The 56,968-nt window shown below is 63.8% G+C and carries 51 protein-coding genes (1 of these 51 only partly in view); 24 read left to right on the top strand and 27 right to left on the bottom strand.

Annotation, left to right across the window (positions count from 1 at the left end):
- Nucleotides 1–1,718, bottom strand: the 5' portion of a protein-coding gene (locus CRO48_RS03155; RefSeq protein WP_097136289.1) for a phage tail tape measure protein. It extends 4,768 nt beyond the left edge of the window; only the first 1,718 of its 6,486 coding nucleotides appear in the window; its start codon is at nt 1,716–1,718; the stop codon falls past the left edge of the window.
- A 288-nt stretch (nt 1,719–2,006) separates the two neighbouring features.
- Here CRO48_RS03155 and CRO48_RS03150 point away from each other — a divergent pair, with 288 nt between their 5' ends.
- From CRO48_RS03150 to CRO48_RS03135, 4 genes are all read left to right on the top strand, one after another.
- Entirely contained in the window at nt 2,007–2,711 is a 705-nt protein-coding gene (locus CRO48_RS03150) for an SDR family oxidoreductase (RefSeq protein WP_097136288.1), read from the top strand.
- 20 nt (nt 2,712–2,731) lie between these two features.
- Nucleotides 2,732–3,346: a DUF922 domain-containing Zn-dependent protease gene (locus tag CRO48_RS03145; RefSeq protein WP_097136287.1), complete on the top strand. Its 615-nt coding sequence runs from the start codon at nt 2,732–2,734 to the stop codon at nt 3,344–3,346.
- A gap of 110 nt (nt 3,347–3,456) precedes the next feature.
- Complete coding sequence (locus tag CRO48_RS03140; RefSeq protein ID WP_097136286.1) at nt 3,457–3,675, top strand: hypothetical protein; 219 nt, start codon at nt 3,457–3,459, stop codon at nt 3,673–3,675.
- 480 nt (nt 3,676–4,155) lie between these two features.
- Nucleotides 4,156–6,912 carry a DNA translocase FtsK gene (locus CRO48_RS03135; protein WP_097136730.1) on the top strand — a complete coding sequence of 919 codons (2,757 nt, stop codon included), beginning with the start codon at nt 4,156–4,158 and terminating at the stop codon, nt 6,910–6,912.
- Between the two features lie 142 nt (nt 6,913–7,054).
- Here the strand turns inward: CRO48_RS03135 and CRO48_RS03130 are convergent, their stop codons facing one another.
- A complete protein-coding gene (locus CRO48_RS03130; RefSeq protein ID WP_097136285.1) occupies nt 7,055–8,290 on the bottom strand; it encodes an AGE family epimerase/isomerase in 1,236 nt (411 codons plus the stop codon).
- Nucleotides 8,291–8,784: 494 nt separating this feature from the next.
- Between CRO48_RS03130 and CRO48_RS03125 the strand changes: the two genes are divergently transcribed.
- A complete protein-coding gene (locus tag CRO48_RS03125; RefSeq protein WP_097136728.1) occupies nt 8,785–9,459 on the top strand; it encodes a hypothetical protein in 675 nt (224 codons plus the stop codon).
- On the opposite strand, the gene CRO48_RS03120 is transcribed toward CRO48_RS03125, so the two are convergent.
- A complete protein-coding gene (locus CRO48_RS03120; RefSeq protein WP_097136284.1) occupies nt 9,453–10,370 on the bottom strand; it encodes a LysR family transcriptional regulator in 918 nt (305 codons plus the stop codon). The two genes, CRO48_RS03125 and CRO48_RS03120, sit on opposite strands and share 7 nt — an antisense overlap.
- A 107-nt stretch (nt 10,371–10,477) precedes the next feature.
- Between CRO48_RS03120 and blaOXA the strand changes: the two genes are divergently transcribed.
- Entirely contained in the window at nt 10,478–11,284 is an 807-nt protein-coding gene (blaOXA, locus tag CRO48_RS03115; RefSeq protein WP_097136282.1) for a class D beta-lactamase, read from the top strand.
- A 168-nt stretch (nt 11,285–11,452) separates the two neighbouring features.
- On the opposite strand, the gene CRO48_RS03110 is transcribed toward blaOXA, so the two are convergent.
- Entirely contained in the window at nt 11,453–13,075 is a 1,623-nt protein-coding gene (locus CRO48_RS03110; RefSeq protein WP_097136281.1) for an ABC-F family ATP-binding cassette domain-containing protein, read from the bottom strand.
- 156 nt (nt 13,076–13,231) lie between these two features.
- A complete protein-coding gene (locus CRO48_RS03105; RefSeq protein ID WP_097136280.1) occupies nt 13,232–13,627 on the bottom strand; it encodes a RidA family protein in 396 nt (131 codons plus the stop codon).
- Between the two features lie 208 nt (nt 13,628–13,835).
- On the opposite strand from CRO48_RS03105, the gene CRO48_RS03100 reads away from it, so the two are divergent.
- Nucleotides 13,836–14,405, top strand: coding sequence for a TetR/AcrR family transcriptional regulator (locus CRO48_RS03100; RefSeq protein ID WP_407071885.1), 570 nt, complete (start codon nt 13,836–13,838; stop codon nt 14,403–14,405).
- Between the two features lie 104 nt (nt 14,406–14,509).
- Here CRO48_RS03100 and CRO48_RS03095 read toward each other — a convergent pair whose 3' ends face one another.
- The 3 genes from CRO48_RS03095 to CRO48_RS03085 form a co-directional block, all read right to left on the bottom strand.
- Nucleotides 14,510–15,988, bottom strand: coding sequence for an aldehyde dehydrogenase family protein (locus tag CRO48_RS03095; protein WP_097136278.1), 1,479 nt, complete (start codon nt 15,986–15,988; stop codon nt 14,510–14,512).
- Between the two features lie 64 nt (nt 15,989–16,052).
- Nucleotides 16,053–17,348 (bottom strand): glycosyltransferase, encoded by a 1,296-nt coding sequence (locus CRO48_RS03090; RefSeq protein ID WP_097136276.1) that lies wholly within the window; start codon nt 17,346–17,348, stop codon nt 16,053–16,055.
- Between the two features lie 4 nt (nt 17,349–17,352).
- Nucleotides 17,353–18,351, bottom strand: a complete 999-nt coding sequence (locus CRO48_RS03085) for a GntR family transcriptional regulator (protein ID WP_097136275.1) — start codon at nt 18,349–18,351, stop codon at nt 17,353–17,355.
- Nucleotides 18,352–18,506: 155 nt separating this feature from the next.
- Here CRO48_RS03085 and CRO48_RS03080 point away from each other — a divergent pair, with 155 nt between their 5' ends.
- From CRO48_RS03080 to CRO48_RS32045, 11 genes are all read left to right on the top strand, one after another.
- Nucleotides 18,507–19,565: a polyamine ABC transporter substrate-binding protein gene (locus tag CRO48_RS03080; RefSeq protein WP_245423403.1), complete on the top strand. Its 1,059-nt coding sequence runs from the start codon at nt 18,507–18,509 to the stop codon at nt 19,563–19,565.
- 296 nt (nt 19,566–19,861) lie between these two features.
- The gene (locus CRO48_RS03075) at nt 19,862–20,659 is read left to right on the top strand and encodes an ABC transporter permease (protein ID WP_097136724.1); all 798 of its coding nucleotides are present in this window, start codon (nt 19,862–19,864) and stop codon (nt 20,657–20,659) included.
- Nucleotides 20,656–21,504 carry an ABC transporter permease gene (locus tag CRO48_RS03070; protein ID WP_097136274.1) on the top strand — a complete coding sequence of 283 codons (849 nt, stop codon included), beginning with the start codon at nt 20,656–20,658 and terminating at the stop codon, nt 21,502–21,504. The genes CRO48_RS03075 and CRO48_RS03070 overlap by 4 nt, the downstream gene beginning before the upstream one ends.
- Nucleotides 21,501–22,568, top strand: a complete 1,068-nt coding sequence (locus tag CRO48_RS03065) for an ABC transporter ATP-binding protein (protein ID WP_097136273.1) — start codon at nt 21,501–21,503, stop codon at nt 22,566–22,568. Before CRO48_RS03070 ends, CRO48_RS03065 begins: the two co-directional genes overlap by 4 nt.
- A gap of 53 nt (nt 22,569–22,621) precedes the next feature.
- Nucleotides 22,622–23,914, top strand: coding sequence for a nucleotide disphospho-sugar-binding domain-containing protein (locus CRO48_RS03060; protein WP_097136272.1), 1,293 nt, complete (start codon nt 22,622–22,624; stop codon nt 23,912–23,914).
- Nucleotides 23,907–24,269, top strand: coding sequence for a cupin domain-containing protein (locus tag CRO48_RS03055; RefSeq protein WP_097136270.1), 363 nt, complete (start codon nt 23,907–23,909; stop codon nt 24,267–24,269). Before CRO48_RS03060 ends, CRO48_RS03055 begins: the two co-directional genes overlap by 8 nt.
- A gap of 9 nt (nt 24,270–24,278) precedes the next feature.
- The gene (locus CRO48_RS03050; protein ID WP_097136269.1) at nt 24,279–24,626 is read left to right on the top strand and encodes a cupin domain-containing protein; all 348 of its coding nucleotides are present in this window, start codon (nt 24,279–24,281) and stop codon (nt 24,624–24,626) included.
- 32 nt (nt 24,627–24,658) lie between these two features.
- Entirely contained in the window at nt 24,659–25,006 is a 348-nt protein-coding gene (locus CRO48_RS03045; protein ID WP_097136268.1) for a cupin domain-containing protein, read from the top strand.
- A gap of 245 nt (nt 25,007–25,251) precedes the next feature.
- Nucleotides 25,252–26,757, top strand: coding sequence for an aldehyde dehydrogenase family protein (locus CRO48_RS03040; RefSeq protein WP_097136267.1), 1,506 nt, complete (start codon nt 25,252–25,254; stop codon nt 26,755–26,757).
- 184 nt (nt 26,758–26,941) lie between these two features.
- On the top strand, nt 26,942–28,129 hold the full coding sequence (locus CRO48_RS03035; protein ID WP_097136266.1) for a saccharopine dehydrogenase family protein: 1,188 nt from the start codon (nt 26,942–26,944) through the stop codon (nt 28,127–28,129).
- A gap of 250 nt (nt 28,130–28,379) precedes the next feature.
- On the top strand, nt 28,380–28,553 hold the full coding sequence (locus CRO48_RS32045; RefSeq protein WP_176526639.1) for a hypothetical protein: 174 nt from the start codon (nt 28,380–28,382) through the stop codon (nt 28,551–28,553).
- A 78-nt stretch (nt 28,554–28,631) separates the two neighbouring features.
- On the opposite strand, the gene CRO48_RS03025 is transcribed toward CRO48_RS32045, so the two are convergent.
- Complete coding sequence (locus CRO48_RS03025) at nt 28,632–29,468, bottom strand: amidohydrolase family protein (RefSeq protein ID WP_097136263.1); 837 nt, start codon at nt 29,466–29,468, stop codon at nt 28,632–28,634.
- A 169-nt stretch (nt 29,469–29,637) separates the two neighbouring features.
- On the opposite strand from CRO48_RS03025, the gene CRO48_RS03020 reads away from it, so the two are divergent.
- The 3 genes from CRO48_RS03020 to CRO48_RS03010 all read left to right on the top strand — a co-directional run bounded on the left by CRO48_RS03020 (nt 29,638) and on the right by CRO48_RS03010 (nt 32,752).
- On the top strand, nt 29,638–30,915 hold the full coding sequence (locus tag CRO48_RS03020; protein ID WP_097136262.1) for an L-fuconate dehydratase: 1,278 nt from the start codon (nt 29,638–29,640) through the stop codon (nt 30,913–30,915).
- Between the two features lie 60 nt (nt 30,916–30,975).
- Nucleotides 30,976–32,112, top strand: coding sequence for an alpha-hydroxy acid oxidase (locus CRO48_RS03015; protein ID WP_097136261.1), 1,137 nt, complete (start codon nt 30,976–30,978; stop codon nt 32,110–32,112).
- Between the two features lie 148 nt (nt 32,113–32,260).
- Nucleotides 32,261–32,752, top strand: a complete 492-nt coding sequence (locus CRO48_RS03010) for a nuclear transport factor 2 family protein (RefSeq protein WP_097136260.1) — start codon at nt 32,261–32,263, stop codon at nt 32,750–32,752.
- A 97-nt stretch (nt 32,753–32,849) separates the two neighbouring features.
- Here the strand turns inward: CRO48_RS03010 and CRO48_RS03005 are convergent, their stop codons facing one another.
- The 3 genes from CRO48_RS03005 to CRO48_RS02995 are packed head-to-tail and all read right to left on the bottom strand — an operon-like array spanning nt 32,850 to nt 36,686.
- Nucleotides 32,850–33,884: a histone deacetylase family protein gene (locus tag CRO48_RS03005; protein ID WP_097136259.1), complete on the bottom strand. Its 1,035-nt coding sequence runs from the start codon at nt 33,882–33,884 to the stop codon at nt 32,850–32,852.
- Between the two features lie 25 nt (nt 33,885–33,909).
- Entirely contained in the window at nt 33,910–35,298 is a 1,389-nt protein-coding gene (locus CRO48_RS03000) for a glutamine synthetase family protein (protein WP_097136258.1), read from the bottom strand.
- On the bottom strand, nt 35,295–36,686 hold the full coding sequence (locus CRO48_RS02995) for a transaminase (protein WP_097136256.1): 1,392 nt from the start codon (nt 36,684–36,686) through the stop codon (nt 35,295–35,297). Before CRO48_RS02995 ends, CRO48_RS03000 begins: the two co-directional genes overlap by 4 nt.
- Before the next feature lie 237 nt (nt 36,687–36,923).
- Here CRO48_RS02995 and CRO48_RS02990 point away from each other — a divergent pair, with 237 nt between their 5' ends.
- Both CRO48_RS02990 and CRO48_RS02985 read left to right on the top strand, forming a co-directional pair.
- The gene (locus CRO48_RS02990; protein WP_097136255.1) at nt 36,924–37,319 is read left to right on the top strand and encodes a VOC family protein; all 396 of its coding nucleotides are present in this window, start codon (nt 36,924–36,926) and stop codon (nt 37,317–37,319) included.
- Nucleotides 37,320–37,440: 121 nt separating this feature from the next.
- Complete coding sequence (locus tag CRO48_RS02985) at nt 37,441–38,355, top strand: SMP-30/gluconolactonase/LRE family protein (protein ID WP_097136722.1); 915 nt, start codon at nt 37,441–37,443, stop codon at nt 38,353–38,355.
- A 6-nt stretch (nt 38,356–38,361) separates the two neighbouring features.
- Here CRO48_RS02985 and CRO48_RS02980 read toward each other — a convergent pair whose 3' ends face one another.
- The 12 genes from CRO48_RS02980 to pcaD form a co-directional block, all read right to left on the bottom strand.
- Complete coding sequence (locus CRO48_RS02980; protein ID WP_097136254.1) at nt 38,362–39,276, bottom strand: DMT family transporter; 915 nt, start codon at nt 39,274–39,276, stop codon at nt 38,362–38,364.
- 298 nt (nt 39,277–39,574) lie between these two features.
- A complete protein-coding gene (locus CRO48_RS02975; RefSeq protein WP_097136253.1) occupies nt 39,575–41,008 on the bottom strand; it encodes an aldehyde dehydrogenase family protein in 1,434 nt (477 codons plus the stop codon).
- 166 nt (nt 41,009–41,174) lie between these two features.
- On the bottom strand, nt 41,175–42,674 hold the full coding sequence (locus CRO48_RS02970) for a S10 family peptidase (protein WP_407071884.1): 1,500 nt from the start codon (nt 42,672–42,674) through the stop codon (nt 41,175–41,177).
- Nucleotides 42,675–42,885: 211 nt separating this feature from the next.
- Nucleotides 42,886–43,305, bottom strand: coding sequence for a Cu(I)-responsive transcriptional regulator (gene cueR / locus CRO48_RS02965; RefSeq protein WP_097136251.1), 420 nt, complete (start codon nt 43,303–43,305; stop codon nt 42,886–42,888).
- On the bottom strand, nt 43,302–45,803 hold the full coding sequence (locus CRO48_RS02960) for a heavy metal translocating P-type ATPase (RefSeq protein WP_097136719.1): 2,502 nt from the start codon (nt 45,801–45,803) through the stop codon (nt 43,302–43,304). The genes cueR and CRO48_RS02960 overlap by 4 nt, the downstream gene beginning before the upstream one ends.
- A 127-nt stretch (nt 45,804–45,930) precedes the next feature.
- The gene (locus CRO48_RS02955) at nt 45,931–46,863 is read right to left on the bottom strand and encodes a LysR family transcriptional regulator (protein WP_097136250.1); all 933 of its coding nucleotides are present in this window, start codon (nt 46,861–46,863) and stop codon (nt 45,931–45,933) included.
- A 6-nt stretch (nt 46,864–46,869) separates the two neighbouring features.
- A complete protein-coding gene (locus CRO48_RS02950) occupies nt 46,870–48,768 on the bottom strand; it encodes a bifunctional sugar phosphate isomerase/epimerase/4-hydroxyphenylpyruvate dioxygenase family protein (protein WP_097136249.1) in 1,899 nt (632 codons plus the stop codon).
- Between the two features lie 53 nt (nt 48,769–48,821).
- Nucleotides 48,822–49,880 (bottom strand): 3-carboxy-cis,cis-muconate cycloisomerase, encoded by a 1,059-nt coding sequence (locus tag CRO48_RS02945; protein ID WP_097136248.1) that lies wholly within the window; start codon nt 49,878–49,880, stop codon nt 48,822–48,824.
- A gap of 7 nt (nt 49,881–49,887) precedes the next feature.
- Nucleotides 49,888–50,508 (bottom strand): protocatechuate 3,4-dioxygenase subunit alpha, encoded by a 621-nt coding sequence (gene pcaG / locus CRO48_RS02940; protein WP_097136247.1) that lies wholly within the window; start codon nt 50,506–50,508, stop codon nt 49,888–49,890.
- A gap of 1 nt (nt 50,509) precedes the next feature.
- Nucleotides 50,510–51,250 (bottom strand): protocatechuate 3,4-dioxygenase subunit beta, encoded by a 741-nt coding sequence (gene pcaH, locus CRO48_RS02935; RefSeq protein ID WP_097136246.1) that lies wholly within the window; start codon nt 51,248–51,250, stop codon nt 50,510–50,512.
- Nucleotides 51,247–51,666, bottom strand: coding sequence for a 4-carboxymuconolactone decarboxylase (gene pcaC / locus CRO48_RS02930; RefSeq protein WP_097136244.1), 420 nt, complete (start codon nt 51,664–51,666; stop codon nt 51,247–51,249). The genes pcaH and pcaC overlap by 4 nt, the downstream gene beginning before the upstream one ends.
- A 3-nt stretch (nt 51,667–51,669) precedes the next feature.
- Nucleotides 51,670–52,467, bottom strand: coding sequence for a 3-oxoadipate enol-lactonase (pcaD, locus tag CRO48_RS02925; RefSeq protein ID WP_097136243.1), 798 nt, complete (start codon nt 52,465–52,467; stop codon nt 51,670–51,672).
- Between the two features lie 87 nt (nt 52,468–52,554).
- On the opposite strand from pcaD, the gene pcaQ reads away from it, so the two are divergent.
- Nucleotides 52,555–53,496 (top strand): pca operon transcription factor PcaQ, encoded by a 942-nt coding sequence (gene pcaQ / locus CRO48_RS02920; RefSeq protein ID WP_097136242.1) that lies wholly within the window; start codon nt 52,555–52,557, stop codon nt 53,494–53,496.
- 51 nt (nt 53,497–53,547) lie between these two features.
- On the opposite strand, the gene CRO48_RS02915 is transcribed toward pcaQ, so the two are convergent.
- From CRO48_RS02915 to CRO48_RS02905, 3 genes are all read right to left on the bottom strand, one after another.
- The gene (locus CRO48_RS02915; protein WP_097136241.1) at nt 53,548–54,429 is read right to left on the bottom strand and encodes an SMP-30/gluconolactonase/LRE family protein; all 882 of its coding nucleotides are present in this window, start codon (nt 54,427–54,429) and stop codon (nt 53,548–53,550) included.
- A 67-nt stretch (nt 54,430–54,496) separates the two neighbouring features.
- Nucleotides 54,497–55,624 (bottom strand): ABC transporter substrate-binding protein, encoded by a 1,128-nt coding sequence (locus CRO48_RS02910; protein WP_097136240.1) that lies wholly within the window; start codon nt 55,622–55,624, stop codon nt 54,497–54,499.
- A gap of 241 nt (nt 55,625–55,865) precedes the next feature.
- Nucleotides 55,866–56,732 carry a sugar phosphate isomerase/epimerase family protein gene (locus tag CRO48_RS02905; RefSeq protein ID WP_097136239.1) on the bottom strand — a complete coding sequence of 289 codons (867 nt, stop codon included), beginning with the start codon at nt 56,730–56,732 and terminating at the stop codon, nt 55,866–55,868.
- Nucleotides 56,733–56,968: the final 236 nt, after the last annotated feature.

The raw sequence follows: 56,968 nt of genomic DNA, 5'->3' as shown, positions 1-56,968 counted from the left end.
GCGGAGGAATTGACGATGACCACCGGCGCCTCGCGCGACAGATTGCGGGCAATCCGTCGCTCCCGTCTGGCCCGCTTGTCGTCGCCGGCATCCGGCGTCACGAGCTCCTGGAGCACGGCGTCGAAGGCGCGCGCGGCATCGGGAACAGGGTCCTGCGCGCCCGGCCTTGCGTCCCGCAATTCGAACTTCTCGATGCGCAGGCGAAGTCGCGGGATTGCTTCTCGGGCACGCGGCAGGCGCGCTCGCCCGCTTTTCTTCTTGGGATCCATTGCCTTCGTGGCAAAATGCTCCCGCTCTGGCGCGGCCGAACCGAACGTGGCGGCGATACGGATGTCCAAGGACCCCGTCTCGACGTGCATCGCTGCTGGAACGTCGAGATCCAACGCGCCGATGCGCAGCGGGCCGCCGGTGCCGGCGTCCGTCCCCTTGGCCTCGATCCTCACATTGATCTCCGGCGCCTTGGCGGGATCGGGCGGCGCATCGAACCACTCAAAGGTTTCCGCCAGGCTGGCTCGTTCGACCGTCACCTTCACTGCACGCGTCACCGGTTTGCCTGCATGGGTCAGAAGTCCGGGAAACACGGCGTCGGCGAGGAAGGTGGCGCTTTTGCCGACCGGCCGGATGGCGACGGCACACAATTCCTCGGGATCTGTATTGCCGCTCATGTCCGGCAGCACGGCATCGTACAGCGCCTCAAAATCGCCGCTGGCGTCCTTCGCAGGCCTGACGTTGTGCAATTCGGGAACGAACGATACGTCGGAAGCGTCGTTGATGGTTCGCAAGGCCTTGAGATAAGGTCGTACGATCCGCTCGTTCCAGATCGTGGTGAATGGTTGCGGCGGCAACGGGCCTGCGCGCAGATAGAATGAGGCTGGCTGCGGTGTGGCGATGGCTGCCGGGGAAAACACATCGGGGATCAGTTCGATTTCGATACCCTTGGCGACGTCGATCGCGGTATCGAGGGCCGGATCCCGCTCGTCGAGAACGATGGTCGCATTGCCCGCCGTGCCGGCACTCGCCGGTGCGATCCGCAACCGCGTGCTGAAAGTGACGAACTCATGAGACTTTGAAGTCCGGCTGTTTCGGCGGATACCCACGGGACGGATCATCACCGAGCGCGGGTTCGGAAAATTCTGCCTCGGCGCAATCGGAGTGATGTCCTGCGCGATGATGCGGCGGGCCTCGCGAAACAGTCGGGCAGGCAGCGGGAACGCGTCACCGTTCAACGCGGGTGGTGCGTCCGTACCGAATATCCGGCCGTCTAGCGGGCCGGGGGCCTCCGCGAGTGCGGCGATCGAGTAAAACTTGGCTATTGCGTAGCCCGAACCGGGTGCATCGCCGCCGACGTGCGCTGCTCGATAGGCCAGTTGCACATAGAGCGAGCCGTCGCCCGCAAACATCGTGGAGGCCGGAATGTTGATGTGGCAGTCGGTGACAAGACGTGCCTTGTTCGCGGTAAGGCGCATCAGTGGAAAGGGAAGCGTCATCGACAGTGCCAGGTGGTCGTCGGTGTTCCTGTAGTAGTTGAATCTTCCGGCCATCACCTGCAGGCTGAGCCGCAGCTTTCTCTCTTCCCCGTCGAAGAGTTCAACATGATCGAACGCGACACTGTCGATGACAGGTCGTCGTTTCATGCCGTTGCCGTTCTGGCTGATTTCCAGCACGAGCGTTTTTTTGCCCGCCGCGATCTGGTAAAGTCTCAAAGCGAGCCGTTCCAAGGCGACCTCCCTGATCACGCGGAGTTGAAACAGTCTGCATGGACGCGTTACGCGCGTTATCGGCATGGGATCGGGGATGCGAGTGGGCAAATTCCACGGCCTGCGACGGCGTGTGTCGCCGTCTGGATGCAATTATAGATATATAAAATGCTTCAATGCAAGCATTTGTTGTTTTGGTGCAAGCCTCGCCGAATATCCACTTCTCGCCGTGCCGACAGGCTCGACCGCGAGGGAGAGAGTGATAGGATCGCGCCGCAGACGCATCGCAGGCAGAGGGAAGGAACGGATATGGCAACCGAGAAGGTGGCTCTGATCACAGCAGGTGGCAGCGGCATGGGCGCCGCAGTGGCGGGGCGGCTCGCGGCGGACGGGTATCGTGTGGCCATCCTGTCGTCTTCCGGCAAGGGAGAAACCCTCGCAAAGGAACTGGGTGGGGTCGGGGTGACAGGTTCGAACCAGTCAAACGATGACCTGAAACGGCTCGTGGACCTGGCCATGCACAACTGGGGCCGCATCGACGTCCTCGTCAACAGTGCCGGTCACGGCCCACGCGCGCCGATCATCGAGATCACGGACGAGGACTGGCACAAGGGGCTGGACGTCTACCTGATGAACGTCGTTCGTTCGACGCGCCTCGTCACGCCGATCATGCAGGCGCAGAAAGCCGGCGCGATCGTCAACATCTCCACCGCATGGGCTTTCGAGCCGACGGCGATGTTTCCAACTTCTGCGGTCTTTCGGGCCGGGCTTGCCGCCTATACCAAGCTCTTTGCCGACACCTACGCCGCTGACAACGTTCGCATGAACAACGTCTTGCCCGGCTGGATCGACAGCCTGCCGGCGACCGAGGAGCGGCGCGCCGGCGTTCCGATGCAGCGCTACGGCACGAGTGCCGAGATCGCCGCTACGGTCGCCTTCCTCGTTTCCGAAGGGGCAGGCTACATCACCGGCCAGAACATCCGCGTCGATGGCGGGCTGATGCGTTCTGTCTGAGCACAATCGGCAGAGAACTCATGTCCCTGGAGAATTTCGTGAACCCACGCGCCCTGAGCGGCTTTCTGGCCGGTTTCGTCCTGCTCTCGCCGATGCTTGCGCATGCGGATTGGAAGCCCGTCGAACAGGTGAAGACCTATGCGGTCAGCGGCGCGACCGGGATGGAACTTTATCGCTCCATCGGCGAGCACGGGCCGAAGGTCGGCGTCGGCCGCGCCATCGCCTTTACCGATTTCAAGCTGACGTGGTCGCGAAAATACGAGCCGCGGGAGGGAGGCTGCGTGCTGTCGTCTGCGCGGCCGAAGTTGATCATCACCTACATGCTGCCGAAACCAACGCCCCGACCCAAGGGGGCGCTCGGAGAACGCTGGGATACCTTCCTCGCCGGCGTGCGGGCGCATGAGAAGATCCATGGCGACATTATCGAGGACATGGTCAGGCAGATCGAGGCCTATTCGGTGGGGCTGACGGTGGCTGACGACCCCGATTGCCGCAAGATCCGCAAGGTCCTGACGCAGAGGCTCGGCGAACTCTCGCAGGCGCAAAGGCAGCGCAGCCGCGATTTCGACCGTGCCGAACTGAGCAACGGCGGCAACATCCACCAGCTCATCCTCGATCTTGTGGGCGATGGCTGACACATCCGCGCACTCCGAAAATCCGTTCCGCATTATTGGATCCATGCTCTATCATCCCCACGGGAACTGAACGTCCAGTGCGTGCAGATCGGGGTCGGGGGGACGCCGTGATGGCGGGCAGTGCAGTGGAATCCAGCGATATCCAGGACTACCTCGCCTACCGCGGCGGCCCGTTCTTCGAGCTGCAGGAGCAGATGGGGCAATTGCGCAAGGATGCGCTGAACGCCCGCAGGCGCGCGCTTTTCTACATCGCCCTTGCATGGCATGTACCCCTGCTGCTCGCCGTTCCGGGAAGCCTGCACCTGTGCCCGTTCGGCACGAGCATCTGACCGACGTTCCTCCACTTGTTCTTCCGCAAGAACGACCATACCGATTGCCAGCACGAAGCGCCCCCCAAAGGCCGACGTTCCCCTTCAACGATGTTCTTTCGCTGGTTAAAAAACTGCTTCTTCTCTGATCTTCGGCCGAATGGACGCAGCATTGACGGTGGGGATGCGAATTCCATGCTCGGCAGATTCCCTTGCTGACCCGGGAATTCTTCTAAGATATTGATAAATAGAAATTTTCACTCTCTGTTCCGCGCTGCGCAAGGCGCAGTGGATGCCCAAATCGGCTGCCGCGGAAAGGGGCTGTTAACCTTTATTTTCTATTCCCAAGGCAGGGGTTTTCACGGCTTCCCGCCAGTTCCAGCGTTGCAGGTTTCCATGCGTCTTTCCCGAACGATTTCGCCTATCGCCCATGACCAAGTCGCAAGCGGCGACACCGAAGGTCCGCAGCAGCGGCCGACACCGCACGTCACGCTTCCGGGAATGACGGTCACAGGCGAGGTCAAAGCAGACGCGGCCCTGCCGGCCTGGCAAAGCGCGTTCATTCTCGGACCGAACGTTCGTTTCACGCGCACGCCCGAAAGCGCCTATTCACGCAAACAGGCCGAACCTGCTCCGCAGAAGCAGGAAGAGGCAAACGAGACTGTCGAGGTCCAGGTGCAATCTGAAACACCCGTCGTGGAAGAAGCGCCCGCAGTGTCCGGCCCTGCAGCACCTGCCGTCGAGGCGCGCGCGGACATCGACGGGGACGCGATGCGCAGGATCGAAGGCGCAGGCGTGGGGGAAGCGTCGGCTGCAACCGGGCGTACGGCCGCTGCAAGGTCCGTTCCGCCTGAAGAAGGCAGTGACGGCAATGCCGGCGCGCTGGCGCTTTATCTGCGCCTGAAGCGGGAAATGGCTCAGGCCAGCCAGGAGCAGGTGCGCATCGCCGCTCCTCTAGAAGCACGGCTGGCGGTTGCCGGCCCTGCCGATCCGGCTCCGTCCGCTGTCGCGGCGGCTGGCACTCCTCACGCATTCGGGCTGCATCTATCCGACCACGTCCTTTTCGAAACGATGAGCCTCGACGTCGACCTGTCGCCGCTTGCCGCGGCCGAACGGAAAGTCCTTCCGACCTTCCGCGCTGCCGCCGACACCACGCCGTCGCTGTACCGCGAGGTCAGCATTCGCGGACGCAACGGGCGTGCTGACGCAGTACCGGAGGCAACCATCCCAGTTGCAGAAATGGCGGGGCGCCAGGCGCCGTCGGTGCCGGTCGCTCGCGCCACGGTAAATTCCCGGCCGCTCGCGCGACCTGAAGCCGTCGCTGCAGCACAAAGCCCGGTAAAGGCGGCCGTTGCGAGCCCGGCAGCAGCCGTGGCCCAGCAGAAGCCTGCCGCCATTGCAGGGGCGGACGAGGCTGCGACGCTTCCGGGATACACACCGCTTTCTGCGCTGCCGTTGCTTGCCGCATTCCGGCTGGGCACGGTCTGGCCGACGTCGGTCAGCACGATCTCGATCGGCGATCAGACCCCGGTGGTGGATGTCCAGCCGGCCGAAGCCATGCCAGCCGACGAAGTGCCGGCGGCATTGCCGGCCGAGCCGGCTGTTCCAGCCACTGTCGAAGCCGCGCCGAAGCCGATTTCCACCACTTCGCGGTCGTTGGCCCGTTCCGGGCTGTTTGCCGCTGTCGACAGCAATCCCGACTACGAGTTCCCGCCCGTGGACCTGTTGCAGCAGCCGACCGGCGAGCAGGCGCACACGATGACGCAGGAAGCGCTCGAACAGAGCGCCGGCCTTCTGGAAAGCATCCTCGAGGATTTCGGCGTCAAGGGCGAGATCATCGACGTGCGGCCCGGCCCGGTCGTCACGCTTTATGAATTCGAGCCGGCACCGGGCGTGAAGTCCTCGCGTGTCATCGGGCTCGCCGACGACATCGCCCGATCGATGTCGGCGCTTTCGGCTCGCGTTGCCGTCGTTCCCGGCCGGAACGTGATCGGCATCGAACTGCCGAATGCGGTGCGCGAAACCGTCTATTTCCGCGAACTCATCGAGTGCGAGAGCTACTGGGAGACGAAGTTCAAGCTCGCCGTCTGCCTGGGCAAGACCATCGGCGGCGAGCCTGTCATCGCCGAACTCGCCAAGATGCCGCACCTGCTGGTTGCCGGCACCACCGGTTCTGGCAAGTCGGTCGCGATCAACACCATGATCCTGTCGCTGCTCTACCGGCTGAAGCCGGAGGAATGCCGCCTGATCATGGTCGATCCGAAGATGCTGGAACTTTCCGTCTATGACGGCATCCCGCACCTGCTGACCCCCGTCGTGACCGACCCGAAGAAGGCGGTGATGGCGCTGAAATGGGCGGTGCGCGAGATGGAGGACCGCTATCGCAAGATGTCCCGTCTCGGCGTGCGCAACATCGATGGCTTCAACGCCAGGGCGGCCGCTGCCCGCGCCAAGGGCGAGACCGTGATGTGCGACGTGCAGAAGGGCTTCGACCGCTCGACCGGAGAGCCGCTCTACGAACAGGAGGAGATGGATCTCACCCCGATGCCCTACATCGTCGTCATCGTCGACGAGATGGCCGACCTGATGATGGTGGCGGGCAAGGAGATCGAAGGGGCGATCCAGCGTCTGGCGCAGATGGCGCGCGCCGCCGGCATCCACCTGATCATGGCGACGCAGCGTCCCTCGGTCGACGTCATCACGGGCACCATCAAGGCGAACTTCCCGACCCGCATCTCCTTCCAGGTCACGTCGAAGATTGACAGCCGCACCATCCTCGGCGAGCAGGGAGCCGAGCACCTGCTCGGGCAGGGCGACATGCTGCACATGATCGGCGGCGGCCGCATCGCCCGCGTGCATGGTCCGTTTGTCTCGGATTCCGAGGTCGAGGCCGTCGTGGCGCACCTGAAGACGCAGGGGCGGCCGGAATATCTCGGCACCGTTACGGAAGACGCCGAGGAGGAGGATGCGGCCGAGCCGGAAGATACCGCCGTGTTCGACAAGACGGCGATGGCCGAGGATGATGGCAACGATCTCTATGAAAAGGCGATCAAGGTCGTCCAGCGCGACCGCAAATGCTCGACCTCCTATATCCAGCGGCGGCTTTCGATCGGCTACAACCGCGCCGCCTCGCTGGTGGAGCGCATGGAGCGCGACGGTCTGGTCGGGCCTGCAAATCACGTCGGCAAGCGCGAGATCCTGAGTGGCGGCAGCCGTGACAGCACCACGCCGATGGAAATGGCCGACGACGAGGACTGACGCCCCGGCGTGAGCGGCCCCGGCTGCGAATTTCCGCCGGGGAAGGCCTGCCATTGGCGATGAACTGTGTGTCGGGCGCGGCGCGGGATGTTCACCTCGCGCCGCTTTTCGTCGATGACGAGCGCTGTCGGGCAGGGCCGCTTTACACGCGGTTCGCCTCGAGGATGCCCTTGGTCAGGCTGCCGGTCGCTGGATAGAGCGGGACGAGGCAGGCCTGCAGGGCGTGGTAGATGTCGTCCTTGCCGGCAAACAGCGTGTAGCTCGGCGCGAGGTCTTCAGTGAGTTCTTGGTGCCAACCGCCGCGATCGCCGTCTATGAAGTGTCCGGAGATGCCGTCCCAGATCTTGCGATACCATGTTTCGTGGAAGTCGCTCGGCAGGTGTTCGCACAGGAAGGCGGCGGCGGCGGCGCCTTCAGCCATCGGCCACCAGAGCTTCTCGCGCCTTGCCGGCTCGTCGTTCCAGTCGAGCGTGTAGAAGAAGCCGCCCTTGTCCTTGTCCCATCCAAGTGCGATCGACTGGGCGAACAGCGCCTTTGCGGCCTCCGGCATCCAGTCGTGCTTCCTGCCGCCGAGCGCCCACAGTTGCAGCACCAGACGTGCCCATTCCAGCCAATGGCCTGGCGTGGTGCCGGAAGGGCGGAACATCTCGTTGCCCTTGTAATCCTTGTCCAGCGTCCAGCTTTCGTCGAAATGCTCGGGCACGCGAAAGCCGTTCTCGCCGGCCCGCCGGCGGATGAGGAGATCGGCGATGCGTTCGGCCTTCCTGAGGTAGCCTGTATCGCCGGTGGCCTCGAAGGCGGCCATCAGCGCTTCCGTCAGGTGCATGTTGGAATTCTGGCCGCGATAGCCCGGCACGGGCGACCAGTCGGCGCCGAATTCCTCGGCGATGGCTCCGTGCTGTTCCTCCCAGAACCGGGAATTCAGGATCTCGGTGATATCCGCGATCATCCGGTCGGCGTCGGGATGTCCCGCCACCTTGGCACTGGAGGCGGCAAGCAGCACGAAGGCGTGCCCATAACCCTGCTTGGTGGCGTCAAGCAGGCCGGAATTGTCGAGCGACCAGTGATAACCGCCGCGCTCGGCATCCCGGTGCTTCTCCCAGAGATACTTCATGCCGTGGTCGACGATGTCGTTCGAACCGGGCCGGCCGAGCAGGCTGCCGATCGAGAAGCAGTGAACCATGCGGGCCGTCGAATGGATGCCCCTGATCGGATTTCCGGGATTGATCGGACGTCCGTCGCCATCGAGTTCGTAGAAGCCGCCATTGGGGTTGAAGGCGCGGTTCTGGAAGAAATCGAAAAGGCGGTTCGCCTGATCCCACAGCCATGCGCGATGATAGGGGCGCTCGCGCCAGGATAGCTGTCCATTCAAACCCATGTTCGTTCTCCTCGTGCTTAAAGCGACTGCCGACGACAGACCTGTTGCGGGCTGCTCCGGGCGGTCTCTTGCCACCGCGGCGTGAGCGGCGAGCGCACGGCCCTGCAATGGCAAAAGAATGGCAAAGGTTCCGGCTGACCTCGACAGAATGGGTGCGGAGTTATCGCGCAGTTCTTCCGGCGGGGCAAGTTTGGATGAAGAATATCCCGACGCCCCTTATATGATTTACAGCTTATATTCCTTCGCGTAGAGTTCCGCTGGTACTTCGACCGCCGCCTGTGCGGAGACTGCGAAGTCGTCCAGAGTTCTGCAGCCAGACCATTCATTGCGTGCACAATCTTCGCCCGATCGCAAAGGCCGACCCCGTGCGCAAACGGTTGCGGCAAGTCGACTTCGACCGCAGGCGGCAGTCTCGTTCGCGGTCTTTGCTTTCGCCGGCGGTAAACGGAGGGAGTTTGAGAATGACGATCAGAAGCCATGTTCTTTCAGTCGCCATGTTCGCAGGCGCATTTGCCCTTTCCGGTGTCGCCGCAGCGCAGGACGCCATATCCGCACCGGCGCAAAAAACCGTCGGCGCGACCCGTTCACAGCAGATGGTTCCCTCGCTGGCCGTGATCAATTCCGCAGGCGCGACGCTTGCGGACGGCAAGCTGACGATGAGCGACGTCGGTGCCAGCACGATCGTGTTCGCCGATCGCCCCGTTCGCGCCGCCGGCCATGTCGCGACCACGGAGTTCATCAAGCAGTGGGACGAGGGCAAGGACAGTTTCGCCAAGGACCCGCCCAATGCAACGATCTCCGTATTGAGCCCGGACGGCAAAGGCGTCGAGGATGCCGTCGTGGTGCTTAGGTCGCCGAAGCTGGAGGGAAAGGCGCTGACTTTCGAAGTGTCGGTTCTCGAGGGTGCACTGGGTAGCGCGGATGGCCCTGCGTCGCTGTTCATCGACTGGTTTGCCGCCCGCGGACCCTACGGAGGGGCCGTCGTTGCCGGTGGCGCGTGGCGGCACGGACCGGTGTGGCATGGCGGCTGGTATGCCCACCCCGGTGCCTATTATGGGGCGGGGCTGGCTGCGGGCGCAGCGATCGGAGCCGCCGCGGCTGCCGGCTACCGGCCATACTACTACGCGCCGCCCCCCTGCGGATACTATCCCTATCCACCGTGCTACTGAGGTGACGGGGCCGCCGTCTCCTTTCCCGGTGTGAGGCCCGCGCCCGCGGCGTCGATAAGCCAGTCGCGGAAGGCACCCATCGCCGGCGTGATCGCCCGTGATTGCAGTCTGGTCAGCCAATAGCTGCCGACCGGAACGCTCACGTCGAACGGCTGGACGATGGCGCCGGAAGTCAGTTGTCGTTCGAACATCCGAGGCGGGGCGAGGCCGATGCCGGCGCCCTGCAGGATCGCTTCCATCATTGCCAGCGAGGTGTCGAAGACGATGCTGCTGTGGTGCTGAACGACGCGTCGCAGGCCTGCTGCTTCGAACCAGCGCGTCCACTCGTCGGGTCGGTACGAGCGCAGCAGCGTGCGACCGAGAAGGTCGGCGGGTTCTCGCAGCTCCTGCGCCATGCGTGGCAGGCAAAGTGCTGAAAGCGGTGCGTCGAACAGCAGTTCGGCATCCGTACCATGCCACGCCCCGCTGCCGAAGCGGATCGCGAAGTCGAGGCCTTCGGCTGCGAGGTCCACGCGATTGTTGTTGGTGGAGAGCCGCAGTTCGATAAACGGGTGCCGTGCCGCGAAGCCCTGAAGACGCGGCAGCAGCCAGCCGACGGCGAAGGTGCCGACGGCCCCGACATTCAGGATCTCGCGGATGCCTTCGCCGCGGAAGCGCTCGACCGCATCCGCCATCCTGTCGAAACTGTCGCGCAACACCGGCAAGAGCCGTTCGCCCTCCGGCGTGATCATCAGCCCACGCGGAAGGCGCTTGAAGAGCGACGTCCCCAGCATTTCCTCCAGACCCTTCACGTGATGGCTGACGGCGGCCTGCGTCACCTTCAGCTCGATCGCCGCGCGGGTGAAGCTCAGGTGGCGTGCCGAGGCCTCGAATGCCCGGAATGCGTTCAGCGGAAGATGTGGTCTCACCATGGCAATGACCTAGTTTTTCTAATGCCACTTACCAGTATTCGTCCTTTGTGCCCCGGTCAAACTGCTGGTAGCAACGTGATCATCGGTTCTGAAAAAAGAGGATTTCCATGAGGAAGCATGTTTTGTTCGTCGGGTTTGTGGCTGCGTGGTCGCTTGCATCCTCCGCCTCAGCCAAAACAATTTGTACGGTGATCGCCGATGCGAAAAGCGGCAAGACGATCGTGGAGGAGGGCAGCTGTGCCGATCGCTACACGCCGGCGTCTACCTTCAAGGTTGCGCTCAGCCTGATCGGCTACGATTCGGGATTTCTGCAAGACGAACACACACCGAAGCTGCCCTTCCGCGAGGGCTACCCCGACTGGGGCGGCGACAACTGGAAGCAGCCGACCGATGCGACGCGCTGGATGAAGTACTCCGTCGTCTGGTTTTCGCAGGTGATGGCGCATTCGCTCGGCGAACAGAAGTTGCGCGCCTACGCGACGAAATTCGACTACGGCAATGCCGATTTTTCCGGGGATCCCGGCAAGGATAATGGCCTGGACCGCGCGTGGATTTCCTCGTCGCTGAAGATATCGCCGCTGGAGCAGGTCGCGTTCCTGCGCAAGCTCGTCAATCGCCAGTTGCCCGTGTCCGATCACGCTTTCGACATGACGATGAAGGTCGTGGAGAAGACGGAGCTTGCCGGCGGCTGGTCGGCGCAGGGAAAGACGGGCATGGCCTATCCACGCCAGGCGGACGGGACTCTGGATTACAATCACCCCTGGGGCTGGTATGTCGGCTGGGCGAGCAAGGGCGACCGTAAGGTGGTCTTCGCCCGCCTCGTGCAGGAGGAGAAGCGCCAGAAAGGGTCGGCGGGAGCACGTGTGCGCGACACGCTGTTCAACGAACTGCCTTCGCTCGTCGCAACGCAGTAGGCAGGGCCATCCTGCTCGCTGGCTGCCACTATCCGGCTGCCGGGCACCTTTTTGCCGCGGCCCGGATGCGGAGACGGACGGAGGCGCTGCCATTGCACCTTTGGCAGGCTCGCGGCACGCAGCGCGAGCCTGTAGCGCGCTGGGCGGACTTCAGGTCGCCGCAGCCACTCAGCTGCGCAGGCCCGGTGCTTCCTGCCCGGTGCGCTCGACATATTCCGTGTAGCCGCCGCCGTATTGATGGATGCCGTCCGGGGTCAGCTCGAGAACGCGGTTCGAAAGGGCCGCCAGAAAATGGCGGTCGTGCGAGACGAAGAGCATCGTGCCCTCATACTGCGCCAGCGCCTTGATCAGCATTTCCTTGGTGTCGAGGTCGAGGTGGTTGGTCGGCTCGTCGAGCACCAGCAGGTTCGGCGGGTCGAACAGCATGCGCGCCATCACGAGCCGCGCTTTCTCGCCGCCCGACAGAACGCGGCACTTCTTCTCCACGTCGTCGCCGGAAAAGCCGAAGCAACCCGACAGCGCGCGCAGCGGTGCCTGACCTGCCTTCGGAAAGGCCTCCTCCAGCCATTCGAGGATGGTGCTGTCTCCGTCGAGCAGGTCCATTGCGTGCTGGGCGAAGTAGCCGAGCTTGACGCCCGCGCCGATCGTGACCGTGCCCTTGTCGGGCGCTGCGGACCCCGCCACCAGCTTCAGCAGCGTCGATTTGCCGGCGCCGTTGATGCCCATGATGCACCAGCGCTCGCGCCGACGGACCATGAAGTCGAGGCCTTCATAGATGGTGCGGCTGCCGTATTTCTTGTGCACGCCCTTGATGTTGATCACGTCCTCGCCCGAGCGCGGCGCCGGCAGGAAGTCGAAGGCGACGGTGTGGCGGCGGCGCGGGGGCTCGACGCGGTCGATCTTGTCGAGCTTCTTCACCCGGCTCTGCACCTGTGCCGCATGCGAGGCACGCGCCTTGAAGCGCTCGATGAACTTGATTTCCTTGGCCAGCATCGCCTGCTGGCGCTCGAACTGGGCCTGCTGCTGCTTTTCGTTCTGCGCACGCTGCTGCTCGTAGAAGGCGTAGTCGCCGGAATAGGTGGTCAGCGATCCGCCGTCGATCTCGATGATCTTGCCGACGATGCGGTTCATGAACTCGCGATCGTGCGAGGTCATCAGTAGCGCGCCGTCGTAGTTTTTGAGGAACTCCTCGAGCCAGATCAGGCTTTCGATGTCGAGATGGTTGCTCGGCTCGTCGAGAAGCATGACATCGGGACGCATGAGAAGAATGCGGGCGAGCGCCACGCGCATCTTCCAGCCGCCCGAGAGCTTGCCGACGTCGCCGTCCATCATCTCCTGGCTGAAGCTGAGGCCCGCAAGCACCTCACGCGCGCGGCCCTCCAGCGCATAGCCGTCGAGCTCCTCGTAGCGCGCCTGCACCTCGCCGTAGCGCTCGATGATGCGGTCCATCTCGTCGAGCTTGTCGGGATCGACCATCTCGGCTTCGAGTGCGCGCAGCTCGGCTGCGACCTCGCTGACCGGTCCCGCGCCGTTCATGACTTCGGAGACAGCGCTATGGCCGCCCATCTCGCCGACGTCCTGGTCGAAGTAGCCGATCGTCACACCCTTCTCGGTCGACACCTGTCCCTCGTCGGGTTGCTCCTGCTGGGTGAGCATCCGAAACAGCGTGGTCTTTCCGGCACCGTTCGGACCGACGAGGCCGATCTTCTCGCCCTTGTTCAAGGCGGCGGAAGCCTCGATGAAAAGCAGGCGATGGCTGTTCTGCTTGCTGACGTTCTCGATGCGGATCATGCGGCGGGGGCCCCGTCTGTTGCGGCGCCGTCACGTGGTGGATCGCCGGTCGCGATCCCTTGGAGCACCATTGGATGGGGCCAGATACATCAGTGGATTGCCGAACGCCAGCCCCGGAGCGGGATCGCATGCCTCCCCGCTCCGGGCCGGCCTCGCTCAGTTTCCGGCGGGAATGCGGGCGATCGCCTTGATCTCGAAATCGAACCCGGCCAGCCAGTTGACACCGACCGCCGTCCAGTTCGGATAGGGCGCGCCGCCGAGCACCGCCTCGCGCACCTTCATGACCGTCTCGATCTGGGTGGGCGGGTCGGTGTGAAAGGTCGTCACGTCGACCACGTCGTCGAGCGAGCCACCCGCAGCCCGCAGCACGGCGGTCAGATTGTCATAGGCAAGCCGCACCTGGCGTTCGAAATCAGGCTCCGGCGTGCCGTCCTCGCGGCTTCCCACCTGTCCGGAAACGAACAAAAGGTCGCCGGAGCGGATGGCCGCCGAGTACCGGTGTTGCGCATAGAGGTTGTGGCGGTTGGCGGGGAAGATCGGTTCGCGTTGCATCTCGTTTTCCTTGAATTCGGGTTGTCTTGTAACGGAAGCCGCGCGGCTGGGATGGCCGGCCCATGCGCGGGCTTTCCACGGCAGAGACAGGTTGATATACGTCTCGTATGTAAAACTATCTCGCATACGCGGCGTATGTCAATGCTGGCATACGCCGCGTATCTGAAAATGGGAGTCTGGTAGGGTGGCGACGCGGCGATCGGAAATGATGGAGGAGACCCGAGGCAAGCTCATCCAGGCGGCGCGCAAGGCCTTTGCCGAGAAGGGCTATGCCAATGCCTCGATGGACGACCTGACGGCCGCCGTCGGGCTGACGCGGGGCGCGCTATACCATAACTTCGGCGACAAGCGTGGCCTTCTGCAGGCGGTGGTGGATCGCATCGACGGCGAGATGGCGGACCGGGCGCAGGCGATCGGCAACGCCGCCGGCGATGAGTGGGCAGGGCTTCTGGCGGAGGGAAGGGCTTACATCGAGATGGCGCTGGAGCCCGAGGTGCAGCGTATCGTACTGCTCGACGGGCCGGCGGTGCTCGGCGACCCCTCGCAGTGGCCGAGCCAGAACAGCTGCCTGCAGGCGACCATCGCCAAGGTGGAACGCCTTCTGGCGGAAGGCCGGCTGAAGCCTGTCGATCCCGAGGCCGCAGCCCGGCTTCTGAATGGCGCCGCCCTGAACGCGGCGCTCTGGATCGCCGCCAGCAAAGAGCCGGAAAAGGTGCTGGCGAAGGCGCTTGAGGCGTTCCGCTGCCTGGCATCCGGCCTGCTCTCAGAGCCCGGCTGAACCGGGGCGCAAGCCCAGCCGGCCGGCCGTGGTGGACGGTGCCGCGCGAATGTGCCGGCCACCGATCCGCTTGGACGGGCGGGCCGGCGTTGAGGTTGCGGCGCTCAGCCCTTGATGTACCAGCCCCAGGGCTGGTCGGCCTCGAAGGCGGTGATCTGTTTGATTTCCAGGTAGTTCGACAGTCCCCAGCGGCCGAGTTCGCGGCCGATGCCGGACTGCTTGTAGCCACCCCAGGGCGCCTCGGTGAAGGTCGGCTGCGAGCAGTTGATCCAGACGATGCCAGCGCGGAAGGCGCGGGCAACGCGCTCGCAGCGTGCCCGGTCCTTCGACATCACCGCTGCCGCCAGCCCGAAGCGGCTGTCGTTGGCCATGCGGATCGCGTCCTGTTCGTTGCGGAACGGTTTCACGCAGACGACGGGCCCGAAGATTTCTTCCGTCCAGACGAAGCTGTCCTCTGCCATGTCGGTCAGGATCGTTGGTTCGAGGAAGTAGCCGGTATTCAGTCCCGCCGGGCGCTGTCCGCCGCCGCAAACCGTCGCACCTTCTGCCTTGCCGCGTTCAATGGCGGCCAGCACCTTGTCGTATTGCCCCCTGGAGACGAGGGGTCCGAGCAAGGTGCCGTCCGCAAGGCCGTTGCCGATCCGGATCTTTGCTGCTTCCTCGACGAGACGCTCGAGCAGAGCCGGATAGAGGCCTTCCTCCACCAACACGCGCGAGGTGGCCGAGCAGACCTGGCCCTGGTTCCAGAAGATGCCGAACATGATCCACTCGACGGCCTTGTCGATATCGCTGTCGGCAAAGACGACGAAGGGCGACTTGCCGCCGAGCTCCAGGCTGACGTTCTTGATGTCGCGGGCCGCCGCCGCCATGATCTTCGCCCCTGTCGGGACCGAGCCGGTGAAGGCGAGCTTGTCGACGCCGGGATGCTCGGAGAGCGGCTGGCCGGCATCCGGGCCGAGGCCGGTGACGATGTTGAGCACGCCGGCGGGCAGCCCGGCCTCCTCGGCGATCGCGCCCAGCTCCAGTGCCGTCAACGGGGTTAGTTCGGAAGGTTTCAGGACCATGGTGCATCCAGCCGCGAGCGCGGGCGCCACCTTCCAGGAGGCCATCAGCAGCGGATAGTTCCAGGGGATGATCGCGCCGGCGACGCCGATGGGCTCCCGAACCACCTTCGACGAGAAGCGCGGCTCGGAAAGTGCAATCGCCTCCTCGGGGTTTTCGTCCATCTCCTCGGCGAGCCCGGCGTAGAAGCTGAAGCAACCGGCGGTGTCTTCCATGTCCCAGATCGCTTCCGGCAGCGGCTTGCCGTTGTCGCGGACCTCGATGCGCGCGAGTTCTTCCTTGCGGGCCAGGATGATGCCGGCGATCCGGCGCAGGCAGGCGGCGCGTTCCCTGCCGGGCATCCTTGACCACGGGCCGTGATCGAAGGCGCGGCGGGCCGCACCAACGGCATGGTCGATGTCGCGCGCGGTTCCGGCCGGAGCCTGAAAGATCGTTTCCTCCGTCGCCGGATCGATGACCGGAAATGTTCCGCCTTCGACCGGAGCCACCCATTGTCCGTCGATGAAAAGCTTGTCGCGCATGGTCGTTCCCGTCTGATGTTGTCGGTCTCTTTTCGCGGTGGGGGACCCGGCACGCTGGGCCGGATCAGGACGCCCGCGCGCCGATGGCCGCGGTATCCGCCACCTTCAGGATTTCTTCCGCCGCCCGCGTGACGCCGGCGGCCGCCCGCATGGTCTTGGCATTCGCTTTCAGCCGCTGTGCCATCGCGCCGTCCGCGATCAGCTCGCCGATCGCCGCGGCGAGATCGCGCGGGTTCCAGCCATACCGGTCGAGCTTCCGTCCGACGCCGGTTTCGGCCGCACGCGTGGCGTTGTCGTGTCCGTCCCAGCAATAGGGCATGACCAGCGACGGCACGCCATAGTAGAGCGCCTCGCAGAAGGAGTTGTTGCCGCCGTGATGGATGAAAAGGCTTGCCTGTTCCACGACGGAGGGCTGCGGAAACCAGCTGTCGATGAACACGTTGTCCGGCACGTCGCGATACTCGTCGCGCCAGTGGCCGGCGTTGACGAGGAAACGATAGGGTAGGGTGGAGAACACCTCGATCATCCGTTTCGTCATCGCCACATCCATTGCCCCCAGCGACCCGAAGCTCGTCAACACCAGCGGCGCATCGTTGTGGCTGGCGAAGCGCGGCGGCGTATAGGGCGCCTCATGGCGCACGCAGCCGTCAAGGAAGACGAACCTTTGCGGATCGAGCGCCTTTTCGCGATCGTGCCGGATGATCTGCGGCGCCAGCACCAGGTTCAACCAGGGCGAGGCGGATAGGAAGTGCGAAGCCTCGAGCGGCTTCAGCCCGCATTCGGCGAGGAAGGCGGAAAAGCGTCGGTGGGCCGGCGCCGTCACCCGCTCATAGGCCGTTGCAAATCGTTGCCAGCTCCTGTCCGGCGTTCCCCCGCAACCGGAAAGATAGGGAGGCACGTTCCTGTCCGGCACCTCGGTTTCCGCGCAGGATACGACGCGGATCCAGGGTACGCCGGCATTGGCGATGGCCGGAAACATGACGACGTTGTCGAGCACGATCGCATCCGGCTTCAGCCGTGCCAGCAACTGGCGCAACGGCTCCTCGACCCGGATCGCCGTGTCGACGATCGCATCCCAGGTGGGGCCGACATAGCTCTCCAACTGGTCGAAGGGCGTTTGGCGGAAGGCGTCCTGATGACGTTCGATGAAGTCGTTCCAGTCCGTCGGGGCGCCTGAGGCGTCGTCTGCGAGCTGGTACTCGGGAAAGCCGTATTCGGAGAAGACGCCTGAAAAGCCGGGATGACAGATGAAGACCGGCCGCGCTCCGAGCCGGCGCAGTTCCTGGGCGATACCGACGCAGTTGAGGGCTGCGCCGAAGCTCGCTTCGGGAAAGAGGGCGATGGTCTTGAATGCGGCCATGGGGTCAACGCGATACGATCTTGAAGGTGGCGGGTACGCCGCGGCCGGCGATCCGCGGCCGTTGCTGTCGGGAAAGCTGCAGATGCACTTTCATCAGATCGGCGGCAAGCTCCATTTGCCCCCGCTCAATCTGCTCGAGAATCTGCAGGTGCTCGAGGTTCGACTGCATGAGCCGGAAGACGGCGACATGGCCCGCCGGCGGCGTCGTTCTGCGGCGCCGATGGTGGTTGACGAGCGCCTCTGCCATGAACGGATTGCCGCAGCTCTTGGCGATGAGGGTATGAAAGTCGAAATCGGTGCGTTCGAACAGTTTTCGATCGAAGGTCGCCTCGCTCATACCCTTCAGGATCAGCATCGACTGGCGGAGCGCGGTCAACGCCGACAGGTCGCGGCGGAAGTCGGGAAGCGTGATCGCAAGCGGCTCCGTCACAAGGCGGAACTCGTAACTGCGCATCGCTGCGTCGCCACTGACGGCAAACTGCTTCAGAAGCCATTGCTGCCCGGCGCCCCGTTCGGCCAGGTTTCCCTCCGACAGTTTCATCAGCGCATTTTGTACCGTCTGTCGGGACACGGTGTATCGTCGCTGGAGCGAGGCGATCGTCTGCGTTTCGGCAATACGGCCGGCTGCAAGGTCGCGCAGGATCGCGGCATGAATTTCGCTTTCACCTTCGGTCGCGGCCGTGTCGTCGAGGCGTGCGGTGGCTGCCGGATCGACAGCGAGGATATAGCCTCCCTCCGCCTCCGGCGTGACAAGGCCTCGATCAGCAAGCACCTGTAAAGCCTTGCGGATCGGCGTTCTTGAGACGTTGCAGAGCGAGGCGAGCGCCTGTTCAGCCAACCGTTCGCCCGGCGAGATGCTGCGCTCGCCGGCAATATCCAGTATTTTTTGCGCCAGTTCGACATGGCGATAATTGGGGCGCTTCGGTTCCGGATTCATGCGCTCGATCTGGCCTCCATCGCCGCGCATGCTGCCTGTTGCGCCCAGCTTTCGCAAGTCCGGCATCGCCAAAATTCCATCGCGCCGGATTTTATCAGAATCCCTATTGACGTATTTTTTTTCTAATTAATACTGCCTTCGGACGCAGCAAAGAGTTCGGATCAACCGGCGGGCTGCATCGCACAGAGGCCAGGAACAAAATCAAACAAGGGAGTTTTTTCGTGGAAGCGAAAAACGGAACGGTCGCGTTGCGCGCGGCCGCGGCAGTCGTTGCCGTCAGCCTCTCCGCGGGGATGGCAACCGCCGCAGATCTGGTGATCTCCAACTGGGACGGCTACATGGCGAAGGATATCGCCGAGAGCTTCAAGGCGGCGACCGGGCTGGAGCTTGAGGTGGTGAACCACGCCACGAACGAAGAGATCATGGGCAAGATCATGGCCGGCGGCGGCAAGGGCTATGACGTGGTCTTCGTCTCCTCGCCCTTTGCCGAAGTGCTCAATGCGCAGGGCATGCTGGAGCCACTCGACAAGAGTGCCGTCCCGAATCTCGCCAATCTCTATCCGGAAGCGGAGAAGCTGGCCTACGATCCGGGCAACCAGTTCTCCGTTCCCTACACCTGGGGAACGACGGGTCTTTGCTATCGCTCCGACAAGGTCAGCGGGACGCCGGACAGCTGGATGAACCTGCTGCAGCCCGCTGACGACCTGAAGGGCAAGACGACCATGCTGGCGACCGACCGCTGGCTTATGGGCGCAGGCCTGCTCGGCAAGGGTTACTCGGTCAATGAAACCGACCCGGCCAAGATCAACGAGGCGCGCGACCTGCTGATCGAGGCCAAGAAGACCCTGCTCGCCTACGACGACACCACGTTCTACTCCAAGCTGGTCTCCGGGGAAGCCTCGCTTGTCCATGCCTGGGACGGCTGGTGCAACTACGGCATAGCCGAGAACAAGGACATCAAGTTCGTCGTGCCGAAGGAGGGGTCCGACCTCTGGATCGACACCATGGTCGTGATGAAGGATTCCGAGCACAAGGACAATGCGATGAAGTTCATCAACTTCATCCTGGATGCGAAGAACCACGCCTGGGCGGCGGAGAACATTCTCTACAAGGTGCCGAACAAGGCGGCGATGGAAAGCCTGCCCGCTTCTCTCGGCGAACAATATCCCAACATGAAAATGCCGCCCGAAGAACTGGTCAAATACGAGCTTCTGCGGGATCTCGGCCCGGCGCAGAAGGACTATTCGCGCGCCGTCAGCGAGATCAAGGCGGCGAACTGACGGGATCAACGCCCTTCCTTCCTTGTCCGGGAAGATGTTGCCGGCAGGCGGAGGAGGGGTCTCATGGGGGTGGCGGCCTCTGCTGAGAACAGCCCCCCTGCCGTGCCCCTGTTCCCGTAAGCGGGGAGAGGGAGCGCCGTCGCCGTCTTCGGCTCGGGCAATCTTCGCAACCCGTCAGCCGGCGCGTCTGCGCCGGTCGTCTCCAGATATCAGCAAGGCGAATTCCTCCCGTGTCATTCAATGCCGCCAGACCGAACCTGCTCGCCGCTCCCGGCGTTGCCTGGCTCGTCACCTTCATGGTGGTGCCGTGCCTGCTGGTTCTGTCCTATGCCTTCTTCCAGCGCGGCGTCTGGGGCGGGATCGAATACACCTTCACGCTGGAGAATTTCGCCCGGGTCGCCGATCCGCTCTACGCCAGGATCTTCCTGAATTCGGCACGCATCGCGCTGACGACCACGGCGATCGCGATCCTCATCGCCTATCCGGCAGCCTATGCAATCGCGCGTGCGCCGCGGACGCGCCAGCCGATCCTGCTGTTCTTCGCCGTGCTGCCGTTCTGGAGCAACTATCTGATCCGCACTTATGCCTGGATCGTGCTTCTGAACCGGGAGGGACTGATCAACAACCTGTTGCGTAGCATGGGCTATACCGGCGAGCCGCTGTCGCTGCTGTACACCGAGGCAGCCGTCATCACCGGCCTCGTCTACAACTACCTGCCCTTCGTCATCCTTGCGATCTACTCGACGCTGTCGCGGCTGAACCCGGAACTGATGGAAGCCTCGCGCGATCTCGGCGCCGGCCCGGTGCGCACCTTCCTTCGCGTCACCCTGCCGCTCTCCCTGCCGGGCGTGGCCGCAGGCGGCGTGTTTGTCTTCGTGCTGTCGATCGGAAACTTCGTGACGCCCGCCCTTCTCGGCGGTGGCCGGTTCCAGATGGTCGGCAATCTCGTCTACGACCAGTTCCTGACCGCCAACGACTGGCCTTTCGGCGCAGCCCTCGGTGCAGCCCTCATCGTCACGATGATCGTGCTTCTTTTCGTGCAGGCCCGCGCCACCGCACGCGCGAGCGGCGAAAGCAGGGAGGCGCAGGCATGACCGGCAATTCTGCGACTGTCACCGTCGCCGACGCCCCGGTCGCAGGGCGTGCTGGGGGTGCGGCCGCTTTCCGCCGCACGTTGCCGGGCCGCATCGTGTTGCTGCTCGTCTTCGGATTTCTGTACCTCCCGATCGCGGTTCTGGTCATGCTGTCCTTCAACGACAGCGGGCTTCCGACCGCGTGGTCGGGCTTCTCCACCCGATGGTATTCGGCACTTCTCGGCAATTCCGACATCCTGCGTGCCGCCTGGAACACGCTGGTCGTCGCCATCTTCGCCACGCTTGTCTCGACGATCCTCGGCACGCTGCTGGCGCTCGGCATGGAGACCCGGCGCCGCAAGAGCAACGGCCTGGAAGCGCTGGCCTTCGCGCCCATGGTCATCCCGGACATCGTGCTTGCGGTGGCGCTGCTGACCTTCTTCTCACGACTGGGCCTGACGATGGGACTGCATACGATCATCGTCAGCCATGTCGTCTTCGACCTCGCCTTCGTCTGCTCGGTGGTGCGGGCCCGGCTGAAGCACTTCGACTTCTCGATCGTCGAGGCCTCGCGCGATCTTGGCGCCTCGGGCTGGACGACGTTCTGGCGGGTCACCTTTCCCGTGCTGCTGCCCTCGATCGTCGCCGGCGCCCTGCTCGCCTTCACGCTTTCGGTCGATGAATTCATCATCGCCTTCTTCACTGCCGGCGCGGGGCGCTCGTCGATCACCCTGCCCATGCAGATCTACTCGATGATCCGCTTCGGCATCACGCCCGAGGTCAATGCGCTTGCCACCATCGTCATGGGCGTCAGCGCAACAGCCCTCCTGATTTCGCAATGGCTGAACAAAGAACAGGTCCGATGAACGCAGAAACGTCTCCCATTCTTCGGATCGAAAGCGTGGCGAAGAAATTCGGGCCGGTCGTCGCCGTCGACGGAGTCTCCATCGACGTGCGCGAGAACGAGTTCTTCGCGCTGCTCGGACCTTCGGGCTGCGGAAAGACCACGCTTCTGCGCATGCTGGCGGGTTTCGAGACGCCGAACGCAGGGCGCATCCTGCTCGACGGGCGGGACATCTCGCCGCTGCCGCCGGAGAAGCGTCCGCTGAACCTGATGTTCCAGTCCTACGCTCTTTTCCCGCACATGACGGTGCGGCAGAACCTTTCCTACGGGCTGGAAATGGAAAGGCTGGACAAGGCCGAGATCCGCCGCCGCGTCGACGAGACGATGGCCACCACCGACCTGACCCAGTTCGCCGACCGCAAGCCTGAGCAGCTTTCCGGCGGTCAGAAGCAGCGCGTGGCGCTCGCGCGTGCGCTCGTCAAGCGGCCGAAGGTGCTCCTGCTCGACGAGCCGCTCGGCGCGCTCGACAAGAAGCTGCGCGAGAAGATGCAGCTCGAGCTGAAGCGCATGCAGAACGAGGTGGGCATCACCTTCATCATCGTCACGCACGATCAGGAAGAGGCGCTGGTGATGGCGGACCGCATGGCCATCCTCAAGGACGGGAGGCTTTTGCAATGCGGGTCGCCTGAGGAAATCTACGAGGCGCCGGCCGATCGGTTCGTCGCAAACTTCATCGGCGTGATGAACTTCATCGACGGCCAGGTAGCGGAGGACGGCGTGTTTGAGGCCGAAGGCCTGCGGCTGGCGCTGGTCAATGCCCGGCCGGGTCCTGCGACGCTCGCGACCAGGCCGGAGAATATCGCCGTGGGCGCGCCGGGCGAACGGCTGGCCGGCACGATCGCAGACATTGCCTATCACGGCCTGGATCGTGTGCTGCATGTAAAGACGCCCGCCACACCCGTGCCGATGCAGGTTCGAGTCCCGGCCAGCGGCGCCGCCTACCGGGTCGGCGACGCTTTGAGCCTCAAGATCGACCCGGCCCGCTGCCGGTTGTTCGCGGGAGGCGCCGTTGGCGCTGGCGGATGAAGGGCGATCTCCAGGAACCACGGAATTCACGGACCACATAAAAGAGGGAACACATGTCCAAGACCATCGCATTCTTTCCGGAAGCCGCCTTCGGGCCGGCGCTGAATTCGGTCGGCATTGCCCAGGCGGTCGAAGCACTCGGCCACAAGGCGGTGTTCCTGTCCGATCCCGGCTTCGTCTCGGTCTATGAAGGCTACGGCTTCGAAGCCCATCCGGTGAACCTGTCGGAGCCGATGCCGCCGGAGCAGATGGCGAAGTTCTGGGAGGACTTCATCAACGGTCACATCCCGAATTTCCGCAAATCCCCGATCGATCAGGTCGACAACTATGTGAAAGACTGCTGGACCGCGATCGTCGACAGCGCCAAGTGGGCGCAGAAGGACCTGCCGGGCGTGCTGGCGAAGATCAAGCCGGACCTGATCTGCGTCGACAACGTCATTCTCTTTCCGGCCATCAAGCAATTCGGCAAGCCCTGGGTTCGAATTATCTCGTGTTCTGAAAACGAGATCGAGGATCCGAAGATCCCGCCGCATCTCTCCGGCTGCGGCGAAAAGGACTACGCCGGCCACAAGGCCTATCGCGACCATTTCAACAGTGTGATCAAGCCGATCCATGACGACTTCAATGCGTTCCTTGCGGAGAATGGCGAGAAGCCCTATCCGATCGGCCAGTTCTTCGAGGCCTCGCCCTACATGAACCTGCTGCTCTACCCCGAGTCGGTGAAGTTCGAGCGCGAGCATCCGCTTGACGGCAGGCAGTTCCAGTATCTCGAAGGCTGCGTGCGCAAGGAGAAGCCCTACGAGGTGCCGCCCTTCGCGGAGAAGAACGACAAGCCCCTGATCTACATCTCCTTCGGCTCGCTTGGTGCGGGTGACACCGACCTGCTGAAGCGCCTGATTTCGACGATCGGCAAGCTCCCCTACCGCGCGCTCGTCAATGTCGGCGACTACAAGGACCAGTACGAGGACCTGCCGGGGAATGTGATCGTCGACAGCTGGTTCCCCCAGCCTTCCGTCATTCCGCAGGTCGACGCCGTCATCCATCACGGCGGCAACAACTCGTTCACCGAGTGCCTCTATTTCGGCAAGCCGGCGATCATCATGCCCTATGTCTGGGACGGTCACGACAACGCCACCCGCGTCGACGAGACCGGCCATGGCTTCAAGATGCCGCGCTACGACTGGACCGATGCCGATCTTGCCGCCAAGCTCGACGCCTGCATCAATAACCCTGCGATGAAGACGAAGCTCGCCGCCACCAGCGCCCACATGCAGGCGCGCAGCGGGCCGAAGAAGGCAGCGGGGATCCTCGACGAACTGGTCAGGACAGGGGCGTACAATGGCTGAAACGCTCAATTCCTCCGCACCGCACATCCACGGTGCCACCACCTATGACGACCTCGTCGACTGGGGCGTGCAATCGGACGCGATCGAAGGCGTTTCGAAATCGTCCGGGCGGCTGCTGTTCAAGGGCCCGGACAACCAGCCGGAAACGGGTATCTGGGTCTGCACGCCCGGCCGCTGGCGGCTTTCCATTCCGCGCGAAGAACTCTGCCACTTCGTGGCCGGGCGGGCGATCTACCGATCCGACGACGGCGAGGTGATCGAGGTGGAACCGGGCACCGTCGTGATGTTTCCCGGCGGCTGGACTGGCGAATGCACCGTCATCGAGACGATGCGCAATGTCTACATGCTCGTGTGAGGTGAAGCCATGACCACGCCCTACTGGCCGGAGACCGCAGCCGTCGCACTCGACGACTGGGGTGCAAGCGCCACCGCCACCGAAGGCAACCCGCATATGAGCGGCAAGGTGCTGTCCGTGAACGCGGACGGCTCCAGCGAATGCGGGGTCTGGTCCTGCACGCCGGGAACGCGGGCGATCACGATTCCCAGCGACGAGTTTTGCTATTTCCTCGGCGGGAAGGGCGTCTATGTCCACGAAAACGGTGAGGAGATACCGGTGTCTGCGGGTGCCGCGGTCTTCTTCCCGGCCGGGTGGACCGGCAGCTCCATCATCACCGAAACCCTGACCAAGGCCTTCATGAGCCGCGGCGACTGAACGATACCGAAAGACAAAGAGGAAGCACGATCATGCCGATCACCCCATTCATGAAGAAACCACTCGAGCAGACGGATCTCGTCGACTGGGGCATTATCCCGACCATGATCGAGGGAGAGAGCCGGACGTCGGGCAAGGTCATCCACAAGGGGCCGAGCGGGGAATCCGAGTGCGGTCTCTGGGTGTGCACGCCCGGAAAATGGTTCTGCCATGTCACCCGCGACGAGTTCTGCCACTTTCTCGAAGGCCGCTGCACCTATGTGCACGAGAGCGGCGAAGTGATCGAGATTACGCCCGACACCGCCGCCTTCTTCCCGCAGGACTGGAAGGGGGAGTGCACCGTGCACGAGACGATCAAGAAGGTCTACATGATCCGGTGAAAGAGGGCGCGAGGGGCTGGGAATGGCTGATCGAGGCTTGCCTTGCCGGTGTGACCATCCGGGTGCCCCTCATCCGCCTGCCGGCGCCTTCTCCCCGCAGCCGGGGAGGACGCTTGTCGCAACGTCGCCAATCCTTCTCCCCGCCTGCGGAAGAGGGCCAGGGTGAGAGGCAAAGCAAAGGCACGCAGTCCCGAAACAACAAGCCGAAGATGGGCCAACCCATCCCGAATGAGAGAGGAACGACCATGTTCAACCCCGCCGAACCCGTCTTCTACCGCCATCCCGACTACGTGCCCGCCCGGGGACCGCACCATCGGGTGATCGATCCGGCGCGGCTGACGGAAGTCGGCCGGTTCGCGATCACGACGATCGACGAAATGGAGGCGGTGCTGGACACTGCTGCGGCCGCCCAGCGTCGGTGGAAGCGACTGGACGCCAAGTCGCGGGCGACGCTTCTGCATCGGATCGCCAATCGGATCGAGGCGACCGACATGCGCCGCTGCGCCGAGCTGATGTCGCGGGAGATGGGCAAGCCCTATCCGGAGGCGATCGGAGAGGTGGCCAACTGCGCCGGCGCCTTCCGGTACTTCGCCGAGATGGCGCGCGACGAGGCCGGCAAGGTGGCCGGGACGACGCAGGCCGGCTCGTTCCAGCACGCGCGATACGAGCCGCTGGGCCTGAGTGTCCATATCATGCCGTTCAACTTTCCGATTCTGCTGATGTGCTGGACGGTTGCCGCTTCGCTTGCTTCCGGCAACGGCTGCATCATCAAGCCGGCGCCGGCGACGACCCTGTCGACGCTGGAGTTCATGGCTGTCTTCGAGGCACTGCCGGCCGGCCTGGTCGCCTGCCTGCCCGGCGGCGTCGAGCTCGGCGAGGCGCTGATAGCTTCGCCGAAGACCCATGCGGTCGCCTTCACCGGCTCGGTCGCGGCGGGCAGGGCGGTTGCGATGGCGGCTGCCGGGCAGATGAAGCCTGCTGTGATCGAGGCCGGCGGCTCCGACCCGATGATCATCAGCCGGCATGCACCGCTGGACGTGGCTGCCGCCGGCGCCGTGACCGCCGCCTTCCACATGTCCGGCCAGGTCTGCACATCGGCCGAGCGCTTCTTCGTGGTCGATAGCGTCCACGACGCGTTCGTGGAGAAGTTCGCAGCCGAGGCCAGACGGCTTCGCATCGGCAACGGGTTGTCGAAGGCTGAGATCGGCCCGCTCGTCTCGGAGGCCGCGCGCGACAAGGTGATCCGTCTCGTCGAGGACGCGAAGATCAAGGGCGCGACGGTCGTGATCGGCGGAAAGATCCCGGAAAGCGAACCGGTCGGCTGGTTCTACGAGCCGACGATCCTCACCGGCTGCACGCCTGAGATGGCGATCATGCAGGAGGAGTGCTTCGGTCCTGTCGCCGCGATCATGAAGGTCCGCAATTTCGACGAGGCCATCGAGCGGGCGAACGACAGCGAATTCGGGCTCGGCGCCTCGATCTTCACGACGTCGCTGGAAGAGGCGATGGAAGCGGCCGACCGGCTGGAGGCCGGCATGGTCTGGGTCAACAATCCGCTGATCGACAACGATGCGCTTCCCTTCGGCGGCTGGAAGAAATCCGGCCTGGGCCGCGAACTCTCAAAACTCGGCCTCGACGCTTTCCGCCGCTCCAAGATGGTCATCATCGACCACAAGCCGGTCGTCCAGGACTGGTGGTATCCCTACCCGGACGACTGGTTCTACGAGGCGGAGGGGCGCAAGCATGTGTGACGACGTGTGGGCGTCGGCCCGCTCCCTCCTCTCCCCAGCGGCGAGACGGCGGCCCACAGAGCCGGAAGAGGGGGCATTTCGGTCTCAGATATTCGCCGCCCACCCCAATCCTCCCCTCGCGAGCGGGGGAGGGTGCGCAGATCGCCCGCGTGCTCAAAAACTCTAAACGACAGGAACACCCATCATGATCATCACCATTCTCGGCGGCGCGGGTTTCATGGGCGCCGGCATTGTTCGCGACCTTCTTTCGGATCGCGCCATCGTCGATATCGAAACGGTTCGCCTCTGCGATGCCTCGCGCGACAAGATGGAGGCGTTGGCGACGGAGCTGGGCGATCCACGGATCGAGCTTGTTGCCCTTGATGTGACCGACCCGGACGCCCTTTCGGCTGCGATTTCCGGTGCCGACATCTGTATCAACTGCGTGCCCACGCTCCTCGGCTTCCAGATGACGATCTTCGAGGCTGCGCTGGCCGCAAGAGTCTCATATGTCGATCTTGGCGGCCTTGGCACCTATACGGTCAAGCAGATCGCCGAACACGAGCGGTTCAAGGCGGCTGGCGTGACAGCCGTGATCGGCGTCGGCGCCGATCCGGGCATGTCCAACGTCATCTGCCGCGCGGTCGCCGACGAACTCGACGAGATCGACAAGATCAACCTCTACTGGGCGGCGGAGCTGACGGGCGACGAGAACCCGGTGCTCGTCCCGCCCTACAGCGTCTCGACCGTGCTTGCAGAATACGCCCATCCGAGTACGCAGTTCTATGACGGCAAGCATGTCGAATGCGCGCCGATGAGCGGCGGCGAATATCTCGACCTGCCGGAGCCGTGGGGACGCTGCGAGTTCATGCACTCGCCGCATTCCGAGCAACTGACGGTGCCGCTGGCCGACGGCATCCGCGAGAAGGGTATCAAGGAATTCTCCTGGAAATTGCACCTGCCGCATCGCGAACACGAGGCCTGGGTGGGGCTGGTCAAGGCCGGCTTTGGCGACTTCAACGAGCCGGTCGATATCGGCGGCGTCAGCGTCAAGCCGCTCGATGTTCTGAACAAGGTGATCGAGCGCAATATCAAGAAGAACGCGGAGCGGATTCCGGCGCAGGAAAGCCATGAAATCCACTTCGCGATCGGTTATGGCCGAAAGGGCGGCAAGCCCTGCACGGTGCGGGTCGAGGTCGTGGTGTCACCCGACCCGTTGTACGGCCCCTACGTGGATGCCTGTACGTCCATGAACGGCTCTATTGCAGCCCAGTTGATCCTGAAGCATCCGAAAAAGCCAGGTGTCTACGCCCCCGAAGGCTATTTCGACGTGGAGAGCTATTTCCCTGAACTGGAGAAGCGGAAATTCAGGATCTCCAAGACGGTATCATGAATGAGGTGGGTCGACGGTCGGCGAAGGGCCGTCGTCCCCTTCGTCCGCCATACGGAACATATGTGCCGCGCACATGCAAAAACCGTAAAACCTCCGTTCATCAATGTGGCGAAAAAGAGAAAATTAAACCCTATCATTCTTATAGACATTCTTTATAATCGACTCTCGCCGGATATGAAGAGCCCGGCAGGTGGTGTCCGTGTGGGCGCTGCTTTCAGGACGATGTCCTAACCAGTCAAGGATGACGACGATGAGCAACGTGGATGCTTTCGGCAAGGCCGGCTTCAGCCACAGGCATGAAACGCCGTCCGCGCGCCCCAGCGCAACGCGCAAGGGAGTCCTGGATGGCATTGTCTGCAAGGTGGTCGCCGGCGCGGCCCTGCTGTTTGTTGCAGCGATCGTGGTTGGCCTGATCGGTCATTAAAGCATCCCCGCCCGCTGCGACCTTTGTGGTTCTCCGCGATGGACGCCCTTCAACTTCGCCTCCGTCCTTTATGATCCTTCATATCTGCCAGAGACGTCTGGCGTTGCCGCGATAGAGCTTTTCGCGCTCGTCGGCTGAGCAAGGGCCGAAAATGGCCTGCGTCGCGCCCACCCAGGTGGAAAGGCCGCCGCCTTTCGTGCACACCGGCCAGTCGCTGCCCCACACGACCCGATCCCAGCCGAAACTGGAAACGATGTGCTCCACATAGGGGCGAATGGTCTCGACCGTCCAACTCTCAGGATCGGCATAGGCGACGACGCCGGAAACCTTGGCCATGACGTTCGGCCGCCTGGCGATCTCGGCGATCCCCTTTTCCCAGCTCTCCAGCGCGCCCGAAACGATGTCCGGCACGCCGCAGTGATCCAGCACGAATCGGACGTTCGGTGCGCTGTCGATGAGGGCGACCGCCTGCGGTTGCTGGCGCTCCAACATGCAGATGTCGAAGGTCAACCTGCTCCCGCCCATCCGCTTGAGATTGTCACGGAACAAGGCCTGCTCGGAAATGTCGTCCGGAACGACGTGCAGCACCCGGCGAAACCCTTTCACAAAGGGATCGGCTTCGCATTTCTCCAGATAGTCGGCGAAACCGATTTCCTCCGGCCGGCAGGCGGCGATCACGCCGCGGATAAGGTCGCCCTGCGTCTCTGCCAGGCTGCGCACCATTTCTGTCTCCACCTCTATGTCCGAGGTGGCGACGTCCACTTCCATGTGCAGGGCCGCTTCGATGCCGAGCCTTTTCGCCTCCTGCGCATATTCCGGATAGGTGAAGTCGCGATTCAGGTCGCCTGCGCCGGAGAGCCAGGGATAGGCAAGGCGCGACTGGTCGATGAGATGCAGATGGGTGTCGATGAACATGGTTTCCTCCCCCCGGCGCCGTGCGCATGATGCTTGATTTCCTCGCCCCGGCATTTGTTGACAGCGGCAAAATTTGTCCTTTATGTATAAAGAACAGAAGACGGATTTCAAGCGCTGAAAGGCACACCGGAAACGCCCGGTCGCGTCCGGCGCGCAAGGGGAGGAAAAGATGGCCCGCATCACCGGCATGCGCGTGTTCGACCTGCGGTTTCCGACATCCAGCAGCCTTGATGGCTCGGATGCGATGAACCCCGATCCGGACTATTCCGCCGCCTACGTCATCCTCGACACCGACGTGGATGGCCTTGCCGGCCACGGGCTGACCTTCACGATCGGCCGGGGCAACGATATCTGCTGCATGGCGATCCGGGCGATGGAGCACCTTGTCGTCGGGACGGAGTTGGAAGACGTACGTGCGGCGCCCGGAAAATACTGGCGGCATCTGACCAGCGACAGCCAGTTGCGCTGGATCGGCCCTGACAAGGGAGCGATGCACCTTGCGACCGGTGCGGTCGTAAACGCCGTGTGGGATCTGCTCGGGCGGCAGGCCGGAAAGCCGGTGTGGCAGCTCGTTTCGGAGCTTTCACCGGAGAAGATCGCCGATATCGTCGATTTCCGCTACCTGACGGACGTTTTGACCCGCGAAGAGGCGGTGGCGATCCTGGAGAAGGCCGAAGCCGGCAAGGCGGAGCGGGTCGAGACGCTGCGGCGCGAGGGCTATGCCTGCTACACCACCTCGGCCGGCTGGCTCGGCTATCCGGAAGACAAGCTCAGACGTCTGTGCCAGGAGGCCGTCGATGCGGGGTTCAACCACGTCAAGATGAAGGTCGGCCGCGACCTCCAAGACGACATTCGCCGTTTGACGATTGCGCGCGAGGTGATCGGGCCCGACCGCTACCTCATGATCGATGCGAACCAGGTCTGGGAGGTCGGGCAGGCGATCGAGTGGGTCAGGAAGCTCTCCTTTGCCAATCCCTTCTTCATCGAGGAGCCTACCAGTCCCGACGACATTGCCGGACATCGCAAGATCCGCGAGGCCATCGGCCCGGTGAAGGTGGCGACCGGCGAGATGTGCCAGAATCGCATCATGTTCAAGCAGTTCATCGCCGAAGGCGCCATCGATGTCGTCCAGATCGACAGCTGCCGCATGGGCGGCCTGAACGAGGTACTGTCCGTTCTGCTGGTGGCGGCGAAGTACGGACTGCCCGTGTGGCCGCATGCGGGGGGCGTCGGCCTGTGCGAATATGTGCAGCATCTGTCGATGATCGACTACATCGCGGTGTCAGGCACGAAGGAGGGCAGGGTCATCGAATATGTCGATCACCTGCACGAGCATTTCGTCGATCCATGTGTTATCCGCAACGCCGCCTACATGCCGCCGTCGCGCCCCGGCTTCTCGATCGAAATGAAGCCAGAATCCATTGCCGAATACACGTTCCGCTCCTAAAAGATGACAGTCGAATTCGGGGCGCGTCGCATTGCGCCCCGCCGCATGTAGGGGTGAAGCGTGAACGATATTCTGACAATTGCCGACCTGAAAGCGAGAGCCAAGCGCCGCGTGCCGAAGATGTTCTTCGACTATGCCGATTCAGGCGCCTACACCGAGGGCACCTATCGGGCCAACGAGGACGATTTCCAGAAGGTGAAGCTGCGCCAGCGGGTTCTCGTCGACATGACCAACAGGTCGCTCGAAAGCGAGATGATCGGTCAGAAGGTCTCGATGCCGGTGGCGCTCGCGCCGACCGGACTGACCGGCATGCAGCACGCCGACGGCGAAATGCTGGCGGCGCAGGCGGCGGAAGAGTTCGGCGTCCCGTTCACGCTGTCGACCATGAGCATATGCTCGATCGAGGACATTGCTTCTGTGACGACGAAACCGTTCTGGTTCCAGCTCTATGTGATGCAGGACCGCGACTTCGTCATCAACCTGATCGAACGGGCGAAGGCCGCAAAGTGCTCGGCGCTCGTGCTGACGCTGGACCTGCAGATTTTGGGCCAGCGCCACAAGGATATTCGCAACGGCCTTTCGGCACCGCCGAAGTTCACGCCGAAGCATATCTGGCAGATGGCGACGCGGCCGCTGTGGTGCATGCAGATGCTAGGCACGAAGCGCCGGTCGTTCGGAAATATCGTGGGCCACGCCAAAAGCGTCACGGACCTTACCTCCCTTTCGGTGTGGACGTCCGAGCAGTTCGATCCGCAGCTGTCCTGGAAGGACGTGGCCTGGATCAAGGAGCGCTGGGGCGGCAAACTGATCCTCAAAGGCATCCTTGACGAAGAGGACGCGCGCATGGCGGTCTCGACCGGTGCTGACGCGATCATCGTCTCCAATCACGGCGGCCGTCAGCTCGACGGTGCGCCGTCCTCGATCAGCATGCTGCCGCGCATCGTCGATGCGGTCGGCGGCAACATTGAAGTGCATCTCGATGGTGGCATCCGCTCCGGTCAGGACGTGCTGAAGGCGCTCTGCTACGGCGCAAAGGGCACCTATATCGGGCGCCCCTTCCTCTATGGCCTCGGAGCCGGCGGCAAGGCGGGGGTCACGCGGGCTCTGGAAATCATCCGCAAGGAACTCGACATCACCATGGCGCTGTGCGGCGAACGGGACGTGCGCAACCTCTCGCGCCGAAACCTGCACCAGTGAAGCTGATGCGTTCAACGGCCACGGTTACGTCTCTGTTTGGTGCGCCTCTTAATATTAGTTTACGCTAATACCAATGGATACTGCAGCCCGATTGTCTGCCATGGCATTCGGGCGCACACTGCCGCCGTTCAAACGGAGGGACGCATCCATGACGGATCGCAGAGAACTCGAGAGGACTGTCCGGACATTCTACCGGGCACGCAACGATAACGACATCGAACAGATCATGGCGTTGGTCGATCCGAACGCCTGCTTCCGCATCGCCGGAAACTACAGGCTCGGACCGCTGACGCACATGACCGAGGGCACGTCAGAAATCAGCGCCCGGTTCGGTGACCTCATGACGAACTGGGACGTCTCCGGCCTCGACATCGAGAGCATGCATGTCGACGGAGACACGGTGCTGGTCCATCGTTCCGGTTCCATCCGGTTCATCCCGACAGACACCTTCATCGATACGGAAATGCTGGACAAGCTGACGTTCAGCGACGGCCGCATCATCGAGTTCGTCGAGTTCGTCGATACGCTGATGGCGGCCGAGATGATCGGTTTCGTGAAGCCATCCGGCATCTGGACCGGGGTGCCTGGCATGCCGATGGAGCCGCGTACCGCGAGGGATCCGGGAAGACCGAGAGCCTGAGAAACCTTGCTCGAACCGGCATACACAACCTGGCGATTGCCGGGCATCGCGGCTCGATGTCCGGCATGACGCAGCAGTCTTGCGACAAGCGACACGCTTAGGCGCGCTCGAACCCCTGCAGCACGTTGACGGCATTGATGCCAAGCGCATCCACCGCATAGCCGCCTTCCATCACAAAAAGCGTCGGCAGGTCGAAGGCGGCGATGCGAGCCCCGATGACGAGAAAGTGCTCTCCGTCCAGATTGAACTGCGAGATCGGGTCGTCCTTGAACGTATCCACGCCCAGCGAGACGACCAGGGCCGACGGCTGGAAGTCGCGGATGCGCTCGTGCGCGTCCTCGAAGGCTTCGCGCCACTCCGCCCATCCCGTTCCGGCGGGCAGCGGATAGTTGAGGTTGAAGCCCTCGCCGGCACCTGCGCCGCGCTCGCGCGCGTAGCCGAGATGAAAGGGAAACTCGAAATCCGGGTCGCCATGCAGGCTGGCGAGCAGCACGTCGGCGCGGTCGTAGAAGATCTCCTGCGTGCCGTTGCCGTGGTGGTAGTCGATGTCGAAGATCGCGACGCGCTCGTGGCCGCCGTCGCGCAGGCGCTGGGCGGCGATCGCCGCATTGTTGAGGTAGCAGTAGCCGCCGAAGAAGTCGCGCCCGGCATGGTGGCCGGGAGGCCGGCACAGGGAGAAGGCGGCACGGTCCCCGGCAAGCACCGCGTCCGCGCCGGCCAGTGCCGTATCGGCTGCGCGCCGCGCCGCCTGCGAGGTGGTCTCCGTGATGGAACCGGCCATGTCGAACGAGTAGTAGGACAGCCGCGCGTCCAGGCCGGAGGGTGGGCTGTCGATAGGCGGCATCGAACGGTGACGCCAGCTATAGGGCCAGACCTCGCCGTCGCGGCCGGCCGCGCGCCATTCGGCAAAGACGTTTTCGAGAAAATCGAGATAGTCGGGCGTATGCACCCGTTCGATCGGCGCGCGCCCGTAGGGCTGCGGATCGAGGACCGGGCCGAGTCCGACGTCCTTGATGCGGGACAGCACGATTTGCGCCCGCTCGGGCTTTTCGAAGGTTTCGACGATGCTGCCGAAGGAAACCTCCATGCCGCTGTGATGCAGATGGTGGTCGGCGGTGTAGAAGGTTTTCATGCGGTCGGCCTGCTGGGGGAGAGGATCAGACGATTTCGCCGTAGAGCGAGCGCTCAAGGGGTGTGATTTCGGCGGCGAAGCGGCGGAACTCGGCGCGCTTGAGTGCGAGGAACACGTGGTGCATCCGTTCGCCCAGCGCCTCCTTCAGGAACGAGGATGCCGCCGCCTTGTCGATGGCGCTGCGCCAGTCTGGCGGAAGGCTGTCGCCGGCACCATCCGCGTACGCGGTCGTCTGCGGGCCCGGATCGGCCTTCGAAACGATGCCTCTCTGCATGGCGGCAAGCACGGTAGCGCCGACGAGGTAGGGATTGGCGTCGATCCCCGCCGCCCGCTGCTCGAGATGCCGTCCGGCACCGGCGCCTGCGGGAATGCGAACTGCGACGGAGCGGTTGTTCGTTCCCCAGGTCGGTGTCGTCGGTGCGTAGCTCTGGGCGGAGAAGCGCCGCCAGGAATTCAGGTGCGGGGCGAAGACAAGCATGGATTCGTCCATCGTCTCCAGCAGCCCGGCGACGGCCTGCGTCATCAGCGGCGAAAGCTCGCCGGCGCGGTCGGCAAACAGGTTGTCTCCCGCGGCATCGGCCAGGCTCGCATGCACATGCATCCCCGAACCGGCGCGGCCGGGAAACGGTTTGGCCATGAAGCAGGCCATCATGCCGTGGCGTAGCGCCAGCGCGCGCAGAAGCCGTTTCAGCATGACGAGATCGTCGGCGGCGCGTAGCGCGCTGCCGTGGCGCAAGGTCAGCTCGAACTGCCCCTGTGCGTATTCCGAGATCATAGTCTCGACAGGCAGGCCTTGTGCTTCCGCCGCCCGGTAGACCGCGTCGATGAAGGGTTCAAGACGGTCGAGCTCGTTTACGCCGTAGACCTGGATGCCCTCCGGGCGCTCGCCGGAAAGCGGCAGCCGTAGTGGCTGAAAGTTGCCGGCTGCGTCCCTTTCGCGGTCCAGCAGGTAGAATTCCAGCTCGTAGGCCAAAACAGGATGAAAACCCTGTGCCTTCAGCAGCGTGTCGCGTCGGGAGAGAACCTGGCGGGGATCGGCGGCCATCGGCGCGCCGTCGAGTTCGAACAGCGACAGGCGCACTTCGCCGCGCGGCGGATTGGTCCACGGCAGCGGCACCAGCGAGCCGGCAATCGGCCAGGCGCGGCGATCGGCATCACCGTCCGACCAGACCAGCCCCGTCTCCTCCACGTCCTCGCCTGAGACGTCCAGGCCGAGAATGGAGCCCGGCAGATGCCGGCCGGAGCGGAAGATCGGCAATAGCTCGTGGCGGCGGATGATCTTGCCGCGCGCAATCCCGTTGGCATCGATCAGGACCAGATCGAAGGCGGTTGTTTCCGGATGGGCGGTAAGGAAGGCTTCGGCTTCGGCGATGTCGGCGACGCCTTGGGGGCGTGCGGCTGTGTCCTTGGTCATGCGTCCTTCCCCTTCACCAACCGCCCAAGCACGGCGACGAACGCCTCGACGAGGCCATCGGCCTCTGCGGCCGTAAGGGCCGGGCTGACAAGAACCATATTGTGGAACGGGGTGAGCAGATAGCCGAGATTGAGCATGGAGAGATGCAGCGCCTGCTCTATGGTGTCGGAAGCCGCAAGGCGCGCCTCGACGGCATTGCGCACCGGATGAAGCGAGAACACCACCTCAAGCCGCGCCCCTACGCGCGAAACAGTCCACTCCAGCCCGTTAGCCGCGATCGCGGCCTTGAAACCGGCCGCGATCCGGTCTGCGCGCGCATTCATGGACCGGTAGGCCTCGTCGGTCATGACCTCTTCCAGGCAGGCGCGCAGGCAGGCAAGCTGGATGGCGCTTCCCGAAAGCGTGGTGCCGATGCCGGAATGGCCGTGGCCGCTCTGCTCGCGGCGAACGATATGCAGACTTTCGGCCACCGCCTCGCTCATGCCCCAGACGCTGACCGGAATTCCGCCGCCGATGGGCTTGCCCATGACCATCAGGTCTGGCTCAAGCCCATGCAACCGGCTGTAGCCGCCCGGTCCAGTGGAGATGGTATGGGTCTCGTCGATGAGGAGCAACGTGCCGGCAGCCCGCGTCAACCGCCGCAGAGTATCGTGGAAGCTCGGGTCGGGAAGGATCATGCCGCAATTGGTCATGACCGGTTCGGCGAGCACGCAGGCGATGTCGTTGGCCGCAAGCGCCGAGGCAAGGGCCGCCTCGTCGTTGAAGGGGATGGAGACGGTCAGTTCGCCGAGGTCGCGAACCTGGCCGAGCAGGTTGCGGCGCGAGACCGTTCGCCCATCGACGAGGTCGACCAGGGTATCGTCCACGGCTCCGTGATAGCAGCCGTCGAAGACGAGCAGCCGGGCGCGGCCGGTGACCGCGCGGGCCACGCGGATGGCGAAGCGATTGGCGTCGCTGGCGGTGGCCGCAAGCTGCCATCGCGGCAGGCCGAAACGATCGGCAAGCAGCTTGCCGACGGCATGGGCGTCGGAGGATGGCAGCATGGTGGTCAGGCCACGCGCGCCGGCGTTGGCGAGTGCCTTCAAAACCGGCGCAGGCCCGTGTCCGAACATGGCGCCGGTGTCGCCGAGGCAGAGGTCCGTCAGCCGGTTGCCATCGATGTCGGTGAGGGTCACCCCGGACGCCGTCTCGATGATCGGCGGAAACGGGGAGGGCCAGTCGAGCATCCAGTGCTGCGGCACGCCGTCGAAGAAGCCGGGTCCGGATTGGGCATGGATCTGTGCGGTACGTGGCCGGCGCTGGGCAAATAGCGCCCGCTCGGTCTCAAGCAGCGCTGCCGCGCGCGCCTCCAGTTCGGACTTCTGGCCGGACGTCGTTGCCTTGTGCATTGACAAGATGCGCACCCCTCGAAGCTCATCGTGTTCAGCTTGTACTCGGCGCGCTTTTGCGTCTTTCCGAAATGTGATCACTTATATTGAGATGTGATCTCAATTGTCAACGCAGTGCCTGTGTGCATTCCCGGCGAAGGCGTGACGGAAAAATTGCGTTTGTGACGAGGCGCTGCTACCGCTCGCAGCAGTTTCGGCGCATGCTTGCCGCACCTTGAAGAGAATGAGGAGGCCACCTTGGCGAAGTCCATCCACTCCATGATCCGCGTGCTAGACGAGCAGCGCTCGGTCGATTTCTACCGCGACGCCTTTGGCCTGGACGTGGCGGAACGGCTGGATTTCGATACCTTTACGCTCGTTTACCTGAGCAACGAGGAGAGCGAATTCGAGCTCGAACTGACGATCAACAAGGGCCGCACCGAACCTTACGCGCTCGGCGACGCCTACGGGCATTTCGCCGTTTCGGTCGATGATCTGGATGCCGAGCACGCGCGACTGGTGAAGCTTGAGCTTGAGCCCAACAAGATCGTCGAGTTCAAGCGCGATGGAACCTTGCTCGCCCGCTTCTTCTTCATCGCCGATCCGGACGGCTACAAGATCGAGGTGCTGCAGCGGCATGGCCGCTACAAATAGACAGCGGTGCACCTGAGTGCCGCTTGATCGCGTAAACTGCAACTGGCAGTTTCGCAAGATGTCGCTGTGTTCGACGCAGGCGCCAGCGACGGAGCGAAGCGACGGGCAGGTAGGATCGAAGATGCAGGAAACGCCTTACGAGATTTTCGATTCCCGGTTCAGCAGCCTGATCGTGGGCAGCGCGCGGCTGGAAGAGCTTTACACCGGCTGCCGCTGGGCGGAGGGGCCGGTGTGGTTTTCCGACGCCAACCAACTTCTCTGGAGCGATATTCCCAACCAGCGCATTTTGCGCTGGACGCCGGAGGGCGGCGTGTCTGTCTACCGGCAGCCTTCCGACTTTGCCAACGGCCATACCCGCGACCGGCAGGGAAGGCTGGTCTCCTGCGAGCATGGAACCAGGAGGGTCACACGCACGGATTATGATGGAACGATCACCGTCCTTGCCGACAGCTTCGAAGGGCGGCGACTGAATTCGCCCAACGACGTGGTCGTCCGTTCTGATGGCTCCGTCTGGTTCACCGACCCGACCTATGGAATCCTGTCAGACTACGAGGGTTATCAGGCCGATCCGGAGCAGCAGACGCGCAACGTCTACCGCATCGACCCCGCAAGCGGGGACATCGCCGCTGTCGTTACCGACTTCGGTCAGCCGAACGGGCTCGCCTTCTCTCCGGACGAAAGCATCCTCTATATCGCCGACTCCGCTTCGAGCCACGACGCACAATGGCCGCCGCAGATCCGTGCCTTCGATGTCCTGGACGACGGTCGGCGCCTTGCGAACGGCCGCGTCTTCGCGCTCATCGAAGGTGGCGTGCCGGATGGCCTGCGTGTCGATACGAACGGAAATGTCTGGACGAGCGGCGGTCCCGCCGTTCATTGCTTCGCACCCGACGGGGCGTTGCTCGGCCGCATTCGCGTGCCGCAGTCCGTGTCGAACCTTGCCTTCGGCGGCCCGCGCCGCAACCGCCTGTTCATCACCGCGACGACATCGGTGTATGCGATCTACACGACGGTGAGGGGCGCCCAGGTTCCCTAGGCCTTACTACTGCGCGGGCTGCCGTGCCCGTTTCAGCTTCTGTTCCCGGAAGAAGATGAAAAGCCCTGAGGCGACGATGAAGCCGGCCCCGACCAGCATGGCGGTGCGCGGCATGTCGCCGAAGAAGATCAGTCCGAAGACCACCGCCCAAAGCAGGAGCGTGTACTGCAGCGGCACGACGGTTGCGGCGTCCGCAAGCTTGAGCGACCTGTTCACCAGCATGTGTGCCGCCATGGCAACGACACCCAGCAGGCTGAGAAGGCCGATGTCCAACGGGCGCACCGGAGCCCAGCCGGAGGGATCGAAGGCAAGCGTCACCAGCGAGAAAACGGCTGCGCCCGCGACCTGCCAGAAAACCAGCGTCGTGTCGGGCGTTGCCCGCAAGGTGCGGCCGAAGATCATGGCGAACGAGAAGGCGATGCTGCCGGCAAGCGCGATGAGCGCCGGCAATGTGAGGCTTTCCCTAGAAGGTTCCAGCGCGATGACGACGCCGGCGAAACCGACGAGGATAGCGCTCCAGCGTCGCCAGCCCACCTTCTCGCCGAGCATCAGCGGCGAGAGTGCTGCGACATAGATCGGTGCAGCAAGCCAGTAGGTCATCGCATCGGCGAGCGGCATGTAACCGACGGCGAAGTAGAACGCGGTTGCCTCGAAAGCGAACAGCAGGGAGCGGAGGGCCTGCAGGCGAGGGCGTTCCACGCGCACGAGATTGTGCCATCCCGTGCGCCAGAAGAACGGCAGCAGCACGGTTATGGCCGCCAGACTGCGAATAAACATGAGTTGCGAGGGCGAGTAGGTCGCCACCAGCCATTTGCCCAAGACGTCGTTCAACGAGAACATCACCATGCCGAGCAGCATGAGCAGCACGCCCAAGCGCGTCGCATTCGACGGCGTTACGGAGGTGGCGGTCGCATCTGTCATGGCCGGTTCTGCGCGCTTGGGCTGCGAGCCTGCGCGAGGCGTCGACGGGCCACAGTTTGGGGATGAACAGCCCTTTGCACATCCAATTCCGGCGATCCAGTCAACAATATTGATGGCTGCATTCAGTTTGACGAAGCTTCGACGGTGGGAGGGGGACGATCAGCGAGATCGCAGTGATCGACGGCGCCGTGGCGGCGGGCGAAATGCGCGCCATTTCGCAGCATGCCCCAATCAAAAGCGATCGGGCGCATCGATGGATGCGCCCGACAGCCGATTTCGCCATGCCTTTCGATCGCCCTTATGCGGCGTCGGGGCGGTGGACGGTTTTCACCTCGAGGAAGTCCTCCAGCCCGAAGATGCCGCCTTCGCGGCCGTTGCCCGACTGCTTGAAGCCGCCGAACGGGCTGCCGTAGCGATGCGGACCACCGTTGATGTGGACCATGCCGGCGCGAAGGCGTGCGGCGACGCGTTCGGCGCGGTCCGCATTTCCTGTCTGCACATAGGCGGCAAGGCCGTAGTTGGTGTCGTTGGCAATCGCGATCGCCTCCTCTTCGGTGTCGAAAGGAATGATCGACAGAACCGGGCCGAACACTTCTTCACGGGCGATGCGCATGTTATTGTTGACGTCGGCGAAGATGGTCGGCTTGACGAAGTAACCGGTTTCGAAGCCTTCCGGCTTGCCTGGACCGCCGACGAGCACGCGCGCGCCCTCGGCCACACCCGCCTCGATCAGCGCCTGGACGCGACCGAACTGGATGTGGGAGACCAGCGGGCCGATATGGCCGCCTTCCTGTTCCGGATTGCCGACTTTTGCTGCCTTGCCGGCATTCTCCGCGATTGCGACGGCCTTGTCGTAGACCGAGCGCTGCACGAGCATGCGCGTCGGCGCGTCGCATGACTGACCGGAGTTGTTGAAGCACTCGGCAACGCTGCCAGCGACACGATCTTCCAGGTCGGCATCCTCGAACACGATGTTTGGCGACTTGCCACCGAGTTCGAGTGTCACCCTTTTGACGGTATCGGCCGCGTCCTTGCTGACGGCAATGCCGGCACGGGTTGAGCCGGTAAACGACATCATGTCGATGTCCCGGTGCTTCGAAAGGGCCGCGCCGCATTCGATACCGTCGCCATTGACGAGGTTGAACGTGCCGGCGGGGAAGCCGGCCTCCTCGACCATTTCGGCGTAGAGCAAGGCGTTCAGCGGCGTGAACTCGGAAGGTTTCAGCACGCAGGTGCAGCCGGTAGCGAGCGCCGGAACGACTTTGAGCGCGATCTGGTTGATCGGCCAGTTCCACGGCGTGATCAGCCCGCAGACGCCGATCGGCTCGCGCCGCACCACGTCGCCATTCGGCAGCACTTCACGGCTCTTCAGGCGCTTCAGCGCATCGATGAAGCCCTGCAGGTGGCCGACGCCGACATCGGCCTGCTGCTCGGTGCTCATGGTGATTGGGGCGCCCAGTTCGAGCGTGATCGTGCGGGCCATCTCGTCGTAGCGGCGCTTATAGATTGCGAGCAGCTTCTCCAGCAGGGCGAGGCGCTCGTCGACGCTGGTCTGGCTGTAGCTCGCAAACGCCTTCTTGGCGGCGGCGACTGCCCGATCGATGTCGGCAGCAGTACCCATGGAGATCCACGCGATCGGCTTTTCGGTCGCCGGATTGATCACCTCCAGGTCGCGCGGCGTCAGCGGGTCCACCCATTTACCGTCAATGTAGAACTTGCGTTTGTCCAGCATGCTTTTCTCCCGTCGCATTCATTCTTTTCGTTTCCCGCCGCCGCATGAGCCCGGCGGGAGGAGAATGTCCGCCGCCATGGCAAAGCGCAATACCCTTCCGGGGATAGGAGAGGGATGCAGCGCTTGGGCGCCTGTTCTGTGGCGACGACCGTGACGCCTTGCCAACTCAACCCTTGTCTGTGCCGGCATAAAAGGCCCGCACCTCATCGGTAAAGGCCTTCCGTTCGCCGGGGTCGGTGTAGAACATGTGACCGCCGCGATAGAGCTTGAGCCCGACGCGACCTTCTGCGAGCGACGGCGGAAGGTGGTCGACGACATAGCGGCTGACGCCATAGGGCGTGATGGCGTCGCTGTAGCCATGTGCAACCAGTACGCGCATGGACGGGATTGTCGAAAGAAGCTCGCGAAGATCCCGCGCCGCGCTGACATTGGAGCGGGCGCCGTTCCAGTCCCAGCGGCGGTTCACGTCCTTGTCCAGCAGGCGGTAGGTCATTTCGGTGGAGAACTTCAGTTCGTCACGGGCATAGGCCGCAAAAGCACCGCCGTAAGCACGCGTATAGCCGTCGAGGATCGGGTCGGCCCCGCGGTCTTCCGATGTTTCAGGATAGGGGTCGTCCGCGACATAGGCAGCATCGTAGTGGCTCGCGATCTTGTCCGGGGCGCCTTCGATATCCTTCGTATAGATATCGCCGACGAAGCCGCGGGCGCGTGCCACCGCGTCCTTGCCGATCCCCGTCATCCCGGCGATGCGGGCATAGAGGCGGTCGGCTTCATCGCCGCTCGGCGCGGCGCCGGCGAGCGCGACCAGGTAGTCGCGCATCGCGAACCGCTCCACTTCCCGGAGTCCATCCGCGGAGAAGGCGCCCTTGCGCTCCATCTCCGCTGCCGCCAGCGAAGGAAGCTGCAGGGCGGCGCCGACAGGATCGCCGGTCCCGAAAATGTAGCGACTTTCGATCATCGGCGAAAGCATCAGGATGCCGGAGACGAGGACGCCCTGGCTGTCCTTCAGCGCGGTCGCAACCTTGGCGGCGCGAAAGCCCCCATAACTTTCGCCGAGCAGATATTTCGGTGCGGCGGAACGGCCTGTCTTCTGAACATAGAGCGCGATGAATTTGGCAAGGCTTTCCGCATCGGCGCGGACGCCGTAGTAGGCGGCCTCGGAATCCTTGTCGGCCACCCGGCTCCAGCCCGTCCCGGCCGGGTCGATCAGCACGAGATCGGTGAAGTCGAGCCAGCTGTCCGGGTTGTCAGACAGCGACGGCCGCGTTCCGTCCAGGGCCACCTTTCCCTGTGCGCCGCGGAATTCGACGATGCGTGGCCCCACGAGGCCCAGGTGAAGATAGGCGGAGGCCGCGCCCGGTCCGCCGTTGAAGGCGAAAGTGACCGGCCGTCCAGCGGGCGCATCCTTTGCGGTGTAGGCGGTATAGAAGATCTTTGCGCTGACCTTGCCGTCCGGTCCGCGCATCTCCAACGTCCCGGCGGTCGCGGTGTAGGGCAGGTCCCCCGACGCGCGGCGCAGCACGTGGTCTGTAACGGCATCGCCCGGCAGCAGGTCCAGCAGGACGGAGCCGGATTGATGCCGTGCAGGCTGTTGCGCCATCGCACCGCCGAGCGGTGCAGCGGCAAGAGCGGCGATGACGGCAATCGATAGGAGATGGTAGCGCAAATCCGGCTTCCTCGTTTCAGGCCGGCGGCAGTCTACGGTCGAAGGACCGACACCGGAACTCAACTCAATTTGATTGACGAGGGCGCGTGGGAAACGGTCTTGCGAACGTGTCACGGAAGGGCGGATTCTTCGCCTCCTACTTGTCTCCGTCATATTTCGGAACGGCCCGCCACGCGCGGTCAGCGCGAGGGATCGCAAATCTCGGTGCGGGCTATTCGCAGCATGCCCCGCCATCATCGCCCGTCCCGCTCGCCAGCCGCTCCAGGATGGGGCAGTCCGGCCGGTCGTTGCCCTGGCAATGGGAGGAGAGGTGCTGCAGCGTCATGACCATCTCCTGCAACTGCCGCATCTTGGCGGTAAGTTCTTTTATGTGTCCGGCGGCGATACGCTTGACGTCGGCGGATGCACGGTCGCGATCCTGCCACAACGCCAGCAGGTCGCGGATCTGCGCAATCGAGAAACCGAGATCGCGTGCCCTGCGGATGAAGCTGAGGGTGGCGAGATCTTTCGGCCCGTAGGTGCGGTAGCCCGAGCCGGTTCGACCCGCTTCCGCGATCAGGCCGATCGATTCGTAGTGGCGGATCATCTTCGCCGTCACGCCGCTGGCGCTGGCCGCTTCGCCGATGTTCATGCCCGGCTCTCCCGATCCGCATAGGCCCGGGAAGGGTGCAACCGCTTCAACCTGAGGGCATTGCTGACGACGAAGACGCTGGAGAGCGCCATGGCGCCGGCGGCGATGGCCGGAGACAATAGGATCCCGAACGCAGGGTAAAGCGCGCCCGCCGCCACGGGGATCAGCGCGACGTTGTAGCCGAATGCCCAGAAGAGATTCTGGCGAATGTTGCGCATGGTCGCGCGGGAAACCGAAATCGCGGTTGCGACGCCACGCATGTCGCCGGCCATCAGCACGATGTCGGCGCTTTCAATCGCAACGTCGGTCCCCGTGCCGATGGCAATCCCTGTATCGGCGATCGCGAGCGCCGGCGCGTCGTTTATTCCGTCGCCGACGAAGGCGACCTTCCTGCCGCCTGCCGAAAGTGCCTTCACCGCGTCGACCTTGCCGTCCGGGAGCACCTCCGCCATCACCTTGTCGATCCCGAGCGTCGCGGCAACGGCCTCCGCGGTGCGGCGATTGTCGCCGGTGATCATCGCGACCTCGATACCGAGCGCCTTGAGTTGCGCGATGGCCTCCTTCGTCGTTGGCTTGATGGGATCTGTCACGGTGAGGAGCGCGGCGAGCCTGCCGTCGATCGCAGCGTAAAGGGGCGAAGCGCCGCTTGCAGCACGCCGCTCCGCCTTATCCCTGAACGTGGCCGGATCGATCCCGAGCGTCGACATGAAGCCGGCGGAACCGACTTCGACCTTGCGTCCCGAGACCATTGCGGAAATGCCCTGCCCGGACGTCGCCCGGAACGCTTCCGCCTGCGGGATTTCCAATCCCTCCGCCGTCGCGGCCTCGTGGATTGCAAGCGCGATCGGGTGCTCCGAGCGGACTTCGGCTGCGGCCACGAGCGACAGCGCCTCGCTTCGGCCGAAACCTTCGGCCGGGATGATCTCGGTCAGGCTCGGGCGGCCGAGCGTCAGTGTGCCGGTCTTGTCGACGGCGACGACCTCCGTCGCCTCCAACGTCTGCAGCGCCATTCCCTGTCGGAAAAGCACGCCGAGTTCGGCGGCCCGTCCTGTTCCGGTGATGATCGAGGTCGGGGTCGCAAGCCCCATGGCGCACGGGCAGGCGATGATGAGGACTGCGACGGCGGCCACGAGTGCGTGCGCCAGCGCAGGGCTCGGGCCGAAAGCCAACCAGATGCCGAAGGTGACGAGGGCTATGGCGATGATGGCCGGCACGAACCATTGGGTCACGCGATCGACCAGCGCCTGGATCGGCAGCTTGGCGGCCTGTGCGTCCTCCACCATGCGGATGATCTGCGACAGCACCGTGTCCATGCCGACGCGTGTGGCGCGGAAGGAAAAGGAGCCGGTCGTGTTCATCGTTCCGCCGGTTACGGTGTCGGCTGGCTTGCGCTCGACCGGCATCGGTTCGCCGGTTATCATGGACTCGTCGACGAAGGAACTGCCCTCCGTCACCTCGCCATCCACGGGCACCCGCTCTCCGGGGCGGACCAGCACGATATCGCCGGGCACGACCGCTTCAAGCGGCACATCCACCCCTGCGCCGTTCTTGACGACGCGCGCGGAGGCTGCGCGCAGACCGGCAAGGTGCCGGATTGCCTCGCCGGTCCGCCCCTTGGCGCGGGCTTCGAGATAGCGCCCGGCAAGGATCAGGGTGACGATGACGGCGGCCGCCTCGAAGTAGACGTCGGCCGTGCCGCCCGGCAGCAGGCCAGGCGCGAAGGTGGCGACGGTGGAGAAGATCCAGGCTGCGGCGGTTCCGATGACGACGAGTGCGTTCATGTCCGGTGTGCCGCGCAGAAGGCTGGGAATGCCCTTGCGGAAAAAGCGCGCCCCCGGCCCCGCCAGCACGATCGTCGCCAGCACGAACTGGATGATCCGGCTCGTCTGCATGCCGATCGTTTCGTGGATGTAGTGGCCGAACGCGGGAATGGCGTGCGCGCCCATCTCCATGACGAAAAGGGGCGCCGTCAGCACGGCGGCGATGACGAGCGAGCGCCGCAGGGCGCCGATTTCGCTTTCGCGCCGCTCCTCGTCGGATGGTCCCTCCTCGCGACGGTCTTGCCGGACGGCGCGATAGCCGGTCGTCTCGATCGCTGCCGCCAACGCGTCGAACGTCACGGCACCGCGCAGATGGCGGACCCGCGCCCGTTCGCTGGCAAGGTTGGCGGTGGCGTCGATGACGCCTGGGACTGCCTGCAGGGCTTTCTCGACCCGCCCGATGCAGGATGCGCATGTCATTCCCTCGACCGGGAACTCGAGCGTTTCCTCGTCGACGCCATATCCGGCATCCCGCACGGCCTCGGCCACAGCCGCGGCGTCAGGCATGCCGTCGAACCTCACCTCGGCGCTCTCGGTCGCAAGATTGACGGAGGCGCCGGAAACGCCCGGTACCTTCTGGATCGCCTTTTCCACGCGCCGGACGCACGAAGCGCAGGTCATGTCTTCAATGGACAGCTTGATCGTGTGAACCGCATCGGGTTCCTTGAACGTGAGCATGGTGCACGCTCCTTTCTTTCGATAGATCGTGCACCTTCCCATGATGTCAAGGTCAAGCGCATTCTTCGCTTGGGAGAGACGGCGCGAGGCTGCCGCAGAGCCTGCCTCCGGCAACCTCTGGTTCTTCCTATCCCGGAGGTCCAGCCGGATCCCAGATCTGCCGCGCTGTCGCAGCGGCGAGCTCGTTCTGGAAGCACTTGATCGTAAACTCGGCGAAACTCGACAACTGGCGGCCGCGCTTGTGGATGGCATAGGGGGTAATCATCGCCGGCTCCTGCAGCGGGCGGCGTACGATGCCGGGAATGTTGGCGGTTCCGACCGAGAATTCGTCGACCAGCGCCACCCCCAGCCCCTGCTGCACGAGACCGAGGATGGTTTGCGAGAAGCGCCCTCTGACCGTGTGACGCAGATCAATGCCGGCATCCCTGAATGGCTGAGCGAGCGTGCTGCCATAGGGATCGCCGGGGTCGACGCCGATGAAGGGATAGCGCGCGAGGTCATGGACGGAGACCTTTTCGAGTGCCGCCAGCGGGTGGCCTTCCGGCACGATCGCCAGCAGACGACCGCGCGCCAGGGGCTTGTTGCGCACCGCGGGGTTGTCGACCGGCGAACTCATGATGACGACTTCGCCGTGCTCCAGCAGCAGGTAGTCCAGTGTCTCCTCGATCTTCAGGATGTTGAGTTCCACCCTGAGATCCGGGAAGCGCTGGCGGATGGTTCGAATGACGCGCACGGCGACGAAATTGGCGATCGACGGGGCCGAAGCGATGGAGAGCGCAAAATCGTGTCCCTTCTGGAGCGAAGAGACTGCCGCATTCAGGCTCTCCATCTGGCGATAGACGAGATTGAGCATCTCGAAAATCGTCTGCGCCTCCGCCGCCGGAACGAAAATGCCTGCCTTGCGCTCGAACAGGCGGACGCCGAGCCCGCCCTCCGCGTGCTTTAGGAGCCTGCTGATGCCGGGCGCGGACACATTCAGGAGATCCGCGGCACCCTGGATGGTGCCGGCGATCATCACCGCCCTGATGACTTCGATCTGCCTGAGTGTCAGTTCCCTCATCGCGCGCTATCGCTTCGGCATGCCCTCCGGCCGGAGCAATCTTCTCTGCGCGGCGATGCGGAACGGGGCGTTCATCGCGCCGTAGCCGTTATAGGCGCCGCGCCGCTCGACGATTTCGAAGAAGAAGCCCTCGCCGAAGGTGCGGCTATAGATCTGGAAGTATTCGCCGTTGTCGTCGCGGTCATAGAGGATGCTTGCCTCCCGAAGAGCGTCGGAGAAGGACGGTTCCAGACCAAAACGCGCTTCAAGGTCGTCGTAGTAGTTGCGCGAGATCGGCAGGGCATGAAAATCCAGCGCTGCCAGCGCGCCTGCGGTGGCAAAAATGTCGTCGGTGGTGAAGGCGATGTGCTGGATGCTGGAGCCGAAGCCCTCCGCGAGGAACTTGCCGGCAAAGGTCTTGCGGCTGTCGGCGCCGTTCATCGTCAGGCGAAAGCCGTTTGCCGAAAGGCTTTCGATGGCCTGGCTGCGGACCAGCCCACCCGGATCGACGACGTCGACCATGGGCGTCCGGCGCGTCTCGAAAATCGAGGTATAGAAAAGAAGCCAGGTCAGCATCTCGTCGTAGTGGGTCGTCTGGGCGAGATGATCGATCCGCTTCAGTCCGGCGTCCCCCTCGCCCGGATCGTCAACGGGTGTGAATTCGGTGTCCCATATCGAAGCGAGTGCCGGCGTGTCGTCGAGGAAATAGATGACGCCGTTGCCGACGCCCTGGATCGCCGGAACGCTGGTCTCACCGGCGCGGCGCGGCTCGGAGAAGACAGGAGCATCGAGCGCTGCGGCGCGGGCCAGCGCATCCTGCGCGTTTTCCACCTTCATGCCGTAGGCATAGGCATTCGTACCATGCACGAAATACGAGGATCCGGCGAAGCTGTCGCCGGAATCGTCGGAATTCACGACGATGCGGATGTCCGCCTGCGTGTAGAGATCGACATTGCGGTTGCGGTGGCGGGCTGTCTTGCGGAAGCCGAGTGACTTGAGCAAGGTCACCAGATTGTCCTTTTCCGCCTCCGCCGTCGTGAACTCGACGAAGGATACGCCGGTGGCCTGGATGCGATCGGGCATCGGCGGCACGTCGATGCGGATATCCGGTTCGAGGCGCCGGACCTGATCCATCACGTAGACCAGCGAGCGATGGCCGTCTTCGGCGAGCGCGCGGGCGGAACCGCCACGGAACTGGTCGTTGAATATCTCGAGTGAAAGCGGACCGTCATAGCCGGTTGCGGCGACGGCACGCATGAAATCGACGACCGGCAGATCGCCCTCGCCGGGCATGTTGCGGAAATGGCGGCTCCAATAGAGCAGATCCATGTCGATCAGCGGTGCATCCGCCAACTGGACGATGAAAATCTTGTCGCCCGGAATGGAGCGGATGGAATTGACGTCTATCTTGCGCGAAAGCGTATGGAAGGAATCGAGGATCAGGCCGACATTTCGATGATCGGCGCGGCGGACGATTTCCCACGCGTCGCGGTGGTCGTTGATGTGGCGGCCCCAGGCCAGCGCCTCATAGCCGACGCGCACGCCGTGTTTGGCTGCCAGGTCACCCAGTTCATGGAAATCGGCCGCCGCGCGATCGATCCCGCCGAGCGAAATCGGAGACACGTTCGAGCAGATCAGCATCAGATCGGTGCCGAGTTCTCCCATGATGTCGAACTTGCGCTGCGCGCGCTCGAAGGCGCGGGCGCGGTGCGGCTCCGGCATGCCTTCGAAATCCCGAAACGGCTGGAAAAGCGTAATCTCCAGCCCAAAGTCCCGCGCCATCTGCGCCACTTCGCGCGGCGAGGCGTCATAGGTCAGGAAATCGTTCTCGAAGATCTCGACACCGCTGAAACCGGCCTTGGCAATGGCTGCCATCTTGTCCGGGAATTCTCCGCTGATGGATACCGTCGCTATCGAAGTCCGCACAGTCTCTCTCCTCCTGATGCCAGCTTTCGCATTTGGCCGCGATCCTGCGGAAACTACTCGCTTTTTCCCAGTACTTCGATTTGGCCGAGCAATCTCAGCGAAGTCAACAGGGCAACGCCGGTGGCAGCTGTCATCTGCGGAAGGACGAGCCATTCCAGCGTCCAGGCGGCGCCCGAGCGTTCCTGTTCGTGCACCACCGCCTGGTGCATCGCTGCAAGCTGCGCCGCATTGAAACGCGCGAGCGTCACGAGAAGCTCCGCCGAGACGGGGTTCTGCTTGTGCGGCATCGCCGATGAGCCGCCGCCGCCGGAGATCCGGATCTCGCTGCCCATCTCCGCAAGCAAGGCCACGTCCTGCCCGAATTTGCCGAGGCTGCCGGTGACCAGCGAGAGGAGGCCTGCGAATTCGGCGAGTGTGTCGCGCTGGCTGTGCCACTGCAACCGGTCGACAAGGCCGAGCCGCGTGGCCAGCGCGGCGCGCACGGCAGGCCCGCGGTCCCCAAGCTTTTCCAGCGTACCCGCAGCGCCACCGAACTGGACGGCGAAACCGTGCGCGGCGAAATGGGCAAGTCGTGCCGCTGTCCGCTCCAGTGGAGCGCGCCAGGCGCAGATCCGGTCGCAGGCGGTGATCGGAATGGCCGCCTGCATGCGGGTATAGCCCATGAGCGGCCGCTGCCCGTCGCGTTGCGAAAGCGTCGTGAGACCGGCGACTGTCGCCGCCAGTCTTGTTGCAAGGATATCCGTTGCCGCTTTCAGGCGCAGGACAAGGCTCGTGTCGATCGCGTCCTGGCTCGTGGCGCCGAAATGCACCTTCTCCCGTGCGGGAGCGGCGACTGCCTGACGCATCTGCCGAACGAGTTCCGGGATGACGACCCCGTCCTTGGAGACGCCGGTCTTCAGCGCCGCGATGTCCGGCGCGAAGCCGGACAGCCCCTCGACAATGGCCGTCGCGTCATCCTTTGCGATGATGCCGCAGTCCGCCTCTGCTTCGGCCAGCGCGGTTTCGAAACGGATCATCGCATCGATGTCGGCTTCCGCCGAAAAGAGCGACGAAATCTCGTCGTCGCCCAGAAGGCCGGACAGGAAGGGATGCTCGAAGGGGGTAAGGCTCATGATCGTTTCAGATGTCGAAGAACACCGTTTCGCCCTCGCCCTGAAGGCGAATGTCGAAGCGATAGGTGTTGTCGCCTTCCTTCTTGGCGATCAGCGTGGGGACGCGGACCTTGTGTTCGATGCGCGCGAGAATGGGATCTTCTGCGTTTGCCGTTTCCTCCTCGGGAAAATACATCCGCGTGTGAAGCCCGATGTTGATACCGCGCGCAACGATCCAGAAGGTCACGTGCGGGGCCATCCAGCGGCCGTTCTTGAAAGGCACGCGGCCGGGCTTGATCGTCTCGAAGACGAATTCGCCGGTGTCCATGTCGCCCGGCGAACGGCCCCAGCCGACAAAGTTCGGGTCGGCAGCGCCGCGCGTTTCGCTCGGGCTGTTGTAGAAGCCGGCATCGTCGGCCTGCCAGATCTCCACCAGGGCGTCCTTCAGGGCGTTTCCGCCGCCGTCGTAGACGGTCCCTCGAATGGTAATGCGCTGGCCGCGCGTCTGCTCGTTGTAGAGGGCGCCGGAGCCCAGGTCCTTCTCGAAGACACCGTGAATGCCGACGAAATTCGGCGTGCAGCCGATGTGCACGTAGGGACCTGCGGTCTGCGAGGCGCTTTCCTTGAGGTAGCCAAGCGGTTGAACCATGTCAGTTGCCCTCCGGACGGTTCTCGAAGAAGGTGGAGCGACGGCCCCTGAGGACGATGTCGAACTTGTAGGCGCGCATGTCCATCGGAATGGTGGCGTTCATGTCGAGCGGTGCTATCAGTTGGCGGATGGCGTCTTCGTCGGGGATCGTTTTCACGATCGGACACTTCCAGATCAGCGGGTCGCCCTCGAAATACATCTGCGTGATCAGCCGTTGCTGGAAGCCGTGGCCGAAGATCGAGAAGTGAATGTGTGCCGGACGCCAGTCGTTGACACCGTTCGGCCAGGGATAGGGACCCGGCTGGATGGTCTTGAACCAATAGTAGCCGTTCTCGTCTGTGATGGTGCGGCCGACGCCGCCAAAATTCGGATCGACCGCGGCAAGATAGGTTTCCTTCTTGTGGCGGTAGCGGCCGCCGGCATTGGCCTGCCAGAATTCGACCAGCGCCCCGTCGACGCCACGCCCGCTTTCGTCGAGCACGCGGCCGTGCACGAGAATGCGCGGTCCGATCGGCATTTCGCCCGGGCGGGCATAGTTGAGGATGAGGTCGTTATCCAGCGGATTGAGCATGCCGTGGCCGAAGACCGGGCCGGTGATCTCGCTCTTCGTGCCTTCCAGGGAAATCAGCGCGCGCTGCGGCGACCGCAGCACCGTCGTCTTGTACCAGGGCGTAAAGGCCGGGGGCTGCATTTCGCGGTCGCGGGCGAAAAATGGCCCAGTCTCGGGCGGTCGATTGCTCATCCCTTGTTCTCCTCCTGGGAATTATTGGCGCGCAGTTCAGCCAGCGCAAGCTTTGCGATCTTGAAGGCATGATTGGCCGCCGGTACGCCGGCATAGATCGCCACATGCATCAGCGCCTCGCGGATGTCTTCCTCGGTCGCGCCGGTGTTGGCGGTCGCCCGCACATGCATGGCCACTTCGTCGTCCTGGCCGAGTGCCGCCAGAAGGGCGATCGTGACGATGGATCGTTCACGCTTGGTCCACTGTGTGCCCGACCAGACGGTGCCCCATGCCGATTCCGTGATCAGCGTCTGGAACGGCTGGTCGAAGGCCGTCGCCTGCGCGCTGGCCCGGTCCACATGGGCATCGCCCAGAACGGAGCGGCGCGTCTCCATGCCTTTGGCATAGCGTTCGCTTAGCGCTGCGGGTTGGTTCATGGCTCAGGACTCCGGCAAGGTTTTCAGGAAGGCCCCGACAGCTGCAGCGTAGGCTGCGGGCTGTTCGATGCAGGGGATGTGGCCGCAGCCCTCGATCACCGCAAAACGGCTGTCGGGCACGAGATCGGCCAGCGATCGCACCAGGGGGGGCGGGGTGGAGCCGTCCTGGTCGCCGACGACGCAGAGCGTCGGCACCGCGATTCTTGCGACGGCATCGGTGTAGTCCGCATCGCGAATCGCAGCGCAGGTGCCGCAATATCCCTCGACCGGCTGCCTGCCGAGCATGTTGCGGCATCCGGCGTAGACGGCATTGTCCGCTCCGCGGAAGGACGGCGTGAACCAGCGCTCCATGATGGGATCGATCATGCCGCCGAGACCATCCTTCAGGATGGCAGCAATCCGGTCGTTCCACATGTCGGGCGATCCGATCTTGTGGGCGGTGTTGGAGAGAACCAGCGCCCGGACAAGATCGTCCCGTTTCGCATGGACGGCCTGCGCGATGAGGCCGCCGACGGAAAGCCCCCAGATCACTGCGTTTCCGACCTTGAGATGGTCGAGCAGCGCTATCAGGTCGTCGGCATGGGTCTCGATCGCATAGGGCGGTTTGCCGATGTCCGACAGGCCGTGGCCGCGCTTGTCGTGCAGCACGTATGCGTAGCCGTCGCCCAGCGCCGCCATGACCGGTTCCCAGATGCGGAAATCCGTGCCCAGCGAATTGATGAAGGCGATGACGGGCTTGCCTTCGCCGATGCCGATCGCGCGATAGTGGATCGCCGCGTCGCCGACCTTCAGAAATCTCATCGGTCAATCTCCTCTTGAAAGCCATATTGCAATGATGATCCGGTTAAGTAAAATGAGTTTTTCTCCTCTAGAGATAACCTGTAGGTTATGGTTCTCCCGGTCGATCCCCGCATCAAATTTCGCCATCTGCAGAGTTTTGTGGAGGTGGCGCGCCAGAAGAGCGTCAACGGGGCGGCGGCCACGCTGCGTGTCAGCCAGCCGGCGGTAACGAAGACCATCCGTGAACTGGAGGAGATCCTCGGCATCGTCCTGTTCGAGCGGGACGGGCGGGGGATCCGAACCAGCAGCCATGGCGAGGTGTTCCTGCGACACGCGGCGGCGACACTGACGGCGCTTCGCCAGGCGGTCGATTCGGTTTCCTACGAGATGGCCCGCTCCGCGCCTCCGGTCCGCATCGGCGCATTGCCGACCGTCTCCGTTCGCATCATGCCCAAGGCGATGACTCACTTTCTGGCGGAGCGCACCGGCAGCCCGGTCAAGATCGTCACCGGCGAGAACGCGGTTCTGATCGAGCAACTGCGTGTCGGAGAACTCGATCTCGTCGTTGGCCGCCTTGCATCCCCGGAAAAGATGACCGGCCTCGTTTTCGAGCATCTCTATTCCGAACAGGTCCGCTTCGTCGTGCGGGTCGGTCACCCGCTGCTGGCAACGGGCGTATCCGTGTTCGACCGGTTGCGCGATTTCCCGGTCCTGCTGCCGACGCGCAATTCGGTGATCCGCCCGATCGTCGAGCAGTACCTGATCGCCAACGGCGTGCCGGCGCTGCCGACGCAGATCGAGACCGTCTCGGATGCGTTCGGGCGCGCCTTCCTGCGCATCAGCGATGCGGTCTGGATCATCTCCGAAGGCGTCGTGGCCGCCGATATCGCTGATGGTGTGCTGGCGGCCCTGCCGATGGAGACGACGGATACGCGCGGCCCGGTCGGCCTGACGACGCGCGCCGATACGCTGCCTTCCCTGCCGCTGACGCTGCTGATCCAGGCTATCCGCTCGGTGGCCTCGGACGCGGCTCCCGCCGTGCGGATCTGAGGGCGTGCACGGCATCTTCGTTTCGTGAATGAAGAACGCGAAGTCCGGACGTCAGAACCGGACGCGGTGTTCCGGCCTGCCCCTTACACCCGGCTGGAACACCAGCACCTTGCCGGCGAGCGGTTGCGCGGCCCGTTCAGGATTTGTCAGCGGTTCGGCGGCCGAGGTCACATAGAGTTCATCGAAGTCGCTGCCGCCGAAACAGCAGCAAGTCGGATAGGTCACCGGCAGGTCGATGGCCATGGAGACCTCGCCGGATGGCGCAAACCGCAAGAGTCGGCCGCCGGCATATTCCGCGTTCCAGAGATGCCCGTCGGCATCGATGCAGCTTCCGTCGGGGCGGGCGGGGGCAACAGTCCTGGCGAAGCTGCGCGCTCGTCCGCGCTGGCCGGTCTCGGCGTCGTAGTCGCAGGCCCAGATCTCATAGGCGCGCGTATCGCAGAAATACATCCGCTTGCGCACGGGGTCGAAGGCCAGCCCGTTCGGGATGGCGAGGTTTTCGGCTTCTGCTATCGCGTTCCGATCGACCCCGACGCGATAGAGCGCACCGACCGGGGCGTAGTCCGCCTCCCGCAATGTTCCGACCCAGAAATTGCCGGCCGGATCAGCCCTCCCGTCATTCTTGCGATGCCCGGCCTTTCCCGGCTCCGGATCGCAGAGGAATTCCTGAGTGCCCGATTCCGGTGCGTAGGCGAACAGCCCGTTGTCGCAGGCAAGCAGCAATCCGCCAGTTTCGCGGAGCCCGATCGAGCCGATGCGGCGGGCGGTGACCGGGTGGCGGCGGCATTCTCCTGTTGCCGGATCGTAGCTCCAGAGGGTCGGCGTCAGCACGTCGACCCACCACAGGCGCGCGGTTCGTTCGCACCAGATCGGGCACTCGCCGAGCCGGCTCGCTTCCGCGTCGAGCACCTGGTAGTTCATCATTTGCGCCATTCGAAAACGTCGCTTTCCTCATCGCCCCGAGCCCGGCGGCAAGGCCGGGCGGGGCGACGACGGCGGCTCAGAGGGCTGGGACCGTGGAAACGACGACGGACTGACCGTCCTTCACCTCGACCATGAAGCTCGGACGGGACATTTCGCCGCGCTCGTCCCAGCAGGTGTCGAGCAGGATGTTCGGATAGTCCTTCGCTTCCAGGCACAGGCCATGCATCTTCTGCACGAAGGCTTCGCGGTCGAAGCTGCCGACCATTTCGGTGACGTACTTGGTCGTCCACGCCGCGATATAGCCCTTGATCGCGTCCTGAATCGGCTTGTGGCCATACTTTGCCTCGAATTTCTGCGCGACGGCTGCGATTTCCGGTGCGGTCACGGGCAGATTGACACGGGCTATGGCGCCGTCGGCGGCCGCCCCTGCGAGGTCGATCACCTTCTGGTCGTTCAGCGTGGTTTCGCCCACCAGCGGCATCGGCAGCGCCTGCTTGCGCGCCTCGACGAGGAAGCGGGCGGATTCCTCCTGGTTCATGTAGACGAAGACGGCTTCCGCGCCGGAGGCCTTCAGCTTGGCGATGTCGGCACCGTAGTCGGTCTGTGCCTGTTCGGAGGGTACGTCGATGACCACTTCAATGCCGGCGTTCTCCATCTCCTTCAGGAAGACGTCGTGGCCGCCCTTGCCGAACTCGTTGTTGACCCAGGCGATGCCGATCTTCTTCACCTTCAGCGTGTCGGAGAAGTACTTGGTCAGGCCCGGAATGCCCTTCTGAGCGCCCATCGACGTGCGGAAGATGTAGGGATTGCCCTTCTCCACGATCGCGGGCGCTTCCGATCCCGTGAACTGCGGCACGCCGTTCTGCTTGGCGACGAGCATGTTGACCACGGTGGAGCCGGAATAGATCGTGCCCCAGATCACGTAGGCTTCCGCGTCGATCGCCTTCTGGACCAGGGCGCGCGAGATCTGCGGGTCGGTCTGGGTGTCGTAGCTGGTGACCTCGATCGGCTTGCCGAGAATGCCGCCCTGGGCGTTGATTTCTTCTACGGCGAGCAGGGCACCTTCGTTCCAGTTCGTGCCGGAGGGGGCGCCGGCGCCGGAGAGCTCGGCGACGATGCCGATCTTCACGGTTTCTTCGGCGTGGGCGATGCCGATGGTCGTCATCAACGCGGTCGTCAGAGCCAGAAGTGTCTTGCGGGTCATGTGTCCTCCCATTCGCGGATTCTCGGGCGGCGGCATCGTCTTTGCGTGCCGGGCCGAAAGTGAGTTGCAGTTCGTTTCGTCATGTCGTTTGCGGCTGCCGCGCAAGCCGGCCTGGTGCTCGGCCGTGACTTGTCTCCCGTGAACCGGGCCAGCGCGCTCCTCCGCAGTGTCCGATTGGTCCAGCCTATCGGCTCGATGGATGAATTTCCCTTACTAAATTGGCATTCCTCATAACATCAGGTTAATCGCCCGCGGCGTTGCCGGCGAGCAAGTACCTGACATAGCTTAAGCTTTTTTCCAGCGCCGCGGCCTCGTCGCCGTAGCCTGGTGCCAAATAGTCGATCTCGATTGCGAGCACGCCGTCATAGCCCGCCCCTCGCAGTGCCGTGAGAGCAAAAGACATGTCGATCAGGCCTTCGCCGACCGGAACACTGGGCCAGAAGGCGATCGTGTCGGGATCGCCGCCGCGCGCCATGATATCCTTGATGTGCGTGGCGCGTGCATAGGGGGCCATGCGACGGATGGCATCCTTCGGGTTCTCGTGCATGCGCAGATTGTTCGCGGTATCGAGGCAGATGCCGAAATAGGGCGAACCGATCGTCTCGACGAGGTCGACGATCTCGTCGGTCAGAAGGTCGATGTGGTTTTCAACGGCGAGGACGATCTTCCGCGCCTCTGCGGCCCGCAGCAGTTGCATCAGCGGCGGGAGCAGGCTCGCCTTGTGTTCGGCCCAGCTTGCGGGCCTTGTGCCGCGTCCGCCGGCGCAGATGCGCATGGCCTTCGCCCCGACTGCGTCCGCATCCGCAAGGCTGGCGAGCGCGCCTTCGAGCGCCTGCGGCGTCTTGCCGGAGTGAAAGCCGCGCGGATGTCCCCAAGCCCAGACCCGCTCCAGTCCCAGAAGATCGAGGCGGCGGCGGATCTCGCCGGTGAGATCCTTGTCGCCGACCGGCAGAAAGCACGATTCGAGCGAGACGGCCTCGACGCCGAGGCTGCTGGCGCGGTCGAGAAAGTCCCACACCGTCCAACGGCTGCCGGGGTCCGTCTCGAGACCGGCGTAGGTCTCGCCGAAATAACGATGGAACGTGTAGGAATCTATGCCCAGCTTCACCGGTGGTCCTCCTCCTTGGGTGATGGCTGGGCGCATAGCAGGAAAACGAAATGCGCACGAGAGGCGATCGGCAATTTCGGCGGTGGCGATAAAAGTGGAGTCAAGCTGAGCGTCGGCAGAATGAATGCGCTGCGCGCAGTGCATGGTCGCGGTGCCTTCGTGGGAATGACGAGAACGGTAAAGGCGTCGGGCGCGCATTCTCTGCAGGCGCAGAAAAGCACAGGATTCTGCTGTGG

The organism is Rhizobium subbaraonis (genome assembly GCF_900220975.1).
Lineage (GTDB): Bacteria > Pseudomonadota > Alphaproteobacteria > Rhizobiales > Rhizobiaceae > Mycoplana > Mycoplana subbaraonis.
This window is presented reverse-complemented; position numbering and strand designations above follow the sequence as displayed.

Coding starts and splice junctions, on each gene's coding strand:
- CRO48_RS03150 (WP_097136288.1), top strand. CDS start 2,007: ATGGCAACCGAGAAGGTGGCTCTGATCACAGCAGGTGGCAGCGGCATG.
- CRO48_RS03145 (WP_097136287.1), top strand. CDS start 2,732: ATGTCCCTGGAGAATTTCGTGAACCCACGCGCCCTGAGCGGCTTTCTG.
- CRO48_RS03140 (WP_097136286.1), top strand. CDS start 3,457: ATGGCGGGCAGTGCAGTGGAATCCAGCGATATCCAGGACTACCTCGCC.
- CRO48_RS03135 (WP_097136730.1), top strand. CDS start 4,156: ATGACGGTCACAGGCGAGGTCAAAGCAGACGCGGCCCTGCCGGCCTGG.
- CRO48_RS03130 (WP_097136285.1), bottom strand. CDS start 8,290: ATGGGTTTGAATGGACAGCTATCCTGGCGCGAGCGCCCCTATCATCGC.
- CRO48_RS03125 (WP_097136728.1), top strand. CDS start 8,785: ATGTTCGCAGGCGCATTTGCCCTTTCCGGTGTCGCCGCAGCGCAGGAC.
- CRO48_RS03120 (WP_097136284.1), bottom strand. CDS start 10,370: ATGGTGAGACCACATCTTCCGCTGAACGCATTCCGGGCATTCGAGGCC.
- blaOXA (WP_097136282.1), top strand. CDS start 10,478: ATGAGGAAGCATGTTTTGTTCGTCGGGTTTGTGGCTGCGTGGTCGCTT.
- CRO48_RS03110 (WP_097136281.1), bottom strand. CDS start 13,075: ATGATCCGCATCGAGAACGTCAGCAAGCAGAACAGCCATCGCCTGCTT.
- CRO48_RS03105 (WP_097136280.1), bottom strand. CDS start 13,627: ATGCAACGCGAACCGATCTTCCCCGCCAACCGCCACAACCTCTATGCG.
- CRO48_RS03100 (WP_407071885.1), top strand. CDS start 13,836: ATGGAGGAGACCCGAGGCAAGCTCATCCAGGCGGCGCGCAAGGCCTTT.
- CRO48_RS03095 (WP_097136278.1), bottom strand. CDS start 15,988: ATGCGCGACAAGCTTTTCATCGACGGACAATGGGTGGCTCCGGTCGAA.
- CRO48_RS03090 (WP_097136276.1), bottom strand. CDS start 17,348: ATGGCCGCATTCAAGACCATCGCCCTCTTTCCCGAAGCGAGCTTCGGC.
- CRO48_RS03085 (WP_097136275.1), bottom strand. CDS start 18,351: ATGCCGGACTTGCGAAAGCTGGGCGCAACAGGCAGCATGCGCGGCGAT.
- CRO48_RS03075 (WP_097136724.1), top strand. CDS start 19,862: ATGGTGGTGCCGTGCCTGCTGGTTCTGTCCTATGCCTTCTTCCAGCGC.
- CRO48_RS03070 (WP_097136274.1), top strand. CDS start 20,656: ATGACCGGCAATTCTGCGACTGTCACCGTCGCCGACGCCCCGGTCGCA.
- CRO48_RS03065 (WP_097136273.1), top strand. CDS start 21,501: ATGAACGCAGAAACGTCTCCCATTCTTCGGATCGAAAGCGTGGCGAAG.
- CRO48_RS03060 (WP_097136272.1), top strand. CDS start 22,622: ATGTCCAAGACCATCGCATTCTTTCCGGAAGCCGCCTTCGGGCCGGCG.
- CRO48_RS03055 (WP_097136270.1), top strand. CDS start 23,907: ATGGCTGAAACGCTCAATTCCTCCGCACCGCACATCCACGGTGCCACC.
- CRO48_RS03050 (WP_097136269.1), top strand. CDS start 24,279: ATGACCACGCCCTACTGGCCGGAGACCGCAGCCGTCGCACTCGACGAC.
- CRO48_RS03045 (WP_097136268.1), top strand. CDS start 24,659: ATGCCGATCACCCCATTCATGAAGAAACCACTCGAGCAGACGGATCTC.
- CRO48_RS03040 (WP_097136267.1), top strand. CDS start 25,252: ATGTTCAACCCCGCCGAACCCGTCTTCTACCGCCATCCCGACTACGTG.
- CRO48_RS03035 (WP_097136266.1), top strand. CDS start 26,942: ATGATCATCACCATTCTCGGCGGCGCGGGTTTCATGGGCGCCGGCATT.
- CRO48_RS32045 (WP_176526639.1), top strand. CDS start 28,380: ATGAGCAACGTGGATGCTTTCGGCAAGGCCGGCTTCAGCCACAGGCAT.
- CRO48_RS03025 (WP_097136263.1), bottom strand. CDS start 29,468: ATGTTCATCGACACCCATCTGCATCTCATCGACCAGTCGCGCCTTGCC.
- CRO48_RS03020 (WP_097136262.1), top strand. CDS start 29,638: ATGGCCCGCATCACCGGCATGCGCGTGTTCGACCTGCGGTTTCCGACA.
- CRO48_RS03010 (WP_097136260.1), top strand. CDS start 32,261: ATGACGGATCGCAGAGAACTCGAGAGGACTGTCCGGACATTCTACCGG.
- CRO48_RS03005 (WP_097136259.1), bottom strand. CDS start 33,884: ATGAAAACCTTCTACACCGCCGACCACCATCTGCATCACAGCGGCATG.
- CRO48_RS03000 (WP_097136258.1), bottom strand. CDS start 35,298: ATGACCAAGGACACAGCCGCACGCCCCCAAGGCGTCGCCGACATCGCC.
- CRO48_RS02995 (WP_097136256.1), bottom strand. CDS start 36,686: ATGCACAAGGCAACGACGTCCGGCCAGAAGTCCGAACTGGAGGCGCGC.
- CRO48_RS02985 (WP_097136722.1), top strand. CDS start 37,441: ATGCAGGAAACGCCTTACGAGATTTTCGATTCCCGGTTCAGCAGCCTG.
- CRO48_RS02980 (WP_097136254.1), bottom strand. CDS start 39,276: ATGACAGATGCGACCGCCACCTCCGTAACGCCGTCGAATGCGACGCGC.
- CRO48_RS02975 (WP_097136253.1), bottom strand. CDS start 41,008: ATGCTGGACAAACGCAAGTTCTACATTGACGGTAAATGGGTGGACCCG.
- cueR (WP_097136251.1), bottom strand. CDS start 43,305: ATGAACATCGGCGAAGCGGCCAGCGCCAGCGGCGTGACGGCGAAGATG.
- CRO48_RS02960 (WP_097136719.1), bottom strand. CDS start 45,803: ATGCTCACGTTCAAGGAACCCGATGCGGTTCACACGATCAAGCTGTCC.
- CRO48_RS02955 (WP_097136250.1), bottom strand. CDS start 46,863: ATGAGGGAACTGACACTCAGGCAGATCGAAGTCATCAGGGCGGTGATG.
- CRO48_RS02945 (WP_097136248.1), bottom strand. CDS start 49,880: ATGAGCCTTACCCCCTTCGAGCATCCCTTCCTGTCCGGCCTTCTGGGC.
- pcaG (WP_097136247.1), bottom strand. CDS start 50,508: ATGGTTCAACCGCTTGGCTACCTCAAGGAAAGCGCCTCGCAGACCGCA.
- pcaH (WP_097136246.1), bottom strand. CDS start 51,250: ATGAGCAATCGACCGCCCGAGACTGGGCCATTTTTCGCCCGCGACCGC.
- pcaC (WP_097136244.1), bottom strand. CDS start 51,666: ATGAACCAACCCGCAGCGCTAAGCGAACGCTATGCCAAAGGCATGGAG.
- pcaD (WP_097136243.1), bottom strand. CDS start 52,467: ATGAGATTTCTGAAGGTCGGCGACGCGGCGATCCACTATCGCGCGATC.
- pcaQ (WP_097136242.1), top strand. CDS start 52,555: ATGGTTCTCCCGGTCGATCCCCGCATCAAATTTCGCCATCTGCAGAGT.
- CRO48_RS02915 (WP_097136241.1), bottom strand. CDS start 54,429: ATGGCGCAAATGATGAACTACCAGGTGCTCGACGCGGAAGCGAGCCGG.
- CRO48_RS02910 (WP_097136240.1), bottom strand. CDS start 55,624: ATGACCCGCAAGACACTTCTGGCTCTGACGACCGCGTTGATGACGACC.